The organism is Streptacidiphilus alkalitolerans (genome assembly GCF_042511045.1).
GTDB classification, from domain to species: domain Bacteria; phylum Actinomycetota; class Actinomycetes; order Streptomycetales; family Streptomycetaceae; genus Streptacidiphilus; species Streptacidiphilus alkalitolerans.
Genome location: NZ_JBHEZX010000022.1, coordinates 1 through 57671, shown reverse-complemented (window position 1 = coordinate 57671; position 57671 = coordinate 1). Strand labels below are relative to the sequence as shown.

The window sequence follows — 57671 nt, the reverse complement described above, 5'->3', positions numbered from 1 at the left end:
CCTCGCCCGGCCCGCACCAGTCGCACCGCCCAGTCCGGCGGGGCCATCGGGACGCCCTGCTCGGCGGGATCGTCGCCGACGACGGGCAGCCCCGAGAAGTCGGACGGCTCGTGCACGCTGGCGATCACCGTGGTCAGCGGAAGGTCCAGGGCTGCGGCGAGCTGGGTCAGGGCCGCGGTCTTGCCGATCCCCGGCTCCCCCCAGAGCAGCACGGGAAGGTCGGCGGCCACCGCCAGCGTCAGGGCCTCCAGTTGGACGTCGGGCCGCGGTTCGGTGCCGACGTCCCGCAACAGTGCCAACAGCTCGCCGGCGACGTCGAGTTGAGCAGGAGATTCATTGGATGGGGTGCATACGGGCATGAGTGATCACCTTTGGATTCGTGATGGGTCAAGCAGGAGACGGGAGACCGGCGGGCGGGCATGGGACGAAGGCCCCGACCCGGTGGCTCAGGGTGAGATCGTGTGATGCGGGTGAGTGCGGTGGTGATGGAGATGACGCGGACCCGGCGGAACGCGGCGGGGTCCCTGACCGGCCAGTCCGGCCCGGAACAGTCCGTAGCTGATCCGCCGCAGCGCGGCCGTCTCCAGTTCGTCCAGCAGCTCGCCGCTGCGCAGCAGCGCCTCGGGACCGAGCAGGCCCTCGACGACGGCCAGCGCACCGGCCGTGTCGCCGTGGTCCAGCCGTTCACGAACGCCGGTGAGGCAGTCCGGACGGCGGTGCGCCAGATCGATGGCCTGCAGGCAGGGCAGCGGAGTACCGGTCAGCGCGGCCAGTAGTTCCTCGCGGCGGATCTCGTCCGGGTCGTGGTCCAACGGCGCCAACTGCCCGTCCACCAGCCCGATCCGGTGCAGATCCCCCCGGCACTCGACAAGGCGCGGCTGTCCGGCCCGGCCGAGGATCCGGGACGGATCGCCGGGCGGCAGGTCCGGTACCAGCGCCGCGGCGACCAGCGGGTGCAGCTGTTCGACCCCGATCGCGCCGGTGCGGAGCAGTTCCAGGTCGGGCAGCACCCAGGTCGCCGCGTCGGGCAGCACCGGCAGCCCGCAGGGACCGCCAGCCGTATCAACGGACGCCGCCGCGATCCGCAGAACGGGCGGCCCGATACCGATACCGTTCCCGCTCTCGTCAGCCTCAGCCGCCAGGTCCAGGATCAGCCGATGCCGGGCCCTGATCCGCACGGCGACGCTGCCGACAGGCCGCCCCTCGGCGTGAAGCAGAATCCCCGCCTCGGCCGCCCACCGGTCAACGGCGCAGCCGCACTCCGGCAGCACCGTTCCCAGCCATGGATCCGAACGGCCTTCGCCGAGCCCCCGATCGGCCCCGGATCGAACACGCAGCTCGCCCGACCTGGAGGCATCCCACAGGTGACGGTGCAGGTCAAGGCGGAACCGCCGGTGCGGATGGGGGTGCGGATGCCAACGGGTGGCCGCCTCCCCGTGGGATCCGTCCCACAGCGCAAGGCTGATCCGCTGACCGGCATCCGCCCAGGCGGGCGGCGTCCGCGCCACCAGGTGCACCGGGCCGGCGCCGTCACGCCCCGCAGGGTCGTACCGCGCCAGCGTGATGGTCAGTCCCGGTCGCAACAGCCCGTCAGGAGCGATCCTCGGCATAAACCAACGCAGCAGGTCAGGGGCCAGCAGACGAAGATCCGCCCGGACCCTGGCCGCAAGCTCCCGCCCATGGATACGCGCCACGGAACGCAGGTTGAGATCGACATCAACCCCTGCGGCAGCACACGCCCCGCCCCAGTCCCCAGCACAACGCCGGGCAGTCGCGGTCTCAATCATGGAGGCCGGCACGGCGAACTCACGCACGCGCAGCCACAAGGAAATACGGGAATCCCGATTCGCGATCTGAGTGAGCATCAGCACTCACCTTGCGCGGATGGGACCCCCATTCTGCTGGCAGATTGAATCATCATCGCGGCGAGCATAGCCCCTCCCCACGATGATCCACCAGAGCGATACGGTGCTGAGCCCCAGGCGGGTCAGAGCTTCGGCGCTGTCACCCACACGGGGGTTCGCCGGACGCAGCGGCGGCCTTCGCATGTTCCTGCCTCACCGCCCGGGGCGACGCGCTGTTGTGCACGGACGGACCGGTCAGGCCCCTGGTGGACCTGTCGCTGACGGAGATCTGGGAGCAGGAGGGCGACAGACCCTAAACGGCAAACTGATCGACTGCCTCGTGGCTTGCCCGGATCCTGATGGCGATCAGGGTGCCCCGGGTCACGACCAGTACGACGTCGGGATCGTCAGCCGGTCCTGCCGCGTGCAACGCCGAGATGCGGCGGCTCACTGTCGTACGACGGACGATATGGCCGGCCGAGTCCAGACGCAGCAGGGTGCCCTGGTCGCCGCCCAGGAGGAATCCCGTCCCGATGGGAACGACGCCTGGGGCGAATCGCTGTCCGATGTCGACCCGCCGGCGCAGCGACCCATCAGCGGGGTCGTACGCCGCACAGCCCTGCTTGTCGCCAAGCCACAGCAGTCCACCGACGTACCGGGCCTGGAACCAGGTCTGGTCACTGTCGTGCCGGAGCAGCGTGCGGAGTTCGCCGGTTGCGGGCCGTAGTTCGACGACGGTTCGCCGACCGCAGTGAATGAGGAGCCGGTCGGAGCCACCGGGGGCGAAGATCCGCTGGCAGTCCGTCGACCGAAGCGCCTCGGGCAAGACCCAGCGGCCGAGTTCGTGGCCGTCGTGGACGTCGAGCAGTCGCACCTCCTCGCCGTCCGGCGCGCCGATCAGCACCGTATTGCCGCTAGCGACGGGGGGAACAGTGGCGGCGCGGCCGGAGGCGCTCCAGCGGATGTGTCCGGTGGCCGAATCGAGGGCCGTCAGGTCGGTGTATCCACGCCAACCACCGATGAGCACGGTGTCAGCAGTGGCGGTGATGTAGCCGGTGAAGCGCGGCAGGGGGACGGTCCACAGAACGGTCCCGGTGCGCAGGTCCCAGCAGGTGAGCGCGTCGATGTTCTGGGCGATACCGAAGCAGCGGTCACCGGCCACCGCGACGGCCCGGGGCCACAGGCCGAAGGGGACGTCCCAGCGAACCGTGCCGTCCCAGCGGTCCAGGCAGACGAGTCGGGTCCAGCGCTCGTGTACGACAACACAGTCGTCGCCGACCGCGAGTTCCGATCCGGAACCACGCTGGTGCAGGTCACGCTCCCACAGGACTTCCTCCGACATGCCGCCACCCTTCGAGAACCGAACCACACCCGGCGAACGCGCCAAGCCGACGCCGCCTTCGCGGCCGTTCCTCCCCGACGCACACCACATGCTCACTGCGGCGGGGAGCCAACCGCAGCACGCCGTCCAGGCCGACGGTGAAGGTGAACGGCTCGGCCAGATTCTCGGCTGCGGCCTGCGCCGCCCACTGCTCAAGGTCCTGGGCCGACCGTAGCCGAAAGCCCTCACCGCTGGGGCGGATGAGGGCTCGCAGCTCGGGTGGGCCGATGTACGGGTAGGGCCGCATCGATCCTCCGTCGAGGATGCCCGGCCGCCCGCTCCCCCGGGGCGGGCGGCCGGGGCCGGGTGACGGGGCCTCAGCCCTTGACGCAGACGACCTGCTTGAGCTGGGCCACGACCTCGACCAGGTCGGTCTGCTGGGCCATGACCTTTTCGATCGGCTTGTAGGCGCCCGGGATCTCGTCCACGACGCCGGAGTCCTTGCGGCACTCCACGCCCCGGGTCTGCTCCTCCAGGTCCTGCACGCCGAACTTCTTCTTGGCGGCCGTACGGCTCATCTTCCGGCCGGCGCCGTGCGAGGCCGAGTTGAACGCCCGCTCGTTGCCGAGGCCCTTGACGATGTACGAGCCGGTGCCCATCGAACCGGGGATGATCCCGAACTCCCCCGAGCCGGCCCGGATCGCGCCCTTACGGGTCACCAGCAGTTCCTGGCCCTCGTACGTCTCCTCGCTGACGTAGTTGTGGTGGCAGCTGATCACCGGGTCGAAGGCGACCTTCGCCTTGGGGAACTCCTTGCGGACCACGTCCTGGAACAGCGCCATCATGATGGCCCGGTTGTTCTTGGCGTACTCCTGCGCCCAGAACAGGTCCTGGCGGTAGGCGCCCATCTGCGGGGTGTCCGAGATGAAGACCGCGAGGTCGCGGTCGACCAGGCCCTGGTTGTGCGGCAGTGTCTGGGCGATGCCCATGTGGTGCTCGGCCAGTTCCTTGCCGATGTTGCGCGAACCGGAGTGCAGCATCAGCCAGACCGCCCCGGAGGTGTCGGTGCAGACCTCGACGAAGTGGTTTCCGCCGCCGAGCGTGCCCATCTGGGACAGCGCCCGCTCCCGCCGCCACTTCACCGCGTCCGCGATGCCGTCGAAGCGGGACCAGAAGTCGTCCCAGCCCGCCGTCGGGAAGCCGTGCAGCTTGCCGGGGTCGACGGCCTCGGGGTGGGCGCCGCGGCCGACCGGGATGGCCGCTTCGATCCTGGAGCGCAGCCGGCTGAGGTTGTCGGGCAGGTCACGGGCGGTGAGTGAGGTCTTGACCGCGCTCATTCCGCAGCCGATGTCGACGCCGACCGCGGCCGGGCAGACCGCGCCCTTCATGGCGATGACGGAGCCGACCGTGGCTCCCTTGCCCAGGTGGACGTCCGGCATGACGGCGAGGCCGCTGATCCACGGCAGCGAGGAGATGTTCCGCAGCTGCTGCATGGCCTGGCCCTCGACCGTGGCCGGGTCCGTCCACATCCGGATCGGGACCCGGACGCCGGGGACTTCGGTGTACGACATGCTTGATCGACCTCCACGGTCGGTGAGTGATGAGATGAAGTCTGGGACGCCGTGCCAGGGGGGCCGCTGCTGCGGCCGTCACGGCGTGATGGTGGTGCGGCGTGGTGGTGTTGCTCGACTGTCCTGCCGCTGCTTCAGCGTTGGGGACAGGAGTAGGCAGTGGAGGGGCGTCGCCTGGGGGAGGCACAGGCGCTGAAACGCCTGTTTTGCAACTCGACCCGCACGGTGACCGCCTCCTCTCCACTGCCTCGGACCGGACTGTCGACCGGTCACATGGACTATCTAGCCATGCAGCCCGGGAACCCCGCAATGGAATTAGAACGGCGGCCCCGCCTCAGTGTTCGAGACGGGGCCGCCGCTTGTTACGGGTACTGCCTGACGTGGTGTCAGTGGAGCAGATGGAGCAGGTAAGGCAGGTGGAACAGCCGGGTCACTGCCTCAGTGGGCGATGACCGGGATCGACGCCTCGCCGATCTCCTCGCCGGCACCGCCGGTGGGCGGAGCGACGGCGTCGCGGCCGGCGTTGACCAGGGCGAAGGTGAGGCCGGCGGCGATGACGAGAATGCCGACCGCCACCCAGATCGCCGCGACGTAGCCGTGCACCTGGGCCTGGGCGAGCAGCGCCGGGTTGCCGGCACCGTGGGACTTGATGTAGCTGCTGGTGGCGTTGACCGCGATGGTGCTGAGCAGGGCGGTGCCGATGGAGCCACCGATCTGCTGCGAGGTGTTGATCATCGCCGAGGCGACACCCGAGTCACGCGGCTGGACCTTGTAGGTGGCCAGGCTCATGGCGGGCATGAAGGCCGTACCCATGCCGAGACCGAGCAGCAGGAAGCCGGGCAGCAGCACTGCGGCGTAGGAGCTGCCGACGCTGAGCTGGGTCAGGAACAGCATGCCGACGGCGGCGACCAGGAAGCCGGGGCCCATCAGCAGCCGGGCCGGGACCCGGTTCATCAGCCGGGCGCCGATCTGGGTGGAACCGGCGATCATGCCGCCGATCATCGGCAGGAAGGCCACGCCGGTCATGACCGGGGTGTAGCCCTTGACCTGCTGCAGGTAGTAGGTCAGGAAGAGGAACAGGCCGAACATCCCGATGATGGCCAGGCCGAGCGACAGGTAGACGCCACCGCGGTTGCGGTTCAGGATCACTCGGAGCGGCAGCAGCGGCGCCTTGACCTTGCTCTCGACCAGGACGAAGGCGGCGAGCAGCACGGCGGAGGCGATGAACATGCCGATGGTGATCGGAGCGCCCCAGCCGTCGCCGGGGGTGGAGGCCTTGGTGAAGCCGTAGACCAGGGCGACCAGGCCGGTGGTGGCGAGCAGCACACCGGGGATGTCGAGCCGGTCGCGGTTGCGGCCTTCCTCGCGCTCGTGGATGAAGAGCACGGCGCCGATGGCGGCGATGATCGCGAAGAAGATGTTCACGAACAGGGCCCAGCGCCAGTTGGCGTACTGGGTGAGGACACCGCCGAGGATCAGGCCGACGGCGCCGCCGGCGCCGGCGATGGCGCCGAAGATGCCGAACGCGGCCGCGCGCTCCTTGGCCTCGGTGAAGGTGACCGCGAGCAGCGACAGCGCGGCGGGGGCGAGCAGTGCGCCGAAGACGCCCTGGAGGGCCCGGGCGCCGAGCAGCATGCCCTCGTTGACGGCCGCGCCGCCGAGGGCGGAGGCTGCGGCGAAGCCGACCAGACCGAGTATGAAGGTGCGCTTACGGCCCCAGAGGTCGGAGATGCGTCCACCGAAGAGGAGCAGTCCGCCGAAGGCGAGGCTGTAGGCGGTGATGACCCACTGCCGGTTGGCGTCCGAGATGTGCAGGTCCACCTGGGCGTGCGGGAGGGCGATGTTCACCACAGTGGCGTCGAGGACGACCATCAGCTGGGCGATCGCAATGAAGATGAGCGCCTTCCAGCGCTGCGGGTCGGGTTCGAGTTGAACGGGCTGGTCTGACTTACTGAGGTTGGACATGACTGTTCCCATGACTGTCTAGGCAAGGTCGAACTCGGTACGGCACGCGCTCGGTTGCGCGCCGGTGCTCTGTCGCTGTTGTTCCGGTCGAGCCGGTGTGGTCAGTGGTGCTGCATGCGCGTGGCCACACAGCTGTCACGGAGGTCATCGAGAGTGGCCGGCCGTCCGGCGAGGATGGAGCGCTGTGGCGTCCGCAGCCCGTCGAGGACGAGCTGGAGGTGCCGGTGGACGAAGTAGCCGTGGTCCGCGGGTGCGGCGCCCGGCAGCGGACGGGCGATCTGCGAAGCGATGATCATGATGTCGCCGGGGCCCACGTCCGTACGCATGGTTCCCTCGGCCTGGGCATGGTTGACGACGCCAGTGACGACGATGTCGAGGCGGTCGCGTGCGGCCTGGAGGTCCGGCTGGGCCAGGTCCATCCAGTCGGAGAGCATGGGGCACAGGGCCCCGATCTTCCATTCGACGGCCCCGTGCACTATGGCTTCCAGCGCCGTGAAGGCGTCGGGGGCGTCGTTCATGATCGCCTCGGCCTCGTCGGCCATGGTGGCGAGAACGGAGAGAACGACGCTGCGGATGAGCTCGCGCCGGTCCGGGAAGTGCCGGTAGAGCGTTGCGTTGCCGATGCCGGCGCGGCGGGCGATCTCGTCCAGCGGGACGTCGGGGCCGAACTCGATGAATGCCTCCTGCGCCGCGGCGACGATGCGCTCACGGTTGCGGGTGGCGTCGGCACGCAGCCGGGGGGCGGCACCGCGGGTGACGGCTTGCGTGACCATGGAGCACTCCTCTGCTGACGTGTCGGCGGCCGACATAGTGGCCCTGGTGCTACGGGTGTGTTGCTACGAGGTTACCGATCCGGGGATTCGGTCCCCGTTTCCGTAAGTCAATCAGCTAAACGGGGAGAGGGTCCCCAGAAATTGCACAGCTGGACGTGAGCTACGCCACATTTTTAGTCGTCGCAGCTCAGCAGCGGTAAGGTCCGCGAGCGACCAGGGGAGGTCTAGACCATGACAGCAGAAGCGACCATCGGTGCCGCGCTCACCCGGATCGGCGGGACCCTGCAGCGCCGGGACTTCCGCTGGTGGTTCGGCAGCCAGGTGGTGTCCGCATCCGGCAATGCCACCCAGGTGGTGGCCCTGTCCTGGGTGGTGTTGCAGCACACCGGGAACGCCTTCTGGCTCAGCGTGCTGATGGTGTGCAGCTGGGGACCGATGCTGCTGCTCGGCCCCTGGGCCGGAGCACGGGTCGACCGGCACGACCGCCGCCGGATCCTGCTGCTCACCCAGTTCCTGCTGATGCTGTCCGGCCTGCTGCTGAGCCTGCTGACCGCGGTCGGCTCGCTCACCCTGTGGATCATCCTCGGCATGTCCCTCTTCGGCGGCGCGGTCACCTCCCTGGACTCACCGGCCCGCCAGGTCTTCATCGTCGACCTGGTCGGCAAGGACGGCCTCGCGGGCGCGGTCGGCCTCTGGGAGGTGGTGGTGAACTCCTCCCGGGTGCTCGGCCCGGCGATCGGCGGCGCGCTGCTGGCCACGGTCGGCCCCGGCGCCTGCTTCCTGGTCAACGCCGTCGCGCTGCTGGCCCCGCTGTACGTGCTGTGGCGGCTGGTCCCCCCGGCCGACGCGGAGCACGTCCGTCCGCCCAGGGAGCGCGGCGCGATCCGTTCCGGGCTGCGCTACGCCTGGGGCAACCCCACCGTACGGGCCTGCCTGCCGATGGCCGCGGCCGGCGGGATGCTGTTCACCATGGGCATCGCCCTGCCGGTGCTGGCCACCCGCACCTTCCACCTCGGCGGCGGCGGGTACGGCGCGCTGCTGGCCGCCTTCGGCCTCGGCGCGCTGCCCGGCGCCCTGTTCGCCGCCGCCACCCAGGCCCCCACCGGGCCGAGGGTGCGCACCCTGGCGCTGGCCACCGGCGGCTCGGTGCTGCTGGTCGCCTACTCGCCGTTCCTGGTGCTGGCCTTCGCGGCGATGGCACTGGCCGGCTTCACCTCGATCTGGTTCATCGCCACCGCGAACACCCTGGTGCAACTGCGGTCCGCGCCGGAGATGCGGGGCCGGGTGATGGGCCTGTGGGGCATGGCCCTGCCCGGCACCGTGCCGATCACCGGCTTCGCGGTCTCCGCCGTGATCGAGACCCTGGGCGCCCGGTCGGGCTTCGCCTGCTCCGGTGCGGCGATGCTGGTCACCGCGCTGCTCGGGTGGAAAGCCCTGGCGGACCGCGACTGACACCCCGTAGGCTCTGTCCCATGTACCGCTCCGGACCGCACTAGACGGACTCGTAGCCCGCCCCGCCCGCTGAGGGCGCCGGGTGGCGACGCTCTCTGTCCTGTCTGCGTCCACGTGTCCGGAGAATCCCATGTCACGCCCTCTCGGGGGCAGTGCGTCCTATCGCGCTGTCCTGCTGCTCCCCCATGCCCTCGGCCTGTTCGCCGCCGCCATGCTGGCCCGGCTGTCCTACGGACTGCTGGGCCTGCCGCTGCTGCTGACGCTGCGCCAGGCCACTGGCTCCTACGCCGTCGCCGGAACCGCCGCCGGTCTCTTCGGCCTGGTCAGCGCGGTGCTCGGGCCGGCCAGGGCGCGCCTGGTCGAGCGGCGTCCGCGCACCCTGATGCTGTTCGCCGTCCTCTATGCCGGGCTGCTCGCGGTGACCGCCGCGACCGGCCGGACCGGGGCCGCCCCCTGGTTCGCGATCACCCTGGCCGGAGTCACCGGCCTGTTCCCACCCCCGGTCGGCCCGCTGATGCGAGCCCTGTGGGGCCGGCTCGCGGCCGACCCGCGGCAGCGGCAGCGGGCGCTCAGCCTGGACACCGTCTCCGAGTCCACCGTCTTCGCCGCGGGTCCGGCCCTCGGCGGGGCGCTGATCGGCGCGGGGTCCGCGCCGCTGGCGCTGACGGTCTGCGCGGGGCTGGTCCTGGTCGGCTTCCCGGCGCTCGCGAGAGCGCTCCGGCGCGCACCGGCCCGGCTGCGCCCGACCGACCGCGCAGCCGGCACAGCGGGCCGCGCGGCGGACCCGCGCCCGGCGCGCGGCCCGCTGCGCCGACCGGAGTTCGCCGTCATGCTGCTGGTCGTGCTCGGCTCGGCCTGCGGCCTGGCCGTGCTGGAGATCGCGTCCGTGGCCAGTTGGGGCGCGGGTACCGCAGGCACGCTGCTGACGCTCAGCTCGGTGGGCGGGGCGGTCGGCGGGCTGGTCTACGGGAAGCGGAGCTGGCGGTCCTGGCCCGGACGCCGGCTGGCGCCACTGGCCGTCGCTGGCGCCGTCTGCTTCGCGCTGCCGGCCCTGCTGCCGGCGGTCCCGGTCGCCGCCGTCGCCTTCCTGGGCCTGGGGGTCTGCGCCGACCTGCTGCTGATCACGGCCTATCTGCTGGTGGACGCGCTGTTCCCGGAGGGCTCCCAACTGGAGGCCGGGGCCTGGGTGAACACCTGCTACAACCTCGGCATGTCCGTGGGCACGGGCTTCGCGGGGGCGCTCCTCGACCGTTCCGGCGCGACGGCGGTGTTCACCGCGGCAGCGGCCGTGGCCGGGCTCGCCGCCGCGGCGGCGGTGGCGGGCGGAAGGGGGTGCTTCCGCTCACCACCGCCGCCGGGCACCGACGCTGCGTCAGGCGTGCACGACGGTGACCTCGCCGAGGCCGATGTCCTTGAGCGGAGCGGCAATTGATGCCGCGTCACCCACCAGGACGGTGACCAGCCGGTCCGGCGGGAAGGCGGCCACCACGGCGGCCGTCGCCTCGGCCGTGCTGGTGCCCGTCAGCCGGCGGTAGACCTGCGCCTGGTAGTCGTCGGGGAGGCCCTGCTCCACCTGGTCGGCCAGGGTGGAGCAGACCGCCGACGCGGTCTCGTAGCGCAGCGGCGCCACTCCGACCAGGTTCTGCACGGCGATGTCGCGCTCCTCGTCGGTGAGGCCCTCGGCGGCGAGGGTGCGCAGGATGGCCAGGGTGTCGGTGAGCGCCGGGACGGTGGACTCGGTGTCCACCGATCCGGAGATCGCCAGCATCGCCCGGCCGCTGCCGTCCGCCGCCGAGCGCAGCGGCTGGGCGAAGGCGCGGACCCCGTAGGTGTAGCCCTTCTCCTCGCGCAGGACCTTGTCGAGGCGCGAGGTGAGGGTGCCGCCGAGGCAGTAGGTGCCGAGGATCTGCGCGGCCCAGGACGGGTCGTGCCGGTCCGGGCCGATCCGGCCGATCAGCAGCTGGGTCTGCACCGAGCCCGGCCGGTCGACGATGATCACGCGGCCGGTGTCGTCGGCGGTGACCGGCTCGGGGAGGGAGGCCTCGGCCGGGGTGCCGGTCCAGTCGCCCAGGGTGGCCGCGAGCACGGCGTCGAAGTCGACGGCGGAGAAGTCCCCGACGATCACGGCCGTCGCGGTGGACGGGCGCACGTGCGCGGCGTAGAAGTCGGCCACGGCCGCGCGGTCGATGTCCTTGACCGTGTCGGCGGTGCCGGCCCGGGGGCGGGAGATCCGGTCGGCGGCGTCGAAGAGGTCGCCGTAGAGCGCGAACGCGGCCCGGCGGCCGGGGTTGGCGAGCTCGTGCACGATCTCGTCCAGCCGGTTGGCGACCACCCGCTCGATCTCGGCCTCGGGCAGCGCGGGGGCCCGCACCGCGTCGGCGAGCAGGGTCAAGCCGCGCTCCAGCCGGGAGGCCGGGACCTCCAGCGAGAGCCGCAGCGAGCTGTGGTCGGCGTGGGCGTCCAGGTTGGCCCCGGCCCGCTCCAGCTCGGCGGCGAACTCCTCGGCGCTGAGGTCCCGCGTCCCCTCGGAGAAGGCGCGGGCGAGGATGGTGGCGACACCGTCCAGGCCGGCCGGCTCGGCCGAGAGCGGGGCGTCCAGGATGAGTTCGACGGCCACCAGCTTCTGGCCGGGGCGGTCGCAGCGCAGCACGGTGAGCCCGTTGGGCAGGGTGCTCCGGGTCGGTGTGGGGAACGCCCAGGGGGTGGCCTCGCCCGGCTCGGGGCGGGGGTGGAAGGTCATCGTGGAGGCGATGGTCATCGGTTCACGTCCTCGGAGTCTGCGGCGTCGGAGTCTGCGGCGTCTGAGTCGGCGTCATCGGCGTCTGCGTCTGCGTCGGTCGGCTGCGCGGGCTCGTACGTCAGCACGGCGCGGTTGTCCGGGGTCAGATAGCGCGCGGCCACCGCCCTGACCTCCTCCGCCGTCACGTCGAGCACCTTCGCCAGCGCGCCGTCCACCAGCTTGGGGTCGCCGAACAGCACCGCGTAGCGGCACAGTTCGTCGGCCCGCCCGTTCACGGTGTCCAGCCGGTCCAGCCACTCCCGCTCGATCTGCGCCTGGGCGCGCTCCAGTTCCTCCGGCGTGGGGCCCTCGGCGGCGAAGCGGGCGAGCTCCTCGTCCACGGCGGCCTCGACGGTGGTGATCTCGGCCTCGCCGGAGGTCTTGGCGTCCAGCCAGCCCAGCGAGGGCGCACCGGCCAGGCGCAGCAGCCCGAACCCGGCGGTGACCGCGGTGCGGTCGCGGCGGACCAGCCGGTTGTAGAGCCGGCTGGACTCGCCCGAGCCGAGGATGGTGAGCGCCAGGTCGGCGGCGTCGGCCTCGCGGGTGCCGTCAAGCGGCAGCAGGTACGCGGCCATCAGCGCCTGCGAGGGGACCTCCTCCACCAGGTGCTGGCGCAGCGGCGCCACGCCGTCGCGGACCACGGTGCTGCCGTCGCGGGGCGGGCGCTTGCCGTCGTGCGAGGGGATGCTGCCGAAGTACTTCTCGATCCACAGCAGGGTCTGCTCCGGGTCGATGTCGCCGACCACCGAGAGCACCGCGTTGTTGGGCGCGTAGTAGGTGCGGAAGAAGTCCTGGGCGTCGGCGAGGGTGGCCGCGTCCAGGTCCGCCATCGAGCCGATCGGGGTGTGGTGGTACGGATGGCCGTCCGGGAAGGCCATCGCGACCAGGCGTTCGAACGCGGTGCCGTAGGGCACGTTGTCGTAGCGCTGGCGGCGCTCGTTCTTGACCACCGCGCGCTGGTTGTCCAGTCCCGACAGGTCGAGGGCGGACAGCAGCGAGCCCATCCGGTCGGCCTCCAGCCACAGCGCCAGCTCGACCTGGTGGGTCGGCATGGTCTCGAAGTAGTTGGTGCGCTCGAAGCTGGTGGTGCCGTTGAGCGAGCCGCCCGCGCCCTGGACCAGCTCGAAGTGGCCGTTGCCGGGAACGGACGCGGAGCCCTGGAACATCAGGTGCTCGAACAGGTGGGCCAGGCCGGTGCGGCCCTTGACCTCGTGGCGGGAGCCGACGTCGTACCAGAGGCACACGGCCGCGACCGGGGTGAGGTGGTCCTCGGAGAGCACCACCCGCAGGCCGTTGGCCAGGGTGTGCTCGATGATGCCGGTTCCGTCGATGGCTGCGGTTCCGTCGGTGGTGCTGTGGGCCGGGTGGGCCATCCGCTCGTCGTCCTTCCGCTCGGTAGCTGCTGCGTGCCTCGTACTGCTGCGTGCCTCGTGCTGTGTGCCGCATGGTGCTGCGTGCCTCATTGTGGTCCAACACAGGTCCAACGAAAGACCGTCCCGGACCGTGCGGCTGTTCGCTGCGAGCGTTCCCCGCAGGTCCGTGCAACAGCCCTGTCACGGGACTGTCGGCGCGAGGGGCCACAATGGGGCCCGTACCCGATACGTCCGTCATAGATCCGTGAGTGCAAGGGAGCCCCGCCGCGATGGCCCGCCGCAGTTCGCAGACCCCGCCGCCCGAGGATTTCGAGGAGCGGATCCTCGACATCGACGTCGTGGACGAGATGCAGGGCTCCTTCCTGGAGTACGCCTACTCGGTGATCTACTCCCGTGCGCTCCCCGACGCGCGGGACGGCCTCAAACCGGTCCACCGCCGGGTGCTGTACCAGGCCAACGAGATGGGCCTGCGCCCCGACCGCGGCTATGTGAAGAGCGCCCGCGTGGTCGGCGAGGTGATGGGCCGGCTGCACCCGCACGGTGACGCCTCCATCTACGACACCCTGGTCCGGATGGCGCAGCCGTTCTCGATGCGGCTGCCGCTGATCGACGGTCACGGCAACTTCGGCTCGCTGGGCAACGACGACCCGCCGGCCGCGATGCGCTACACCGAGGCCAGGCTCGCCGCCGCGTCGATGGCGATGGTGGAGTCGATCGACGAGGACACCGTCGACTTCGCCCCCAACTACGACGGCAGCGAGCAGGAGCCCGGGGTCCTGCCCTCCGCCTTCCCGAACCTGCTGGTCAACGGCTCGTCAGGGATCGCGGTCGGGATGGCGACGAACATGCCGCCGCACAACCTCGGCGAGGTGGTGGCCGCCGCCCGGCATCTGATCAAGCATCCGAGCGCCGACCTCGACACCCTGATGCGCTTCGTGCCCGGCCCCGACCTGCCCACCGGCGGCCGGATCGTCGGCCTGAGCGGGATCAGGGACGCCTACGAGAACGGCCGCGGCACCTTCAAGATCCGCGCCAAGGTCTCGGTGGAGGACGTCACCCCGCGCCGCAAGGGCCTGGTGGTGACCGAGCTCCCCTACACGGTGGGCCCGGAGAAGGTCATCGCCAAGATCAAGGACCTGGTCAACGCCAAGAAGCTGCAGGGCATCTCGGACATCAAGGACCTGACCGACCGCTCGCACGGGCTGCGGCTGGTCATCGAGGTGAAGAACGGCTTCGTCCCCGAGGCGCTGCTGGAGCAGCTCTACAAGCTGACCCCGCTGGAGGAGTCCTTCGGCATCAACAACGTGGCCCTGGTCGACGGCCAGCCGCTGACGCTGGGTCTGAAGGAGCTGCTGGAGGTCTACGTCGACCACCGCTTCGAGGTGGTCCGCCGGCGCTCCGAGTTCCGCAGGACCAAGCGCCAGGACCGGCTGCACCTGGTCGAGGGCCTGCTGGTGGCCCTGATCGACATCGACGAGGTCATCCGGATCATCCGCGGCAGCGACAACACCGCGATGGCCAAGGACCGGCTGATGGAGCACTTCGGCCTGTCCGAGACGCAGACCCTCTACATCCTGGAGACCCCGCTCCGCCGGCTCACCCGCTTCGACCAGGTCGAGCTGGAGGCCGAGCAGGAGAAGCTGCGGACCGAGATCCTCGGGCTGACCGAGATCCTGGAGTCGGACACCCTGCTCCGCAAGGTGGTCTCCGACGAGCTGGCCGCGGTGGCGAAGAAGTTCGGCACCGAGCGGCGCACGGTGCTGCTGGAGAGCGGCGCGGTGGCCGCCGCCGCGGTGCCGCTGGAGGTCGCGGACGACCCCTGCCGGGTGCTGCTCTCCTCGACCGGGCTGCTGGCCAGGACCTCAGACGAGATCAGTCCGGCGGACGGCGACAGCGGCCGGGCCAGGCACGACCTGGTGGTCTCCACGGTCACGGCGACGGCCAGGGCCGACATCGGCGCGGTCACCTCGGCCGGACGGGTGCTGCGGCTGCCGGTGATCGACCTGCCGTCGCTGCCGCCCAGCTCCAACGCCCCGGTGCTCTCCGGCGGCGCGCCGGTCGCCGAGTTCCTCAAGCTGGACGCGGGCGAACGGGTGCTGGCGCTGACCACGCTGGACGAGTCCTCCCCCGGCCTGGCCCTGGGCACCGAGCAGGGCGTGGTCAAGCGAGTGGTCCCGGACTGGCCGGAGAACAAGGACGAGTTCGAGGTGATCGGCCTGCGGGACGGCGACCGGGTGGTCGGCGCGACCGAGCTGCGCACCGGCGAGGAGGAACTGGTCTTCATCACCTCCGACGCCCAGCTGCTGCGGTTCCAGGCCGCCCAGGTCCGCCCGCAGGGGCGCCCGGCCGGGGGCATGGCCGGAATCAAGCTGGCGGACGGCGCCCGGGTGCTGTCGTTCACGGCCGTGGACCCGGCCGCGGACGCCGTGGTGGTCACCGTCGCCGGATCCACCGACGCGCTGGACGGCCTCGGCGGCCTGGGCACCGCGAAGGCCACCCCGTTCGACCAGTACCCGCGCAAGGGGCGGGCCACCGGCGGGGTGCGCTGCCAGCGCTTCCTGCGCGGCGAGGACAAGCTGGTCCTGGCCTGGGCCGGGGCCTCCCCCGCCCGCGCCGCGACCGCCAACGGCTCCCCCGCCGAACTCCCCGGCCGTGACCCCCGCCGCGACGGCTCGGGCGTCCCCCTGGCCAAGCAGATCGCCGCGGTGGCCGGCCCGGCGTAGCGGAGTGACGATGCGTCAGGCCGGTGCGAGGCGAATCCCGTACGCACCTGCCTGACGCACCATCATCTGGCGTCCCCCGCTTGGCTCCTGGCCCGCGAACCAGCACTCCGGCGTCGTTTCCAGGCTGCCGTGCAGGGCATCACAGGAGGGAGGCGTCGGGGCGAAACCGTCTCACCTCTGGCGCTCGTGGCCGGCCGACCAGTGTTGCTCGGCAGCCATGCGCAGCACATCCACCCAGGCGCGCTGTGAGTTCCCGCCCAGCGGAAGTTCGCTGAGTCGCGCCCCGGCAGGATTCGGGGGTCGCCGATGGACAGCACCGAGGGCACGGCAGGAACGGTCTGGCAGTACACATGGAAGGTCCTGGTCGCTCTGATCCTGCTCGCCGTCATCGCCGTGGCGTGCGTGGCTCTGAGCGGCTGGATGAACGACTCCGTCGTCTCCCTCTCCGGAAGCATGGGCCGGGCGAAAGACCTCGGCACGGTGGGGCAGTACTTCGACGCCGGCAGCGCTGTCTTCTCGGGCATCGCCCTGCTCCTGGTCATCGTCACCACAGTGATGCAGCGTCGGGAACTGGCGATGCAGCGCGACTCCCTGGGGAAGTCGCAATGGGAACTCCACCGCTCGGCCGAGACCGAGATGCGCAAACTGCACATGGACCTGATCAAGATGGCGATCGACGACGACTCGCTCGCAAAGCTCTGGTCCTACGACGACAGCATCCCCGCCGAGCAGGTCCGGCAGTACCTCTACGCGAACCTGATCTTCTCCCACCTCCTCCTCAACCACGAACTGCACGTCATCGACGAAACGAACATCCTCGGACACATCCACGGGGTCGCCAGGAGTCCGATCTTCCGGGAGTACTGGGTCGCCAGCGCATCGGCCAGAGCCCTGCTGAACCAGGAATCGACGGAGTACAAATTCGGACAACTGATCGATAGCATTCTGCAACAGCCTCCCGATCCTCCGGACGGGTTGCGAGTGGCCTGACGGGTGACTGGGGACTACTCCGGATGGAGCAGTGAAAGTTGCCAACTTCCGCTGCACAAGGGTTTGATGAGGTGCCATCATGGCGACCTGGGGCCGCCGTTGATGCGTCGGGCCAGGACGCATGCCCGTCGCTGGAAAGTTCTCGGAAGTCACCCTGTGGACATTGTGCGCAGAATTGGGGCGAGCCCCAGAGAGCGCGGAAGCGCAACTGGCCAGACCTGCCCGGATATCTTTGAGCTCTCCGACGGCCGGTTCGCCGTCATCGGCACGGAGATGACGGCAGCGCTCGACGGCCTCCTGCCCGCCGACGCGGGGCGTGCCGACTACGAGAAGATCGTGGTCATCAGCAGGGAGACCCTGCTCCGGGCCAAGGCGGACATCCCCGACGTCTGACGCTGCGTCAGCGGGCCAGCGGGTTGGGCAGCGGGGTGTAGGCCGAATCGCCGCCGTCCGCGCCGGTCCAGCGGAGCAGGAGGTTGGTCTTCGCCGGGACGGTCGGCGCGGCCAGCAGGTCGGCGACCTCCTGGTGGTCGGCGTAGGCGGCGAAGACCGGGCGGGCCAGCGGCCAGAGCGCGGCGGCGGTGCCGGGGCGGCGTTCGGCGACCGCCCCGGCGATCTCCAGCAGATGGTTCGTCACCAGGCAGTAGACCAGCCGCTTCCAGCCGTCGGCGGCGGAGAGCCCGGGGGTGGGAACGTCCGGGCCGAGGCTGCCCAGCAGTTCGCCGTGCCACTGCCGCAGCAGTTTGACCCCCTCGTGGTCGCGGAACACCGCGCGGTCGGGGAAGCCCTCGGCGTCCATCCCCACCAGGACGTTCTGCAGATGGCACTCCAGGACGACGCCGTGCCGCAGATAGGCGTGCAGCACCGGGGGCACCACCTGCTCGACGTAGCGGCGCCACCAGCGGAGCGCGGACGCGTCGTCGGCCAGCCGGTCCAGCGGGCTGCCCGGGAAGCCCTCGCTGAGCCCGGCCGCGAGCAGCGGCGGATCCTCCGCTCCGCCGAACCCGGCCCGGACCAGCACCGCGAACGCCTCGTAGCCGTCCACGCCGCCGACCGCCGCCGTCCGGTAGCCGTGGTCGGCGAGCATGGCGGCGGCGCCGGGGGCGTCGCCGAAGCTCTTCGCCAGCACCTCGTCGACCGGGACCAGCCAGCGCAGGTCGCGCAGCCACAGCCGCCTGATGTCATTGGTGATCCGCACATCCAGGCTGAACTTCAGGAAGAGGTCGGCCCCGGGCAGGTACACCGTGCGGATCGAGGAGGTCGCCCAGGCGAGTTCCGGGGTCGGTCCGAGCACCCGCAGCCGTCCGTCGCCCAGGGCGGCGTCCAGGGCCGGATGGCGGTCCAGCAGCCGGAGCTGCCAGGGGTGGGCGGGCAGGATCCGGTAGCCCGCCGGGGCCCGGTCGCCCCAGAGCTGGTCCAGCACCGCGCTGTCGCCCTCCCCCGCGAGCAGGTCCTCGCGCACGGCCAGCAGGGTCAGTGGGAAGGCGGCGTACGCCTCCGGCGCGTACGGCAGCCAGGCGCCGGCCGGGCCGCCGCCCCGGGTCTTGGCGGCGGGGTGCTGGCGGTGGCCGGCGACCAGGGCCTGCTCCGAGCGCAGGAACAGGTCGTCGGGCGGGCTGAGCCGGGCACGGGCGGCGAGCAGCTCCGCGATCACGTCCCGGCTGTCCGCGATCTCACCCGCGAGCGTGGTGTTGTCCGTCCCGGTGCGGGCCCGCAGTTCGCTCGCGGCGACGGCGACCAGCCCGTCCAGCGAGAGCGCGGTGGACCGCCCCCGCGCGTCGACCAGTTCCGGACGGCTCGGCCGACGCCCCGGACGGACCGTCAGCCGCTGCCCGGTGGCGGGCAGCAGCAGGCCCTCGCCGTCGGGCACGGCCAGCTCCCGGACCACGCAGCTGAGCAGCGCCGTTTTCGCCAGGTCATCCGCCCGCCCCTCGCTCACGCTCATCCCGCCGACCTCTCCCAGCTGCAGTGTTCCGACCCTCTGGACCAGTCTCCTGCGGTGATCCACGGCAAACCCTGGTATGACCTGACTCATGCTTCCCGATCCGGGTTCGCCGGAGACCCCAGTGGAAACCGCCTTCGCCGAGGAGTTGGCCGCCGTCCGTCCGGACCTGGTGCCCGCCTTCCGTGCGGCCCTGCCGGGGGCCAGGGCCGCCGTGCTGGCCCGGCTGTGGCGCTCGCTGCGGTTCGAGCGGCTGCCCGGCGCCGCACAGCACCGGCTGAGCGGACCCGAGGTGCGAGGCTACGACGTGGGCGCCCCCAAGGACGAGTTCGAGGTGTGGGCGGACGGCCGCGGCTTCCGGCATCCGGCCCGGCTGGTCGGCGCGCTGGGCCTGATCGGCGGGGAGGGCTTCGCCGCTGAGTTGGAGCACAGCACGGCCTCGCTCGCGCTCTCCCGCGCCGGTGCGCCCCCGCGCGGCGGCGGGGCCGACCGGGCCGACGCCGGCCTGGTCGGGTACGAGCAGAGCGTGGTGGACGGCCATCCCTACCACCCCTGCTGCCGCAGCCGCCCCGGCTTCACCGTCGCCGACCAGCTGGCCTACGCCCCCGAGCACCGGCCGGTGGTGCAGCTCGGCCTGGTCCCGCTGCCGCCCTCGGCCTGCACGGTGGTCGGCGACTGGCCGGATTCGCTGCGCGACGGCCGGGGGCGACTGCTGCTGCCGGCCCATCCCTGGCAGCTCCGCGAGGTGCTGCCGGAGCTGGGCTTCCCCGCCGCGGAGGGCCCGCTGGCCGCGGACCCGCTGATGGCGGTGCGGACGCTGGCCCCGGTCGGCGGCGGCCCGCACATCAAGACCGCGCTGTCGCTGCGGATGACCTCCTCGGTGCGGGACATCTCCGGCGGCTCGGTGCTGACCAGTTCGGCGCTGTCGGCGCTGCTGGCGGCGGTGACCGACCGGCTCGGCGGGGACCTGCTGATCACCCGCAACCTGGCCGCGGCGAGCGGCCACACCGGCGCGGGGAGCGGCGGGAGCGCCGGGGGCGCGGCGGACGGGCTCAGCCCGGACCTGGCGGTGCTGCTGCGGGAGTCCCCCGAGATCCACGCCGGCCCCGGCGAGCGGGTGCTGCCGCTGGCGGCGGTCACCGCGGTCCCGGGCGGGGGCGACCCGGTGGCCTGGCTGGGCGCGCTGGCCCGGCTGGCCTGGCCGCCGCTGCTGCGGCTGCTGTCCTGGGGGGTGGCGCTGGAGGCGCACGGCCAGAACCTGCTGGTGGTACTGGACCGGCAGGACCGGCCGCAGCGGCTGGTCTACCGGGATCTCGCCGATGTCCGGGTCAGCCCGGCCCGGCTGGCCGCGATCGGGGTGCGCCCGGTCGGCCTCGGCGGCCGTGTCCTCGACGACGATCCGGCCGTGCTGCGCCGCAAGCTGCTGGGTTCGCTGCTCGGCGGCACCCTCAGCAGCCTGGTCGCCCAACTCGGCGGCGGCGTCCGCACGGTGGAGCACGAACTGTGGGCCGTGGTGGCCCAGGCAGCGCGGGAGGCGGCCGGGGTGCTGGTCGCGGAGGACCGGCGGGCGCTGCTGGAACAGCCGCTGCCGGTCAAGGCGCTGAGCCTGATGCGGCTGGCCGAGCAGCCCCCGGGTGACCAGTGGACCCTGCTGCCCAACCCCCTTGCAGCAACCCGGGGCGGAAAATCAAGCCGGTAAGGCTAACCTTGCTTGAGTGAGCACCTGCACCACCCTGTCAAGGGAACTGATTGAGCCAATGAGCGGCACTGCCGCCACGGGCGCCACCTGGCTGCTGCTGGAGCAGCCGGGCCCCTGGGGTGCCAAGGCCCTCACCCAGAGCCACCTGGACCCTGAGTTCGGCCGCGCGCTCGAGGCCCGGGCCAAGGGCACCGGGCTGCGGATCGCACTGATCCGCCGTCCCGGACGCCATGCCGACGCGCCGCCCGCGCCGAGCCGGCAGGTCTACCTCGCGCACACCGCCCCCGGCCGCTCCTGGATCCGCGAACTGGTCCTGGACGACCCCGCGGAGCTGCTCGGGTACGACTTCGCCGCGCTGGCCGCGGGCGACCACGGCGGTATCGGCCAGGAGTACCGGGGCGAGCCGCTGGCGCTGGTGTGCACCAACGGCCGCCGTGACCGCTGCTGCGCGCTGCTCGGCCGCCCGCTGGCCGCCGAACTGGCCGCCAGCGGCCACGCCCAGGTCTGGGAGGTCACCCACCTGGGCGGCCACCGCTTCTCCCCCACCATGCTGGTGCTGCCCTACGGCTACGCCTACGGACGGATGTCCGCGCACACCGCCAAGGAGATCCTGGGGGCCACCAGGGAGGGGCGGATGGTCCCGGAGTGGTGCCGGGGCCGTTCCTCCTGGGACCGCCCGGGCCAGGCCGCCGAACTGGCCGTCCGCGAGCAGATCGGCGAGGACCTGGCAGAGGCGCTGACGGTCCGCCAGACCCCGGTCGACGCGGACACCTGGTCCGTCACGGTCGCCCACGGCGACGGCCGCAGCTGGACCGTGCGGGTCCACCGCAGCGCCGCCGAAACGGCCCGCTCCGAGAGCTGCCTGAAGCTCCCCACCAACCCGGACCGCTATGACGTCGACACCGGCGGTCTTTTTGTTCAGACGGCAAAGTAACTGACCCCGAGAGAGCCGAAGTGCCGACGCGGAACCGGTTGCAGGCGTTACGCTGGAACTGCCTCCGGGCGCGCCTCCCCCGTCGCGCCCGGAGGCCTCGTCACGTCCGGGGCCCTGTGGCCGGAACCGTCCGCCCGGCCGGTCCGCCGGCCCCTCCGTCCACGCGGTTCACACCGCGCCGGCGCCGGTGAGCGAGCGCACTTCCAGTTCCGCGTAGGCGTCCGGATCGGCCCGCTCGCGGGAGGTGACCGTGCCCAGCCAGCCGAACAGGAAGCCGCACGGGATCGAGACGATCCCCGGGTTCTGCAGCGGGAACCAGTGGAAGTCCACCCCGGGGAAGATCGCGGCCGGGCTGCCCGAGACCACCGGCGAGAAGACCACCAGCACCAGTGCCGGGACCAGCCCGCCGTAGATGGCCCAGGTGGCGCCACGGGTGGTGAAGCGGCGCCAGAACAGGTTGAACAGCAGCGCCGGGAGGTTCGCCGAGGCCGCCACGGCGAAGGAGATCCCCACCAGGAAGGCCACATTGAGCTTCTGTGCGTACAGGCTGAGCACGATGGCCAGCGCGCCGATCACCACCGCGGCGATCCTGGCCACCACCACCTCCTGGTGCTCGGTCGGCGGTTCCTCCTCCGGGTGGCGGAACGCCCTGGCCCACAGGTCGTGGGCGAAGGAGGCGGACGAGGCCAGGGTGAGCCCGGCGACCACGGCCAGGATGGTGGCGAAGGCCACCGCCGAGGTCAGTGCGAAGAGGATCGTTCCTCCATTGCTGCCGGCACCGCCGCCGAGCACCTCCGACAGCAGCGGCACCGCGGTGTTCCCCGCCTCGTTGGAGGCCTTCACCGCGGTGGCGCCGACCAGCGCCGCCGCCCCCAGCCCGAGCACGATGGTCATCAGGTAGAACGAGCCGACCAGCCCGATCGCCCACATCGCCGACCGCCGCGCCGCCCGCGCCGTGGGCACGGTGTAGAAGCGGGCCAGGATGTGCGGCAGGCCGCCGGTGCCGAGCACCAGGGCGATGCCCAGGCTGACGAAGTCCAGCCGGTTGGTCGCGCTGCCGCCGTACTTGCGGCCCGGTTCGAGGTAGCTGTGCCCGTAGCCGCTGCCGTGCGCGGCGGAGCGGGCCAGCGTGCCCAGGTCGCCGTGGAAGCGGATCAGCACCAGCACGCAGAGCCCGGCCGCACCGGCCATCAGCAGCACGCACTTGACGATCTGGATCCAGGTGGTCGCCTTCATCCCGCCGACCGTCACATAGACCACCATCAGCGCCCCCACGCCGATGATCGCCCAGGCCCTGGCCTGGCTGGAGTGCAGCCCGAGCAGCAGCGACACCAGACTGCCCGCGCCCACCATCTGCGCCAGCAGGTAGAACAGCGACACCACGATCGAGGAGATCCCGGCCGCCGCCCGCACCGGGCGCTGCCGCATCCGCATCGCCAGCACATCGCCCATGGTGTAGCGGCCGCAGTTCCGGACCAGCTCGGCGACCAGCATCAGCACCACCAGCCAGGCCACCAGGAAGCCGATGGTGTAGAGCAGGCCGTCGTAGCCGTAGAGCGCGATCAGACCGGTGACGCCGAGGAACGAGGCGGCCGACATGTAGTCGCCGGAAATGGCGAAACCGTTCTGCAGGGGACTGAAGTCGCGGCCCCCCGCGTAGAAGTCCTCGGCCGCGCGGTTGCGGCGGCCGGCCCAGGCGGTGATGCCCAGGGTGACCACGACCACCACCACGAAGAGCACGGTGGCGAGGCTGCCCGCACCGCCGCTCACCGGAGCCGGTCCTGGGTCTCCCAGCGCAGGCCGAGTGCCATGCGGTCCCTTCGGTCGCGGGCGTGCCGCGCGTAGAGCCAGGTGATCAGGAAGGTGCTGGCGAACTGCAGCAGGCCGAGCACCCAGGCCACGTTGAACGGGCCCGCGACCTGGCGGTCCATCAGCGCGGGGAGGGTGACAGCGGCGATGATGTAGAGCAGGTACCAGGCCAGGAAGGCGGCGCAGGCCGGGAAGACGAAGCTGCGGTACTCCCGGCGGATCTCCTGGAACTCCTCCCCCGCCTGGACATGCCGGTACACCGCGGCGGCGGACTCCGCCGCCGGCGGTTCCGGGCCCGGGTCCGGCTCGGGACCGGCACCGAACCAGGAGCTGGGACCGGGGTCGGGCTCCGGCTCCACGGCCCGGACCGGCGCGGCCTGCACCAGCTCGGCCATGACCTCGGTCGGGGCCTCGGCCTCAGCCGCGGTCTCGGCGGCAGCCCCTGCCTCGGCCTCGGCCCTGACCCCGACCCGTGCCTCGGGCACCGGGACCTCCGCGAACGGCGCGGCCTCGGAGACCGCCTCCGGCGGGCGGGCGGCCCGCTGCTGGGGCGCCGCCCACCAGTCGAACCCGCCCCCGCCCTGCTCCGGACCACCCCCTGCGGGCATCCCTTCGTGCGGCGCCGACGGCTCCTGCTCCGTGGGCGTCGATGTGGATTCCCGATGTCTCAACAACTGTGCTCCCGCGTCGATGGAGTGACGGGAGCCCCCTGTCGTGCCTGGGAGTGCGTGGCTGACCCGCCGCCTCCAGGATGGTCAGCGGGCCGTGCTCATGTGGTCCGGTGTGCGGACGTTCACTCCATCAGGTGAAGTAGCGTCACCCCTCCCGTGACAGGCCGTGACGGTAGGCGTAGCCGACCGCCTGGGCCCGGTCCCTGACCCCGGTCTTGGCGAAGAGGTTGTTGATGTGGGTCTTGACCGTGGCCATGCTGACGAACAGTCGGGTGGCGATCTCGGTGTTGGACAGGCCCTCCGCGATCAGGCCCAGCACCTCCGCCTCACGCACCGTCAGACCGTCCGGCAGCCCCCGTGCTGCCGCCGAGGCCGGCGGGAGCACGGGCCCCGGCGGGACGGCGGTCGTGCTCGGCGCAGCCGGTGCCGGTGCCGCCGTGGCCAGCCGTTCCAGCAGCCGCGCCTGGATCCGCGGCGACAGCCCCGCCGCACCGGACCGGACGTCGGTGATGGCCCTGGCGATCTCCTCCGCCCCGGCGTCCTTGGTCAGATACCCCCGGGCGCCCGCCTCCAGCGCGGGGAACAGCGAGTCGTCGTCGGCGTAGGTGGTCAGCACCACCACCTCGGTCTCCGGCCGCGCGGTCCGGATCCGCCTGGTCGCCTCCACCCCGTCGCAGCGCGGCATCCGAAGGTCCATCAGGACCACGTCGGGGGCCTGTTCGGCGGCCAGTGCCACCGCCTCCTCGCCGTCCGCCGCCGCGCCGACCACCTCGATCCCCGGCAGCAGTCCGAGCAGCATCACAATGCCCTCCCGCACCACCTTCTGGTCGTCCGCGACCAGCACCCTTACCGCCTTCTCGCTCATGCCCTCACCTTAGGGGGACCGTTCGAGGACGGGTGTACCTCAGCCCGCGGGCAGCGTCAGCAGGACCCGGAAGCCCTCCGCCTCGGGTGCCGCGACCAGCGATCCGCCCAGCAGTTCGGCGCGTTCGCGCATCCCCAGCAGCCCCAGGCCACTGCCGGCCGTCGCGAGTTCACCCGCGGGTCCGCCCTCGGCCGCGCCGTTCACGACCTCCAGTTCGACCGTGGCGTCGAGGTACGACAGCCGGAGCGCGCAGGACGCGCCGGGGGCGTGCTTGCGCACATTGGTCAGCGCCTCCTGCGCCGTGCGCCGCACCGCGACCCCGGTCTCGGCCTCCAGCGGCCGGGGCAGCCCGTGCACCTCCAGCGTCGCGCCCGGAAGTTGCTCGACCAGTTCCTTCAGGTAGTCGCCGACCGGGGCGAAGTCCCCGCGCAGCGCGGACAGCGCCTGCCGGGTCTCGGCCAGGCCGTCCTGCGCCATCCGCCGGGCGGCGACGATGCGTTCGCGCAGCTGCGCCCGGTCCGCCCCGGCGTCCAGCATCAGCCGGGCGGCCTCCAGGTGCACCAGCTGCGCGGAGAGGCTGTGGGCCAGGACGTCGTGGATCTCCCTGGCGATCCTGGACCGCTCAGCGAGGGCCGCGGCCTCCGCCTCGGCGGTCCTGGCCGCCCGCTCCTGCTGCAGCAGCCGCTGGGTGGACCCCCGGGCCTCCCAGTCCAGCCGGATGACGTAGCCGAGCACCCCGAGGCCGAAGATGATCGCCGCGTTCCCCAGCCAGGAGTCGGGGTCCGGCACCAGCAGCAGGAACAGCAGCGCGGCCAGGCTGGTGGCCGGTACCGCGACCACCAGCGGCAGCCGCTGGGTGCTGCCGATGGCGAGGCAGCAGATCAGGACGATTCCCAGGGCCGGGGCGTGGTTCACGGTGGCGAACAGGGCCTGCGCCAGCACCAGCGCCAGCCAGCCGAGCGAGCGGCCGATCCGCTTCTGCGGCACGGTGTGCAGAAAGGCCCAGAAGCCGCCCATGCCGACCGCCGCGACCAGGCCGACCTGCCACTTCTCCGGACCGCTGAGGTCGCTCTGGGCGTAGGTGGTCCACAGCGCCGCACCCAGGCCGAGATAGCGCCCGGCCAGCCCGACCCAGTGCCGGGGGGCGGCGAGGCCCTCGCGTTTGAGGGCTTCCGCCGAGGGCCACTCGGTCCAGTTGTCCACAGCGTTCCTGTCTGTCCGTCAGCCTGCGGCAGTGACACCGTACGACGGGCCGACCTCACGTGCCCGCCAGGTCACCACCGCCTTGCGCACCAGCAGGACGGCGGCCAGCGAGAGCATCAGCGCGCCCTGTCCGCTGGCGACCCCCAGCGCGGAGGCCAGCAGGTAGAGCAGCACCCGGACCACGATCATGCCGGTCCAGGCGAAGGCCGTGGCCCTGGTTCCCTTGTACCAGACGGCGCCGGACGCATCACGCCAGATCCGGGTGGTGAAGCCCCAGGCGAAGCCCATGCCGACCTCCACGACGATGCCGATCACCAGCAGCGCGGCAGCGGCGGCCTTGTGCGTCGGGTCCACCAGGTTGCCGTCCCGGAAGGCCAGCACGGCCAGCAGCGCCGGGACGACCAGCATCCTGCGGCCGTCCGCGCTCACCCGCCGGGGTTGGAACTGGCGGGCGACGACATAAACGACGACCACCACGACCAGTGCGACGTTGGCTGTGCTGTTCATGACCTGCTCCAAGGTGGGTGCCTGGTTCCTACACCTCGGAATCTACGGATCCGGCCGCTCAGCGGCCTCGGCGCAGGGGTGGAAGCGCGGATGGAGAAGGCCCTCCACCCTGGGGTGGATGGCCTTCTCCAGCGGATCCGAAGCGGCTCAGGCGTCGATGCGGGAGCGGTCCATCAGCGCCGCCGAGTCCACGATGAACTCCTTGCGGGGCGCGACGTCATTGCCCATCAGCATGTCGAACACCCGCTCGGCCGCCTCCAGGTCGCCGACGTTGATCCGGCGCAGGGTACGGTGCCGCGGGTCCAGCGTGGTCTCCGCCAGCTGGTCCGCGTCCATCTCGCCGAGGCCCTTGTAGCGCTGCACCGGCTCCTTCCAGCGCTGGCCCTTGCGCTGCAGCTCCAGCATGGTGTGGCGCAGCTCGCTGTCGGAGTAGGTGTAGAGGTACTTGTCCTGGCCCTTGCGCGGGTTGGTCAGCTCGATCCGGTGCAGCGGCGGCACCGCCGAGAACACCCGGCCGGCCTCGATCATCGGCCGCATGTAGCGCTGGAACAGGGTCAGCAGCAGGGTGCGGATGTGCGCGCCGTCGACATCGGCGTCGGCGAGCAGCACGATCTTGCCGTAGCGGGCCTGGTCGATGTCGAAGGTCCGTCCCGACCCGGCTCCTATCACCTGGATGATCGCCGCGCACTCGGCGTTCTTCAGCATGTCCGAGACCGAGGCCTTCTGGACGTTGAGGATCTTGCCGCGGATCGGCAGCAGCGCCTGGAACTCGGAGTTGCGGGCGACCTTGGCGGTGCCCAGCGCGGAGTCTCCCTCGACGATGAACAGCTCGCTGCGGTCCACGTCGTCGCTGCGGCAGTCGGCCAGCTTGGCCGGCAGCGAGCTGGTCTCCAGCGCGGTCTTCCGGCGCTGGGCCTCCTTGTGCTGCCGGGCCGCGACCCGGGTCCTGGCCGCGGCGACGACCTTCTCCATCACCGCGCGGGCCTGCGCCTTGTCGTCCCGCTTGGGCGAGGTCAGATAGGCCTTGAGCTCCTTGGCCACCACGGCCGAGACGATCCGGGTGGCGGCCGAGGTGCCCAGGATCTCCTTGGTCTGCCCCTCGAACTGCGGCTCGGCCAGCCGGACGGTGACCACGGCGGTCAGCCCCTCGGTGGCGTCGTCCTTGGTGATGTCGTCCTCGGCCACCCGCAGCAGCTTGGCGGCACGCAGTGCCTCGCCCAGGGTCTTGGTGAGCGAGCGCTCGAATCCGGCCACATGGGTGCCGCCCTTGGGAGTGGCGATGATGTTGACGAAGGAGCGCAGCGTGGTGTCGTAGCCGGTGCCCCAGCGGAGCGCGATGTCCACGCCCAGTTCCCGGGTGACCTCGGTGGCGTTCATGTGGCCGCGGTCGTCGAGGACCGGGACGGTCTCCTTGAAGCTGCCGGTGCCCTGGAGCCGCAGGGTGTCGCAGACGGCCTTGTCGGGGGCCAGGAAGTCGCAGAACTCGGCGATGCCGCCGTCGTAGTGGAAGGTCTGCTCGTCGCTGGGCGCGCCGTCGATGGCCCGGTCGTCGCGGACCACGATGGTCAGGCCGGGGACCAGGAAGGCGGTCTGCCGGGCCCGCGCGTGCAGGCCGTCCAGGGACAGCTGGGCGTCCTTGAGGAAGATCTGCCGGTCGGCCCAGTAGCGGGTCCTGGTCCCGGTCCGGCCGCGGGGGGCCTTGCGGGCCTTGGTGAGGCCGTTGGCGGGGGTGAACCCGCTGTCCGGGCCCTCCCCGGCGAAGGCGCCGGGGGTGCCGCGGCGGAAGCTGATGGCGTGGGTGTGGCCGGTGCGGTCGACCTCGATGTCCAGCCGGGCGGAGAGGGCGTTGACCACCGAGGCGCCGACGCCGTGCAGGCCGCCGGAGGCCGAGTAGGAACCGCCGCCGAACTTGCCGCCGGCGTGCAGCTTGGTCATCACGACCTCGACCCCGGAGAGGCCGGTCTTGGGCTCGACGTCCACCGGGATGCCGCGGCCGTTGTCCCTGACCTCGACCGAGTTGTCGGCGTGCAGCATGACCTCGATCCGGTCGCAGTGGCCGCCCAGGGCCTCGTCGACGGAGTTGTCGATGATCTCCCAGAGGCAGTGCATCAGGCCGCGGCTGTCGGTCGACCCGATGTACATGCCCGGCCGTTTGCGGACGGCCTCCAGTCCTTCCAGGACGAGAAGGTGCCGCGCGGTGTAGTTGGAACCGTCGCTGGGGGAACTCACGCCGCCCCGGAGGGCGGCGGTCTGCACGGTCGTTTCGGCGGTCACGCGCGTACTACTCCTCGTTCTCGGGTCCTGCTCGGTCCAGCTCTGCGTTGCTCTGTCCTGCTCTGCCTTGCTTCGACGTCGTCTCGGATGCTGGTCGATCATCGTTTCGGCGCTACGCGGAGCGCGAACACGGGTCAATCCCCTGGCTCCGAGTAGGGCTGCCAGTGCACCATGGCGTCAATGCTGCCGGGATGCAGGCTACCGGTGTGCGGGGCGGGGCTTCTGCTCCGACCTGATCGCCGCTTATGGTACGCGTACCTCGTACGGGTGTTCGAAACCACGAACGAGTGACGCACATGCCATAGTCGGCAGCAGGCATGAACCATTGAACCTCGGGGCACGTCCTCTCCAACAAGAGAAAAAATCCACGTGCGGACGACGCACCCGAGACTCCCCTTCGCCTCCCGGCAAGGGATCCCCTTCCCGGCTCAACGGCCGGGCCGACCGGCACCCGAGCGACACAAAAGAAAAGCCGCGAGCGGGAACGTTTTCGGCCTGGTTGGATGTTGACCCTGGTACGACAGCTCGTCGAGCTAGAGAAGAGGCGACGTGACTACAGTTCTGACCCCCGCGAGCCCGCTGACCGCAGCTGACCGCTGCGACCGGTGCGGCGCCCAGGCCTACCTGCGCGTTGTGCTGGCATCCGGCGGCGAGCTGCTCTTCTGCGCTCACCACGGCCGCAAGTTCGAGCCGGAGTTGAAGAAGATCGCAGCTGAGATACAGGACGAGACCGGCCGGCTGACGGCCGCCCCCGCCTCCCCGGGCGAAGAGGATCACTGAGGCGCTCCACCGGGCTGCGCTAGAGGCAGCCCCGACGACGAGCTGAACAACGGCAGCAGGCCGGGCGGTGACCATGAGGTCCCCGCCCGGCCTGTGTCGTATCTCACACAACTCCGGCGCGCCCACCGGCCGCTCACACCCTGTCAGCACCCGGCTGCGCCCCGCCCTCAGAGCTGGCGCCGCACCGCGTCCGCCATCGCGGCGACCCTGGTGTAGACGCCCGGGTGCCCCGCCTCGGCGCAGCCGGTGCCCCAGGACACCAGGCCCACCAGAAGCCCGTCCACCACCAGCGGCCCGCCGCTGTCCCCCTGGCAGGCGTCCTTGCCGCCGGTGCTCTGCTCACCCGCGCAGACCATGGTCCGCGCCTGGAACGTGCCGTCCGGACCACCGGGGTAGTCGCGTGCGCACACGCTGTCGCTGATCATCGGCAGCTGCACCGCGTGCAGGCCGAGCGGGTACTGCCCGTTGCCCGAGGTGTCGCCCCAGCCGTAGACCGTCGCCGTGGTCCCGGCCGCGTACGGGGCCGTCGCCCCCTGCGCCACCAGCGGCAGCACGGCCCGGCCGGTCTCCGGCTCGGCCAGGGTGAGCACCGCCACGTCCCAGGTGTTGTTGCGCATCGAGTAGTCCGGGTCGATCCACACCCCGGACACCGGGACCTCGTCGCCGTCCGAGCCGGACAGGTCGGTCCGGCCCACGATCACCTTCAGGTCCGGGCGGTTCGCCGGACGCATGGTCGACTCGTCGTAGAGGCAGTGCGCCGCGGTGACCACCTTGGTCGGGGTCACCAGCGTCCCGCCGCAGAACTGCCCGGAACGGGAGTCGCCGTAGACCGAGCGGCTGGCCAGGGCCACCATCCAGGGCTCCTGCCCGGTGTCGGCGGGGCTCCCGCCGATGATCCGCAGCTGCGGCCCGGAGGCCGAGGCGGGCAGCGGCAGCACCACCGCCGCGGGCAGCGCGGCGAGCAGCACCAGCAGCGCCCTGCGTCCGCCCCTCCGGGTCCCTCGTGCCGAACCGGCACCCTCCGCCGCACGCTTGTTGACCGCCACCCGTCGCCTTCCGCCGCTGCCGCACATGAATGCCACTCAGCGTATGGGAGCGATCACGCCAGGTGTCCGGTCGGCGCGCCACGGCAGGGTCGGCACATCCCTTCGAGGAGTGAGGGGTGACAAAACAGCAGCAGGGCCCGGGGCCCTGCTGCTGTGTGTTCGCTGCTCTGCTGTCGCTGCCGCGCGTCTAGTCCAGGTAGTCGCGCAGGACCTGGGAGCGGGACGGGTGGCGCAGCTTGGACATGGTCTTGGACTCGATCTGGCGGATCCGCTCGCGGGTCACGCCGTAGACCTTGCCGATCTCGTCCAGGGTCTTGGGCTGGCCGTCGGTCAGCCCGAAGCGCATCGAGACCACGCCGGCCTCGCGCTCGCTGAGCGTGTCCAGCACCGAGTGCAGCTGCTCCTGGAGCAGGGTGAAGCTGACCGCGTCGGCCGGGACGACCGCCTCGGAATCCTCGATCAGGTCGCCGAACTCGCTGTCGCCGTCCTCACCGAGGGGGGTGTGCAGGGAGATGGGCTCGCGGCCGTACTTCTGGACCTCGACCACCTTCTCCGGGGTCATGTCGAGTTCCTTGGCCAGCTCCTCCGGGGTGGGCTCGCGGCCCAGGTCCTGGAGCATCTGCCGCTGCACCCGGGCCAGCTTGTTGATGACCTCGACCATGTGCACCGGGATGCGGATGGTGCGGGCCTGGTCGGCCATGGCGCGGGTGATCGCCTGCCGGATCCACCAGGTGGCATAGGTCGAGAACTTGTAGCCCTTGGTGTAGTCGAACTTCTCGACCGCGCGGATCAGACCGAGGTTGCCCTCCTGGATCAGGTCCAGGAACAGCATGCCGCGACCGGTGTAGCGCTTGGCCAGCGAGACCACCAGGCGGAGGTTGGCCTCCAGCAGGTGGTTCTTGGCGCGGCGGCCGTCCTCGGCGATGATCTCCAGCTCGCGCTTGAGCTTGGGGGCCAGCTTGTCGGCGGCGGCGAGCTTGTCCTCGGCGAAGAGGCCGGCCTCGATCCGCTTGGCGAGCTCGACCTCCTGCTCGGCGTTGAGGAGCGGGACCTTGCCGATCTGCTTGAGGTAGTCCTTGACCGGGTCGGCGGTGGCACCGGCCACGGCGACCTGCTGGGCCGGGGCGTCGTCCTCGTCGTCGTCGGAGAGGGTGAAGCCCTTGGTCTCCTCCTCGCCCTCACCGGCCTCGCCGTCGGCCTTGGCGGGACGGTCGTCCTCGAGCGCCTCGTCCTCGGTACCGGGGTCCTCGTCGGACTTGGCCTTGCCCGCGGCGGTCTTCTTGGCCGCGGTCTTCTTCGCCGGGGCCGCCTTCTTGGCGACGGCCTTCTTCACGGCGGCCTTCTTCGCCGGGGCGGCGACCCCGTCGACGATCGCCGCGGACCCGTCGAAGTCCTGCGACGCGTCGGCCTGGGCGGTGACCTCGGCGGTCGTCGTCACCGCGGCGGCGCGCGGGGCCGCGGCCCGGGCCGGGGCGCCGGTCGCCGCGGCGCTGACCGTCGTCGTGGTGGTCGTGGTCGTCGTGGTGGTCGGGGCGGAGCTGCGCGAGGGCACAGCCTTGGTCGCGGTCGCCTTGGTCGCTGTGCTCTTCGCGGCGACGCTCTTCCGGGTGCGCTTGGGGGCGGACGACTCCGCCGCGCTCACCATCAGCGTCACACCCTCCTCGTCGAGGACCTGGTTGAGGCTGCGCATGACGTTCTTCCACTTGGTGACCGGGATCTGGTCCACCTCGAAGGCGTGGCGCACGTCATCGCCGGCGATCTGCCCCTGTGCCTTACCCCGCTCGATGAGTGCCATCAGCGCGGTGGACTCGGCGATTTCGGGGGGGAGCGAACGGGATGTGCTGGCCGACACGAACAACCTCTCGGATGTGAGTGAACAGAATCCGGTCCCTCGAGGGGAGCGGATTCTGGAAACTGCGGGACGTGATGACGGGTAACCGAAGTGCGGCCACCCCCGTAGACATCGCTGCCGACGGAGAAGTGTTACGCCTTCCTTTCGTGGTGCAGGTCACAGTCCCGCACCCATCCCCGGGCAGGCGTCGAAAAGCGCCACCCCCATCACAAGACCCCCAACGCGCAACGGCGGGCGGTCATTCCGGCCGGGGGGCGCACGCGGAGGGCGTTCGTGCCGGAGGCCGCCGCCCCGGTGGGGACGGCGGCCTCCTCGGAGGGTCCGCCGGGCAGGTCCGGCGGGTCCGGTGGTTGCCCCGGCGGGGCGGTCGGTGCCCGCGGAGCGGATCAGCGCTCGCGCGGATTCAGTGCTCGCGCGGAGCGGGGACCACGTGGTCGACCTCGGGGTGGACGGTGAGCAGGGCCCGCATCGCGGCCTCGGCCGCCGTGCCGTCACCCGTGCCCAGCGCCTCGACCAGGCGGGCGTGCAGGCCCACCGAGGGCTCGGAGGGGCGCTCGCAGGCGGTGACCGGGCTCCCGGAGACGGTGAGGGCCGAGCCGACGATCCCGGCGAGGTGCTCCAGCATCCGGTTGCCGGCCAGCTCCAGCAGCAGGGCGTGGAACTCGCTGTCGGCCCGGCTGAAGGTGACCTGGTCGGCCTGGCCGACGGCGTGGCCCATGATCTCGGTCATGTCGACCATGCGCTGGTGGATCTCGTCCCGGCCATGGCCGGCCGCCAGTCGGGCGGCGAGGGGTTCGATGGCCCAGCGCAGTTCGAACAGCTCACGGCGCTGGTTGTCGCGCTGCGGGCCGTAGGCACGCCATTCGATGATGTCCGGGTCGAGCAGGTTCCAGTCGGAGACCGGACGGACCCTGGTCCCCACATTGGGACGAGCACTGACCAGGCCCTTGGCCTCCAGGACCCGCAGCGACTCGCGGACCACGGTGCGGGACACCTCGAAGCGCTGGCCGATCTCCTCCGGCACCAGCGGGCGGTCGGCCCCGAGGTCGCCGGAGACGATCATCTGCCCGAGCTGCTGGACGAGCTGGCCGTGCAGGCCCCGTCCGCGGCTGCCCGCCGCCCGGCGGCCGACCCGGCCGAGCTCGGGCTCAGGGCTGTCCCAGTGGAGCGAGGGGCCGGGCGCTCCGCGCTCGGGGTAGGCCCGATCGGCGGTGCGTTCGCCGACGGGGAAGCGGTCGAGATCGCCCGCGCCGGAGCGGGAGGTCTCGGACAGGCGGGCGGTGGTCATGGGGGGGTGCGCAACGGTACTCACGTCTCCTTTGTCGGCGATGCCGGGCCGCGCCTTGAGTACTTTCGTGAAAAGCACACGAAAGGGTGATCGCCCGTCATTGCACAATTGACGCCAAAGCGATATTTCCTGCACAAAACAGGCAACCAACCGAGCGTTCTGGACCGCTGATGCTCACTCAGGGTGACCGGGCCGCCGTCAGACTCGCGCTGTCAGACCCCGGCCGTCAGACCCCGCGCCGGCGCGGCAGCAGCACCAGGTAGCCGAGGAGCAGCAGCAGGACCGGGCCGGCCACCAGCAGCACCAGGCCGCGCGGGGAGAGCGAGGCGGTGTCGCGAAGGCCGCTCAGCGGCCCGTAGAGCCACGCCCGGCTCCCGCCCACCGGCCACAGGGCCCGGGCCAGCGCCCGGGTCGTCCGCTGCCCGGCCAGGCCGCCGCGCAGTGCGGTGACCGCCGGCTCGACCAGGACCGGGAGGGTGAGCAGCACCAGCAGCCCCGCGGACGCGCTGCGCAGCAGTCCGGCGGCGAGCAGGCCGATCCAGCCGGCGGTCACCACCAGCGCGGCGAAGCCGGCCAGCGCGGGGGACGGCGCGGGGACCCGGTGCAGCACCACCGCGTACACGCCGGCGTCAAGGCCCAGCGTGGCGGTGGCCAGCAGGGCGGAGAAGACGCCGATGACCACGAGCTTGGCGAGCAGCAGCGCGAGTCGGCGCCGGGCCGGGAGCAGCAGCAGCCGCAGCGACGGGTAGCGGACCTCGTGGCCGTAGGAGAGCGCGCCGACGGCGCCCGCGCCCAGGGCGGCCACCGGGAGCGGCAGCAGCGGGACGCCCGCGGTGAGCACCCGGACCGGTTGCGCCAGGGCGGGCTGGCGCACCGTCAGCGCGGCGATGACCGCGTCCACCAGCAGCACCGTGAGGAGGATCAGCCAGGTGGAGCGGATGCCGGTGAGCCGGCGGCGCTCGTAGGTCAGGGCGTACACGTGATCACTCGCTTCGCTGGTCGGCGGGCCGGGCTGACTGCTCGTCACGGTAGAGCGGACCGCTGACCGGGGTGAGTCCTGCGGAGGCCCTGGCGCGGCCGGCCACCGAGGCGGAGATGGCGCCGCCGGGGCTGAGCACGACCACGGTCTCGCCGAGCAGGTCCTCGGGCTCGGGATCCGAGCGGGTGGCGGACGGGGTGGACGGGGCGGACGGCGTGGACGGGGCGGACGGGGTGCGGGCCGAGACCAGCGGGACCTCGCGCCGGGGCGGCTCCTCGACCAGCAGGTCGGCGAGTTCGTGCAGCAGGATGCCGTGCCGGTAGGCCAGTTCACCGATCTCGGTACGGGTCGCCCCGGTCACCGAGATCCTGGTCCCGCCGTCGGTGCGGACGTTCGCACCGGCCGCCTCCAGCAGGTCGGCCAGCCGGGCGATCTGCGGGCCGCGCACCGACACCTCCTCGTGCAGCCTGGTCCTGGCGAACTCGGCCACGGTCTGGTCCTGGAGCAGTCGGCCGGCGTCCAGGGTGACCACCCGGTCGGCCAGCGCCGCCGCCTCGCGCGGGTCGCGGAGGGCGACCAGCACCGCGCCGCCGCCCGCGGCGAAGGCCCGGAGGAAGGCGTGGAACCACTCCACGTTCCTGGGCGAGAGGCCGAAGGTGGGTTCGTCCAGCAGCAGCGTCGCGGGCTCGCCGAGCAGTGCCTCGGCGAGGGCGAGCCGCCGGCTCATGCCCGGCGAGAAGGTGCGCAGCCGGTGCCCGGCCGCGGGCGCCAGCCGGGTCTGCTCCAGCAGTTGGTCGGCGCGGCGGGCCGGCACTCCGGCCGCTGCGGCGACCATGCGCAGATGCGCCCTGGCCCGCCGCCCGGGGTGGCCGACCGGGCCGCCGCCGGGCTCGCCGTCGGCGTCGCCGAGCACGGTGCCGACCACGCGCTCGGGCCGGCGCAGCCGCCGGTAGGGGCGTCCGTCGAACAGCGCGACCCCCTGGCCGCGTTCGAGGTCGAGGGCGAGCCGCAGGGCGGTGGACCGCCCGGAGCCCTCGGGCCCGAGCAGTGCGGTGACCTGTCCGTCGCGCGCGTCGAAGGAGAGGTCGGACACGGCGGCAGGGACACCCCTGCGGTAGCTCTTGGTCAGTCCGATGGCCTGGAACATGGGGCCTCACCTCGTGATGCCGGTGCGCAGCCTTCCTCCGCCCGTGCCAGCACGATAGACCGACATAGTTACTTTGCGTGGTATTGCCGACTACGGCGTGTGCGCGCCCTCAGGACTCGGGCCGGAGCATCGGGGGGTTGAGCACGCTGGCGTCGCCGGCCCTGAACAGCTGTGCGGGGCGCCCGCCCTGACGGGTCGTCGTCCCCCCGGCCGGGACCAGAAAGCCGGGCGTGCCGGTGACCTTGCGGTGGAAGTTGCGGGGGTCGAGCGAGACGCCCCAGACCGACTCGTAGACCTGGCGGAGTTCCCCGACGGTGAACTCGGCCGGGCAGAACGCGGTGGCCAGCGCGGAGTACTCGATCTTCGATCGGGCCCGCTCCACCCCGTCGGCGAGGATCCGGGTGTGGTCGAAGGCCAGCAGCAGCCCGTCGTCCTTGCCCCGTCCGAGCAGTTCCTCGACCGGGGCCCAGCGGGCGCTGCGGACGTCCCCGCCGGGCCGGGGGGTGGGCAGGTCGGGGGCGAGCGCGAGGTGGGCGACGCTCACCACCCGCATCCGCGGGTCGCGCTGCGGGTCTCCGTAGGTGGCCAGCTGCTCCAGGTGTGCCCCGACCCCGGGCTCCTGTCCCGCCGCCCCGTGGGTGCGCAGCCCGGTCTCCTCGGCCAGTTCGCGGGCCGCCGCCTCGCTCAGCCCCTCGTCCGGACGGACGAAGCCGCCCGGGAGCGCCCAGAACCCCTGGAACGGAGGCTCGCCGCGGCGCACCATCAGCGCGCACAGGGCATGATCGCGCACGGTCAGAACCACCAGGTCAACGGTGACCGCGAACGGGGGGAAGGCCGACGGATCGTAGCGCGACATGCCGGTGATCATAGTCGTCTCACTGACGATAAACACCCCCGTCGCAGCGGCCCCGCCTGCCTCGCCGGGTGCGCCCGCGCGCACCCGGGCCGCGGCTCGAACCCCGGCGCTGCCGGGACCTGCGCTCGTCGCGCAGGGTGGCGCAGAGCTCCTGGGGCTCGGCGCCGGTGTTCACCGCCTGGTAGAGCAGCTGGGCGAAGGTGTAGTCGGGGTCGGCGACCAGCGCCCGGCCAAGCGCGACCCGGGCGGTGACCTGGTCCCCGGTCACCCAGGCGGTCCAACCCAGCAGCGACAGCGGCGCCGCGGCCTGGGTGTCGAAGGGGAAGGCGCAGCGCCGGGCCAGGAACAGCCACAGCCGCTGGGCGTGCTCCACGTCGGGGGGATCCAGCCACTCCGCCGCCCGGTCCCGGGCCATCCGGTCCTGCAGGCCCAGGACCAGCCGGGCCGCCTCCGCCGGGGAGACCTCCTGCGCCCCGGCCCTGAACCGGGCCACCGCCGCGTCCACCAGCTCCCCGGTCCGCTCCCTGACCGCCTCCCGGCCGCCGCGCCGGGCCAACTCCTCGACCAGGACCGGGATCGCCTCCTCGAACGCCCGCAGCTGCGCCTCGGCCGTGGGCGTCCCCACCGGTTCGAGCTCCCGGTGCAGCTCCTTGAGGCTGCCGCGGACCCGGATGCCCGCGTAGGCGGCAGCGGCGGCCACCGCGGGCGTGGAACCCGGCCGTTCCACCGGCGTCCCCTCCTCGGTGCAGCAGGTGCCGTTCTCGCAGGAGTACGACCACCAGCGCCCGTCCGAGACGCACAGCGAGTCGTGCACCGGGATGCCGACCTCGCGGAAGGCCGCCGCGAGCAGGGCGGCCAGCGGCCGCAGCTCCTCGCTGACCTCGCGCCCGCTCTGCCCCGGGGCGGGATCGCGGCAGAGGTAGAGGATCACCGCGTCCGGGGTGCGGTCGCGGTGTTCGGAGAGCGCCACCAGGAACCGGGCGACCTCCTCGGCGGCCTCGGGCCAGATCGAGCGGTCCGGGATGTCGATCCTGACCGTGCCGCCCTGGCGTCGGCGCGGGCCCTGGAGCCCCAGCGCCACGATGCTGTCGCTGGGGAAGAAGCCGAGCAGGAACGGCAGCGCGTCGACCATGTCGCCGGGATTGCGCATGGTCACCACGGGGTGCTCGAAGGGGCCGGACGGGGACTGCTGGTCTTCGTTCATGGGACGAGGATGTCCGCGTTCGCAAGCCCGCCGGGACGATCGGCCCCCGCCTGTGGACAAGTCGGGGGCTGTGGAAAAACCGGCCACCCGGACGGGTGAACCGAGCCCTCGGTGCTGACGCCGGGGAACGCCCGGGAACCCCCAGGACCGCCGGGGTTCGCCGATTGTCCGACCCAGCGGCTATCAATGAAGCATGCACGCGACCCCCGGCTCTTCCGGCCTGTCCCCCGACCTCTCCCCCGCCGACCGTGCTGCCGTACGGGAACGCGCCGACGCCGTGCTGCGCGAGCTGGCCGGCGGCGACGCCCGGCTGCGCGAGGACCAGTGGCGTGCCATCGAGGCGCTGGTGGTCGACCACCGCCGGGCGCTGGTGGTGCAGCGCACCGGCTGGGGCAAGTCGGCGGTGTACTTCGTCGCGACCGCGCTGCTCAGGGCGGCCGGGGCCGGCCCGACCGTGATCGTCTCCCCGCTGCTCGCACTGATGCGCAACCAGATCGACTCCGCCGCCCGGGCCGGGATCACCGCACGCACCATCAACTCCGCCAACGCCGACGAGTGGGAGACGGTCCAGGCCGAGGTCGCCGCGGGCGAGGTGGACGTGCTGCTGGTCAGCCCCGAACGGCTGAACAACCCGGACTTCCGGGACCAGGTGCTGCCCAGGCTCGCCGCGTCCACCGGGCTGCTGGTGGTGGACGAGGCGCACTGCATCTCGGACTGGGGCCATGACTTCCGCCCCGACTACCGCCGGCTGCGCACCATGCTGGCCGAGCTGCCGCCCGGTGTGCCGGTGCTCGCCACCACCGCCACCGCCAACACCCGGGTCACCGCCGACGTCGCCGAGCAGCTGGGCACCGGCGGCGGCGGGGGTGCAGGGGCGGGCGCCGGCGATGCGGCCGGATCCTCGGCGGCCCTGGTGCTGCGCGGCCCGCTGGACCGGGAGAGCCTGTCCCTCGGCGTACTGCCGCTGGGCGATCCGGCGCACCGGCTGGCCTGGCTCGCCGACCACCTGCCCGACCTGCCCGGTTCCGGGATCATCTACACCCTGACCGTCGCCGCCGCCGAGGAGGTCACCGCCTTCCTGCGGCAGCGCGGCTTCCCGGTCGCCTCCTACTCGGGACGCACCGAGGACGTCGACCGGCGCAGCGCCGAGGCCGACCTGCTGGCCAACCGGGTCAAGGCCCTGGTCGCCACTTCGGCCCTGGGCATGGGCTTCGACAAGCCCGACCTCGGCTTCGTGGTCCACCTCGGCTCGCCGCAGTCCCCGATCGCGTACTACCAGCAGGTCGGCCGCGCCGGCCGCGGGATCAAGCGGGCCGAGGCGCTGCTGCTGCCCGGCCCCGAGGACCAGGCCATCTGGCGCTACTTCGCCGGTCTCGCCTTCCCGCCGGAGGAGCAGGTCAGGGCCACCCTGGCCGCGCTGGCCGCGCACACCGACCCGGACGGCGTACCGCTGCCGCTGTCCACCCCGGCCCTGGAGGCACGGGTGGACCTGCGGCGCACCCGGCTGGAGACCATGCTCAAGGTGCTGGACGTGGACGGCGCGGTGCGGCGGGTGCGCGGCGGCTGGACCTCCACCGGGCGCCCCTGGTCCTACGACACCGAGCGCTACGCCCGGGTGGCCGAGACCCGCAGCGCCGAGCAGAAGGCGATGCTCGACTACGCAGCAACCGGCGGCTGCCGGATGGACTTCCTGCGGCGCCAGCTCGACGACGAGGAGTCCGCCCCCTGCGGGCGCTGCGACAACTGCGCCGGCTCCCGGCACTCGACCGAGGTCTCCGCCGAGGCCATGGCCGCCGCCAGGGCCGCGCTCGGACGGCCCGGCATCGAGCTGGAGCCCCGGCGGCAGTGGCCGACCGGCCTCGCCGCGGCCGGGATCGAGCTCAAGGGCCGGATCCCGGCGGGCGAGCAGGCCGCGGCCGGGCGCGCCCTGGGCCGGCTCTCCGACATCGGCTGGGGCACCCGGCTGCGCGGTCTGCTGGCCCCCGGCACACCGGACGCCCCGGTCCCGCCGGAGGTGCTGGACGCGGTGGTGACCGTGCTCGCCGACTGGGCCCGCGGCCCCGGCGGCTGGGCCGGGCCCGACAACGCCCAGAACGCCCAGGGCCGCCCCGCCGGAGTGGTCACCATGGCCTCAGGCAGCCGCCCGCAGCTGGTGCGGAGCCTCGGCGCGGGCATCGCCAGGATCGGCCGGCTCCCGCTGCTCGGCGGGATCGAGTACGCCCACGGGGAACCGCCCCGGGGCTCGCGCAGCAACAGCGCCCAGCGGCTGCGGACCCTGCACGGCAGTTTTGTGCTCCCTGACGGTCTGGCCGAGGCGCTGGCCGGGGTCGAGGGGCCGGTGCTGCTGGTCGACGACTTCACCGACAGCGGCTGGACCATCGCCGTCGCCGCGCGGCTGCTGCGCCGGGCCGGGGCGGCCGGGGTGCTCCCGCTGGTCCTGGCGCAGCAGAGCTGACGGGTGAGTCGGCAGCTGAGGGCGTCGTGTCTCTCGGCAGATGGTCAGGAAGAGTGTTGAAATGAATCGAATTGAAAGAAGATAGAGACCGAATCGTCACATTCGGGGCACTTCCGACAGGAAGCCCGTTGCCGCATCACACCTCTTGACGTGAGAATTGGCAGAGGTACCCGCACAGGCACGGGGAAGGAGGGCCCTTGAGCACAGAGTCCACCGGCCACTGGCCCTCCGTCCGGACCCGTCCGGTGACCCCGCTGCGGGCCGCCAGGCTGCGTCCCACCAGCCGCACGATCGACCAGGCCGGATGGGCCGAGGCGGGGGTCCCGCTGCTCCGCTCCCCCCGGGAACTGATCACTGAGCTGCACCGGGTGCACCGCCCGCAGCCGGGCACGGTGGTGCTGGCCGTACTGGAGCAGGACGACCGGGTGGTCGGCGGTGCGTCCTTCCCGTCCCGGGTGGGCCACGGGGACGGCTGGCAGTACCGCAACGCGATCCTGGCGCACCTGCGCCGGGTGGTGCCGCACGACCTGCGGCTGGCCCGTCCGGTGCGCACCGCGGTGCTGCTGCTCTGCCGCCGGGGCACCGCCGAGTGGACCGAGGAGGACGGCCCCTGGATGTGGGGGCTGAAGGACGCCAGCAGCCTGCACGGGCTGCGCTGCGGCGCCTATGTCACCCTCGCCGACACCGGCTGGCAGGTCATCGGCGAACACCGGGCCGGACGCCATCCGCACGCCGGATCGTGGTCCGAGGAGACCGTACGGACCCTCAGCCCGCTGCCCGTGCGCGGCAGCGAACAGCCGCTGCGCATGCTGGAGGCACCGTCGGCCGAACCGGCCCCGGCGCCGGCCGTCCTGGAGCGGTCCAGGGTGGCCGCCCGCTGACGGCTCAGCGGGGCAGGCCGGGGACCGCGGACGGGTCGCCGCAGACCACGACCAGGCGGGTGGCCCGGTCCAGCGCCGCGGTGAGGGCCTGCGCGGCGACCGCGGGAGCGCCGCCGTTCACCGCGAGCACAACAACCTCGCGGTGGGCCGGACGGCACTGGGCCGCGTCGGCGTAGAAGACGTCCTCGCCCGACGCCAGCTGGGCCCAGTAGCCCTCGGCGCCGAAGGACTCCTCGTGCTGCTGCCACGGGTGGTGCCCACCGGTGGTCAGCACCAGGATCTGGCCCGGCGACCGGCCGGAGTCGAGCAGCAGGTCGACCGAGTCGTCGGCCCGGTCCAGCGCGTTGCCCGGCTCGGCCGGAACCAGCTGGACCTGCACCGAAGGAGCGGCCTGGGCCGGCACCGCCGGCGGATGCAGCGGGGCAGCCGGGCGGCGCGGAGCCGGGCCCGGCTTGGGAACGCGCGGCGGCCCGGGGCGTGGAATCGGGCGCGAGGCAGCGGAAGCGGTGTGTGCGGCGGGGGTCACAGGCGGTGTCACTGAAGGCATGGTGCGGGCTGTCGCGTCCGTCTCGTCGTTGGATGGAACACGAGGGCCCGGGGCGGTCTTGTGGATCTCCAGCTCCTCGGCAGAATCTGGCGGCACACCGGATGGCGTCGCACAGCGGCACAGAGCTTACTCGTTGCCGGTGAACGCGGGATAGGGGGTCCTTGGTTCACTTCGAGCCGGAAACCGGCACCGGGCGACGGACCGTCAGAAACCGAGCGACAGCTGCTCGGAGCCGTCGTCCAGGCGCGAGGTGCGCAGGTGCCGCCAGGCCGGCAGGTCGTCCAGGTAGGACCAGGAGAGCCGGTGGTGCGGGGTCGGCCCGTGCTCGGCCAGCGCCGCCCGGTGGACCGGGGAGGGGTAGCCCGCGTTGTCGGCGAAGGCGAAGCCGGGGAAGCCGGCCCCCAGCTCGGCCATGTAACCGTCCCGCTGGACCTTGGCCAGCACCGAGGCCGCGGCCACCGAGACGCAGGACTGGTCGCCCTTGATCACCGTGCGCACCCGCCAGGGGCCGCCCAGGTAGTCGTGCTTGCCGTCCAGGATGACCATGTCGGGACGCACCGGCAGGGCCTCCAGGGCCCTGGTCGCGGCGAGCCGCAGCGCGGCCGTCATCCCCAGCTGGTCGCACTCCAGCGGCGAGGCGTGGCCGAGGGCATGGGCGTCGACCCAGTCGGCCAGGACCGGGGCCAGCGCGGTCCTGCGCCGGAGCGTCAGCAGCTTGGAGTCGGTCAGCCCCTCGGGCGCCCGGCGCAGCCCGGTCACCGCGGCGCAGACCGTGACCGGACCGGCCCAGGCCCCGCGCCCCACCTCGTCCACCCCGGCGACGACCTCGGCCCCGGCCTTGCGGAGCGCGCGTTCGACCCGGTGGGTCGGTGGTTCGACAGGCATGTCCGGTCCATTTCCTTTCATGCAGGGCGGTCGTTCAACAAGTGCAGCGACTCCACATGGGGCAGTGGTGCCGATGCCAGTGTCCCAGCTACGCCCGCACCGTCGGCAGCAGCACCTGGTCGACCAGTTCTGCGGCCTCCGCCTCGCTCGGCGGCCCCTGGGTCTTGGCCCGGTACATCATCACCGCCGGGATCAGGTCGACCACCATCGGGTTCACCGCGTCCGCCCTGACCTCGCCGCGGACCACCCCCCGGATCAGCACCTCCCGGGTCAGCGAACTGCTCGGCGCGATCACCCGTTGGTGCATCAACCCGACGAAGGGCGCCGCCCGTTCGTGGTCCAGCTCGCCCATGATCACCCGTCCGGCGCAGCCGGGCAGCGAGAGCATCGCCGCCCTGGTCCGGTTCACCAGTTCCAGCAGGTCGCCGCGCAGGCTGCCGGTGTCCGGTGCCGGGCCCGGCTCCGGCAGGGTGGCCCGCAGGGTGTCCAGGACCAGCTCCTGCTTGGAGGGCCAGCGGCGGTAGATCGCGGCCTTGCCGGTACGCGCCCCCGCGGCGACCGCCTCCATGCTCAACCGGGCGTACCCGGTGCTGACCAGCTCGTCCAGGGTCGCTTGGAAGATGGCTTGTTCCAGTACCTTGCCGCGGCGGCGGGGCGGACCCTGTGTCTGCAACGGGGATGCCTCCGGAAGCCATATAGTGAACGGTTGCGTCCACTATACCAATGGTACTACCGTTGTCTGCTAGTGAACGCCTTCGTTCACTCCTAGTCCACAGGGGGAACGTGTGGCTCTGCCTGCAGCTCTGATAAAAACCGCTCCACCCCAGGCGCGCCGGGGCCAGCATCCCGGAGTGGCCCTCACGGTCATTGCCGCCACCCAGCTGATGGTGGTGCTGGACGCCACCATCGTGAACATCGCCCTGCCGCACATCGCGACCTCGCTGAAGCTGTCCACCACCAACCTGTCCTGGGTGATCAACGCCTACACGCTCACCTTCGGCGGCCTGCTGCTGCTCGGCGGACGCATCGGCGACATCCTCGGCCGCCGCCGCACCCTGATGGCCGGCGTGCTGCTGTTCAGCCTGGCCTCCCTGCTCGGCGGCCTGGCCACCGCACCCTGGATGCTGCTGACCGCACGTGCGCTGCAGGGCATGGGCGGGGCCATCGCCTCACCCACCGCGCTGTCGCTGATCACCACCAACTTCCAGGAGGGCCCGGCCCGCAACCGGGCCTTCGGCGTCTTCTCCGCCGTGGCCGGAGCGGGGGGAGCCATCGGCATGCTGGCCGGCGGCATGCTCACCTCCTGGCTCTCCTGGCGCTGGGTGCTGTTTGTGAATGTGCCCATCGGCATCGCCATCGCTCTGCTCGCGCCGCTCTACATCAACGACTCCGAGCGCCGCCCCGGCCGCTTCGACTTCCCCGGCGCGTTCACCGCCACCCTCGGCATGGTCTCCCTGGTGTACGGGTTCATCCGGGCCTCCCAGGACGGCTGGAGCGATCCGTGGACCCTGGGCGCGTTCGGCGCGGCGGTGGTGCTGCTGAGCTCCTTCCTGCTGATCGAGTCGCGCACGGCCGAGCCGATCACCCCGCTGAAGATGTTCCGCAACCGCAACCGCTCCGGCAGTTACGGCATCATGCTCTGCCTGGCCGCGGCCATGTTCAGCATCTTCTTCTTCGTCACCCTGTTCGTGCAGGACGTCCTGGACTACAGCCCGCTCCGGGCCGGCATCGCCTACCTGCCGCTCAGCGCCGCGATCATCATCGCCGCGCAGGTGTCGGCCAGGCTGCAGGCCAAGTTCGGCGCCAAACCGTTCCTGGTGCTCGGATCGCTGCTGGTCACCGCCGGTATCGCCTGGTTCACCCAGATCAGCACCGACAGCGGCTACCTGACCGGGGTGCTCGGTCCCACGCTGCTCTTCGGCTTCGGCATGGGCAGCATCTTCGTCCCGATCATGCTGACCGCCACCTCCGGCGTGGCACCGCAGGAGAGCGGGGCCGCGTCCGGGCTGCTGAACACGACCCAGCAGGTCGGCGGCTCGCTGGGGCTGTCCATCCTGGTCACCGTGTTCGGCACGGCCACCAGGCACGAGGGCAAGCAGCAGGTCGCGAAGTTCCTGTCGTCCCATCCGACCCCGCAGCAGCTGGCCACGTTCAAGTCCAGCGGCCAGCTGCCCAACGCCTACGCCGACCAGGTGCTCGCCCACAGCATTGCCACGGCGTTCGAGATGGGCCTGGTCTTCGCCCTGATCGCGGTGATCATCGCGGTGTTCGTGATGAAGCCCAAGCCCCCGCAGGACGCGCCGACCGGCCCCGGCCTGCGCGAGGCGCCGCCCATCGCGGCCTGAGCCCGACGCCCGGTCGGGTGCGGCGGCAGGACGGCCGCCGAGCCTGACCGGGCGTCAGCCCGGTGCCGGGTCAGCTGCGTTCGATCAGCCGGGGGCTGCCGCCCTCGGTCCAGGCGTGGATGTCCAGATGGTCCCCGGCCGGCCTGATCAGGGACAGACCGGTGACGTCGACCCGGAACACGTCGCAGCCCTCCGGCTCGAACCCGGTGGCCGCGCTCAGCGCCTCCAGGTACTCCTGCCGGACCCCTTCGGCGGTGACTTCCACAGCCGTCCCGGCGATCTTCGCATCACCCTCCTTGACGTCCTTGTCCTCGGTCGCGCTGTGCAGCGCGAGCCGGGGATCCCGGCGCAGGTCCGCGCCCTTGAGCGAGCCGGGCATCATGCCCAGCCACAGCTCGCCCAGCGCGAACAGCGGCTCGATTCCGCTGATCCGCGGCGCCCCGTCACGCCGCAGTGTGGCCAGCAGGCCCATCCCGTGCGCCTCGAACCGCCCCCGCACAGCGGCGGCGAGCTCGGGCGCGGCTCCCTCGGTCTCGCTCCAGCTACTCATACGCTCCATCGTCGCGCGGGGGTCTGACAATCGCCCCCCGCTGTCCGCATCGCTCCGGGCGGCGGACCGGGCTCGCGGTGGCCGGCCTCAGCCGATGTCACCGTCCTCGCCCGGGAAGTACCCCGCCGCCGAGCAGGCGCTGTCGCTGCCCGCGGCCGTCCAGTGGGTCCTGACCAGCAGCGCCCTGGCTCGGGAGCGGCCGAGGTTGTCGGCGTACCAGGGCAGCGAGTCGTCGGACTCCAAGTCGTCCGCGATGACGCCCAGGGCGCAGGACCGCTGCGGCTCCGGGAGCTTGTCGAGGGCGGGCACCGCGTCGGCCGACAGGCTGCGCAGATAGTCGAGGTCGATCTTGCCGGTCCGCTGGAACCGGTCCGCGTTCTGAGCGGCGATCAGGCCGTCCGGGTTGATCCCGGCGAACACCAGCACGCCCAGCACCGCGCTGGCCACCACCGCGCGCGGCAGCCAGCGGCCACCCCGGCGGACCAGGCCGGCCGCCATCAGCAGGACCAGCACCACCCCGAGCCACAGCTCCGTCCCGGCCACCGAGACCCGCAGCCGGGTCAGCCCGTACGCGCCCACGTAGAGGTCCATCCGGCGCAGCGCGGAGGCCACCACCACCAGTGCCAGCAGGCACAGCACCCCGAGCGTGACCCGGACCAGCAGCGGGTCACGCGGTGCGGAGCGGGGAGCCCAGCGCAGGGCCAGGGCGAGCACGACGAGAGTCAGCACGGTCACCGTCAGCAGCTGCCAGAAGCCCTGCCTGGCGTACTCCGCGTAGGTCAGCCCGGTCGAGCGCAGCACCGCTGAGTAGCCGCCGAACAGCACCGCGAGCTGCACCGCGATGAACGCGGCGAACAGCGCGTTCAGCACGACCAGGGGCAGCAGCCACTCCAGCCGTCCGCGCTCCCGGCCGGGGGCCGGCTTGATCCGGTCCCAGCGGGTCGGGGCGGCGCCGGCCCGGGCGGCGGCCAGGGCCAGGACCAGGCCTCCGATCAGGTACAGCACACCGACCGGGGCGCCCGAGGCCGACACCGAGGGCAGTACGCCGCCCAGCAAGTGGGCGAACTCGGCGTCGGCCCCGGCGAACAGTGCGCCGAAGACGACCAGCAGCCCGGACGCCACTCCGATCGCGCGCAGCAGCGGCACCCAGCGCCTGCGGTCGTCCCGGGGCAGCGCCCGCAACCCCAGGCCGTACCACTCGAACGCGGAACCGAGGGCGTTCAGCAGGCCGACCCAGGCGAACAGCACCGCGTGCCAGCCGCGACCGCCGTTCACCGCCAGCGCGCCGACCAGAACGGCGGCGCAGACCGCGAGCGCGGACGGCCAGCCGGCGTCCCGCAGCGCGGGCACGGCCAGCAGCAGGAGTCCGCCGCAGGCCAGCAGCAGGCTCCACGGCCCGGGCCGCCGCCCCGCGCGCCGGGCCGCCAACCACGCACCGAGCGAGGTGAGCAGCGCCACGATCAGCACATTCAGCCCGAACGACCAGGCCGAGACCGACGCGGCCACCACTCCGGTCAGCAGGACCGAGACCAGCACCCCGGGGGACGGGGGCGCGGGTTTCGGCGACCGGGTCCGCTGCACCCAGTCGGGTGCCGGGTCCTGCCGCACCGGCGGCGCCGGCGGTACCGCCCAGGAGTCCGGTCCGTGCACGGTCCGCCCCGGCGGCACGGGTGGTGACGGTATGTCGGACATGGTCCCCCTCGGATCGGCAGCGCCCGGGAGGATCAAGATCGCCCGGTGGCCGCGACCCTAGTGGCCCTGGTCGGGGCCACCGCGGTGGCGGATGGCGACTGTCGACGTTCTGTTACACAAGGCTTCAACCATTCACGATGACTGAACTGTCCGATACAGGAGAAATCAGTAGTCCTACCAGGACAGCTGGGGCAGGCTGATCAGGAACGCCACCTCACCCCAGGGACGGACACCGCCCATGCACCTCCCCTTCGGCCGCATCGCCGCCGCCATGGTCACCCCGTTCCACCCGGACGGAAGCCTCGACCCCGAGGGGGCGCAGGCCCTCGCCGTGCACCTGGTCGACCGGGGCTGCGACGGAATCGTCGTCAGCGGCACCACCGGCGAGGCGCCCACCACCTCCGACGCCGAGAAGGACACCCTGCTGCGCGCCGTGCTGGAAGCCGTCGGCGACCGCGCGGCCGTCACCGCGGGGGTCGGCAGCAACGACACCCGGCACACCCTGGAACTCGCCCGGGCCGCCGAACGTGCGGGCGCGCACGGCCTGCTGGCGGTCACCCCGTACTACAGCAAGCCCTCCCAGGAGGGCATCAGGCAGCACTTCACCGCGCTCGCCGACGCCACCCCACTGCCCGTCATGGTCTACGACATCCCCGGCCGGACCGGCACCGCGCTCAGCCGCGACACCCTGCTCCGGCTCGCCGAACACCCGAGGATCGCCGCGGTCAAGGACGCCGCCTACCACCTGCTCGGCAGCGCCCGCCTGATCGCCGACACCGGGCTGCCCTACTACTCCGGCGCGGACGAGCTCAACCTCCCGCTGTTCGCCGTCGGCGCCGTCGGCGTGGTCAGCACCGTCGCCAATGTCGCCCCCGCCGCGACCCGCGCCGTGCTGGACGCCCACACGAGCGGCGACACCGCCGCGGCGACCGCGCTCAACGCCCGGCTGCTGCCGCTGGTCGAGGCGATGATGACGCTCGCGCAGGGCGCCGTCACCGCCAAGGCCCTGCTCCGGCAGCGACAGCTCCCGGCGGGCCCGGTCCGGCTCCCGCTGCTGGACGCCGACCGGGAGCTGACGGAGGCTCTGCTGTCCGGCTACCTCGCCGCCGAGGGGGCCTCGGCCGTCGCGTCGTAGCGGGCCCTGGCCAGCGTCACGTCCTCCCGGTGCCGCTCGGCCCAGGAGGTCAGCGCCAGCAGCGACCCGTACAGCTCCCGCGCCATCGGCGTGGCCTCGTACTCCACCTTGGGCGGGACGGTCGGGTAGACGGTGCGGACCACCAGGCCGTCCCGCTCCAGGTTGCGCAGGTTCAGCGTCAGCATCCGGCGGCTGATGCCGACCAGGGCGCGCTCCAGCTCGGTGAACCGGACCGGGCCCTCGCTCACCGCCACCAGGATCGAGATGTTCCACTTCGCCGAGACCCGGCCGAGCACCTCGACCATCGGGCAGGTCTCCTCGACCCGGGCCCTGGCCGACGCCTCCACCGTGTCCTGGAGCGCGCCGACACCCTGGGGCGCGCCGACCGTTACTTCCGTGTTCCTTCGGGACATCAAAGTGCCTCCTTACGTCTTCCGCCACCGTCACACAGGATGGCCCCAGTTACAAGAAGTACCCCAAGGAGGCCCCGCGATGACCGCACCCGCCCGCCCGTCCACCCGCACCCCCGAACGCTCGCGCTGGGCCGCCCTGGTGGTGCTGTGCAGCGGGCTGCTCATGATCATCCTGGATGGCACCGTCGTCACCGTCGCCCTGCCCGCCATCCAGAACGACCTCGGCTTCTCCCCCGCCGGACTGGCCTGGGTGATGAATGCCTACCTGATCTCCTTCGGCGGCCTGCTGCTGCTCGCCGGACGGCTCGGCGACCTGCTCGGCCGCAGGCGGGTCTTCCTGGCCGGACTCGCCCTGTTCACCCTCGCCTCGCTGCTCTGCGGACTCGCGGACGACCAGGTCCTGCTGATCACCGCCCGCTTCGTCCAGGGTGCGGGCGGGGCGCTGGTCTCCGCCGTCAGCCTCGGCATGATCGTCGACCTGTTCACCGAACCGGCCGAACTCCGCCGCGCCTTCGCCGGCTACAGCTTCGTCGGCTCCGCCGGGGCCTCGCTCGGCCTGGTCCTCGGCGGGGTGCTGACCCAGGCCCTGAACTGGCACTGGATCTTCTTCGTCAACCTCCCGATCGGCCTCGCCGCCGCGCTGCCCGCGCTGCGGCTGCTCCCGCCCGACGGTCCGGCAGCCGGCGTCTCCCGCCGGAGCCTCGACGCCGTGGGCGCGCTGCTGGTCACCGCCGGGCTGATGCTCACCGTCTACACCCTGGTCGGCACCGCCCAGCACGGCTGGACCTCCGCCCGCACCCTCGGCACCGGCGCGCTGTCCCTGGCCCTGCTGACCGGATTCGTGGCCCGGCAGGCCACCGCCGCGACCCCGCTGCTGCCGCTGCGGATGTTCCGCTCCCGCAGTGTCAGCGGAGCCAACCTGGTCCAGGCGCTGATGGTGGCCGCCCTGTTCAGCTTCCAGGTGCTGCTCGCCCAGTACCTGCAGCACGTCCTCGGCTACGGCGCGGCGGCGACCGGCCTGGCCATGCTGCCCTCGGCCCTGTCCATCGCCGTCACCTCGCTCGGCTTCGCCGCCCGGCTGATCGCCCGGCACGGCGAACGCCGGGTCCTGGTCGGCGGACTGCTGATGCTGGTGGCCGGACTCGCCTGGCTGACCCGCACCCCGCTGCACGGCCACTACCCGGCGGACGTCCTCCCGGTCACCCTGCTCGCCGCCGGATTCGGCCTCGCCATCACCGCGCTCACCGCCCTCGGCATGTCCGACGCCACCCCGGCCGACTCCGGGCTGGTCTCCGGCCTCTTCAACACCACCCAGCAGATCGGCGCCGCGCTCGGCGTGGCCGTCACCTCCACCCTCGCCGCCGCGCGCACCAGCCGGCTCAGCGCCGCCGGCCACAGCGCCACGAACGCCCTCAACGGCGGCTACCACCTGGCCTTCGCGATCGCCACCGGCCTGCTCCTGGCCGCGACCGCGGTCGCCCTGACCGTCCTGCGCGGAGGCGGGACGGCGGGGGCAGCGGCGGCCCCTGCTGCTCCTGAGGTCGCTAGGCCCGTAGAAAGTCCAGCTCAGGCGCCGTCTTGATCGGGTCGAACTCCACGATGTGATAGGTCGCCACATCGGCCTGGCGGAACGGGTCGCCGTCCAGCACCGCGTCCAGCGCGGCGCGGTCGGCGGCCCGCGCCAGCATGATCCCGCCCACCCGCGGCAACTGCGGCCCCGAGGCCAGCAGCACCCCGGCGGCGTACTGCCGGTCCAGCCAGGCGCGGTGCTCGGTCAGCAGCGCGTCGATCCGTTCGATCGGCGCGGTGTAGGTGAGCGTGACGACGAACATGCGGTTCCCCTCGGGTCATCAGATGCAGCCGGGTCAGGTGCAGCCGGGTCAGATCCAGCGGTCGAACGGTCGGTCCAGCGAGTAGCGGTCGTCGGGGCCGAGGATCAGGCTGCGCCACTCGCCGTTGTCGGGGTTGGAGAGCGCCTCGAACTCCTCGACCGACCAGTGGAACCAGCGCATGCAGAACAGCCGCATCATCAGCCCGTGCGTCACCAGCAGCACATTCGGCGGGTAGTCGGGCCGCTCGAAGTTCCGGTGCAGGGTCTCGAAGAAGGCGCCCACCCGGTCGTAGACGTCGGCGCCCGACTCCCCCTGGGTGAACCGGTAGAAGAAGTGCCCGTAGGCGTCCCTGGCCTTCCGCTGCCGGCGGATGTCCTCCACGTCCTGGAGGTTCCCCCAGTCCTGCTCGCGCAGCCGCGGCTCCTCCATCACCCGGGTCCGCGCCGGGTTCATCCCCAGCAGCTCGTACGTCTGCCGGTTCCGCAGATACGGCGACACATACGCCTGCACCGGTGCGTCCCCGAACAGCCCCCGCAGCTCCTGACCCGCCGCCCGCGACTGCGCCCGGCCCCGCTCGGTCAGCTCCAGCGCATGGTCGGGCACCCGCTCGTAGATCGTCTCGTCGACGTTCCCCTGCGACTCCCCATGCCTGACCAGCACAATGCGCCGTGGACGTGCCATACCGCCCACCCTAACCGGCGGACCCGCCCGGTGCCGCAGGGGTGCGCGCCAGGCGGCTCCAGCGGGGGAGTTCGGTGACGACGGTGGCGGCGGCCAGCAGGGAGACCAGGACGGCCGCCGCGGTCGGCCAGACGATCCAGGACGACACGACGGCGGCGACCAGTTGCAGCACCACCAGGGCGATGGTGACCGGGCCCGGCACCGGGACCATCGGGGCGCCGGGCTTGTCGCCGGGGGTGCCGAACAGGGTGGGCAGGCCGATCAGCAGCAGTACGGAGAGGACGGCCAGCACGATCGACCGGTCGGCGATGGCCCAGGGCGTGGCCACCCAGGCGATGAGCTCGGTGCTGAACCGCAGCACCGAGGCGAGATCCGGCCTCTTCTGGGCGCCGTCGTCAGCGTCGCGGGTCTCCATGCGGGGACCCTATCGAACAGGCGGACGGCCGGAGCCAGGAGCCAGCAAAGACGGCGAAGGGGGACCCGGAACGTTCCCGGATCCCCCTTAGCCGTCAGTCAGGTGTGAGCAGGATCGCGACGCGCAGAGCGGCGGGTGTGCGCTTCCTGTGCCGGACTCGGATCTCGTCCATCCGTCGCAGCGAAAGGGCTGAACCTCGTCGTAGTTAGCGGGCACCGACTGGGATCGCCCTCATACCCGCTACTGTGGGGAACGCTGCGCTACCGACAGCTGCAGTTTAGTCGTCCCGTCCTCATCCAGGAAAATGGTTCTTTGCTGCCGGGCCCATCCGTCCAACATTGCGTTGAGGAGAGCCAGCTCCGGCTCGAAGTACACGACCTCGTCAGCCGGAACCAGGTGCGCGGCACTAGGCAGATCAACCGCTCGACTTACGAAGCCTCTGACGCAATATCGTTGAGTTGGTTACGGCGGTACGTGTGACCAGCGGAAACGGGTCGGCCGCCCCGAGCGTATGCCCGGGGCGGCCGCGTTTCACTTCTTCTTACCAGACTTCGTCTGCGACAAGTCACTGGCCGCCACAGACTTCTGCGCCGGAGTCGACTTCGAACTGCTCAGCTGTTTGCTGGCCTTCGAGGCGACCTTCTTACTCGTCTCCTTGGGGTTCTTTGCCAATCGAATCACCTCCTTCCGGGCTGTTTTGCCTTGCAGCCCGGAACGTGATCTGATGCAGGTTCTGACCCGAGCAGGACATCACGTTCCTGGCTTCAGCGAGCGCCCGGCCTCCTACAAGGCCGGGCGTTTGCCATTCCGGCGGCTCTCGCTGCCGGAAACCCATGAGCTGGCACCACAAGTGTGAGGCGGGGCACCGGCCTGGAGCTGGCGCCCCGCCTCAGAGATCGCGCGTCGGATCAGGAACTGCCGAGCGTTGCACTCAATGCAATTCCGCTCGCTGTCAGCTGCAGCCGCTGGTGGAGCCGCAGCCCTCGCAGAGGTAGCAACTGCCGGCGCGGCGCATCTTGGTGCCGCAGGAGAAGCAGAGCGGGGCGTCGGAGTTGATGCCCTGCTGGAGTTCGAGCAGCTCGGTGGAGTTGTGGACCGCCGGGGTGGGCAGCGGCTGGACCGCGGCCGGGGCCGGGGCGCTGGGCACGGCCTGGGGCTTGGCCGTCGCCAGCGGGGCGGACTGGGAGAGGCCCTCCACGTCCACGTCCACGTCGTCGGACGGCTCGTAGGAGCCGGTCTCCAGGTGGCGCTGGCGCTCGTCGACCGAGTGGATGCCCAGCGCCGAGCGGGTCTCGAACGGCAGGAAGTCCAGCGCCAGGCGGCGGAAGATGTAGTCGACGATCGACTGCGCCATCCGCACGTCCGGGTCGTCGGTCAGACCGGCCGGCTCGAAGCGCATGTTGGTGAACTTGGAGACGTAGGTCTCCAGCGGCACGCCGTACTGCATGCCCACCGAGACCGCGATGGAGAAGGCGTCCATCATGCCCGCGAGGGTCGAGCCCTGCTTGGACATCTTCAGGAAGACCTCGCCGAGGCCGTCGTCCGGGTAGGAGTTCGCGGTCATGTAGCCCTCGGCGCCGCCCACCGTGAAGGAGGTGGTGATGCCGGGACGGCCCTTGGGGAGGCGCTTGCGGACCGGGCGGTACTCGACCACCTTCTGGACCACCGCGGGGGCGGAGGGCTTCGCCTCGGCCTTGCCGTCGTTCTTGGTCTTGGCCGAGAGCGGCTGACCGACCTTGCAGTTGTCACGATAAATGGCGAGAGCCTTGACCCCAAGCTTCCACGCCTCGAAGTAGATCTCCTCGATCTCCTCGACGGTGGCCTTCTCGGGCATGTTCACCGTCTTGGAGATGGCGCCGGAGATCCAGGGCTGGATCGCCGCCATCATCCGGACGTGGCCCATCGCCGAGATGACCCGCTCGCCCATGGCGCAGTCGAAGATCGAGTAGTGCTCCGTCTTCAGCCCGGGGGCGTCGACCACGTTGCCGTGGTCGGCGATGTGGGCGACGACCGCCTCGATCTGCTCCGACTGGTAGCCGAGCCGGCGCAGCGCCCGCGGCACGGTGCCGTTGACGATCTGCATCGAGCCGCCGCCGACCAGCTTCTTGAACTTGACCAGGGCCAGGTCGGGCTCGACGCCGGTGGTGTCGCAGTCCATCATCAGGCCGATGGTCCCGGTCGGCGCCAGGACGCTGGCCTGGGCGTTGCGGAAACCGTTCTTCGCGCCGAGCCGGAGCACGTCCTGCCAGGTCTCGGTCGCGGCGGCCCAGATCGGGTTGTCCAGGTCGTCGCCGCGCGGCGCCGCCGCGTTGGCGTCGGCGTGCTGGCGCATGACCCGCTGGTGCGGCTCGGCGTTGCGGGCGTAGCCGTCGTACGGGCCGACGATGCCGGCCAGTTCGGCGCCGCGCTTGTAGGCGGTGCCGGTCATCAGCGAGCTGATCGCGCCGGCCAGCGCCCGGCCGCCGTCGGAGTCGTAGGCGTGGCCGGTCGCCATCAGCAGCGCGCCGAGGTTGGCGTAGCCGATGCCGAGCTGGCGGTAGGCGCGGGTGGTGTCGCCGATCTTCTCGGTCGGGAAGTCGGCGAAGCAGATGGAGATGTCCATCGCGGTGATGACCAGCTCGACCACCTTGGCGAAGGTCACGGCGTCGAACGTGTCGTCCTCGCGGAGGAACTTCATCAGGTTCAGCGAGGCCAGGTTGCAGCTGGAGTTGTCCAGGTGCATGTACTCGGAGCAGGGGTTGGACGCGTTGATGCGGCCGGACTCCGGGCAGGTGTGCCACTGGTTGATGATCGTGTCGTACTGGATGCCGGGGTCGGCGCAGGCCCAGGCGGCCTCGGCCATCTTCCGGAACAGGCTCTTGGCGTCGACGGTCTCGATGACCTCGCCGCTCATCCGGGAGCGCAGCCCGAAGTCGGTGCCGTTCTCGACCGCCTGCATGAACTCGTCGTTGACCCGGACCGAGTTGTTGGCGTTCTGGTACTGGACCGAGGTGATGTCGTCACCGCCGAGGTCCATGTCGAAGCCCGCGTCGCGGAGGGCGCGGATCTTCTCCTCCTCCTTGACCTTGGTCTCGATGAAGGCCTCGACGTCGGGGTGGTCCACGTCCAGGACGACCATCTTGGCCGCGCGGCGGGTGGCGCCGCCCGACTTGATCGTTCCGGCGGAGGCGTCCGCGCCGCGCATGAAGGAGACCGGGCCCGAGGCGTTGCCGCCGGAGGAGAGCAGTTCCTTGGAGGAGCGGATCCGGGAGAGGTTCAGGCCGGCGCCGGAGCCGCCCTTGAAGATCATCCCCTCTTCCTTGTACCAGTCCAGGATCGAGTCCATGGAGTCGTCCACGGAGAGGATGAAACAGGCGCTGACCTGCTGCGGCTGGGTGGTTCCCACGTTGAACCAGACCGGGGAGTTGAAGCTGAACACCTGGTGGAGGAGGGCGTGGGTCAGCTCGTGCTCGAAGATCTCGGCGTCGGCCGGGGAGGCGAAGTAACCGTTCTTCTCACCGGCGGCGCGGTAGGTGAGGACGACCCGGTCGATGATCTGCTTGAGGCTCCACTCGCGCTGCTCGGTGCCCAGCGCGCCGCGGAAGTACTTGCTGGTGACGATGTTGGTGGAGTTGATCGACCAGAAGTCGGGGAACTCCACCCCGCGCTGCTCGAAGTTGACCGAGCCGTCGCGCCAGTTGGTCATGACGACGTCGCGCCGCTCCCAGCTGACCTCGTCGTACGGATGCACGCCGGGAGTGGTGTAGATGCGCTCGACACGAAGGCCCGCGCCCGCCTTTGAACCACTGGGCTTGCCGCCCTTGGCCGCACCGCCCTTGGCTGCGCGAGTACCGCTGGTGGTGTCCGTCATTGCCGCCTCCTCCTGGGCATAACGCCCTGGGCGCCCCGCTGCTTCCGGGGTCGTCCTTCGTGTCCGCGATTCGATTCGGCGCAGGGCGGAGCGCCCTGGGAACGTCCTGCCTGCGTCGTCGGTGAAGCTGATGAGAGCTGATGAAAAAGTGCTGGCGTCCCGGCTAGGGCGACGCGGGGGCGGGAGCAGGCACGTCGATGCCGTCCGCCGCTGGAGGGCGGTCCACGCGGAGTTCCGCGATGGCGTCCTCGAAGTCCTCGAGCGATTCGTAGGCGCGGTAGACCGAGGCGAACCTCAGGTAGGCCACCACGTCCAGTTCCTTCAGCGGGCCGAGTATGGCCAGGCCCACGTCATGGGTGGAGAGCTCGGCGGCACCGGTGGCCCGGACGCACTCCTCCACCCGCTGGCCGAGCACGGCGAGGGCGTCCTCGCCGACCGGTCGGCCCTGGCATGCCTTGCGGACACCGCTGATCACCTTGTCGCGACTGAACGGCTCGGTGACCCCGCTGCGCTTGACCACCATCAGTGCGGCGGTCTCCACCGTGGTGAAGCGCCGGTTGCAGTCCGGACACTGCCGGCGGCGGCGGATCGAGGTGCCGTCGTCGGTGGTGCGGGAGTCCACGACCCGACTGTCGGGGTGCCTGCAGAAGGGGCAGTGCATATGTCCGTTTCCCTTCCGTAGGGCGAGCCGTGACAGCGGTCGCAGAACTGGTTCCAGAGCTGCAGTCTAGTGCGACACCCATGATCGTTTCCATGCGTTCCCATGCGCGGAACACAACCTGTGGGCGTCGAGGACCTATTCAACCACTAGATCTGGGACGCGCAGCAAGCTTCGACTGCGGCGTGTTGTAGTCCGGAACTCACGCCCAGCGATCACCGCAGGTCAGCACGGAGGCGGTCGCGGAGGACTCACCCGGATGGCCCGGCGGGGCCTCGTACGCCGAAAAAACGACCATCGGCCGGTGTCGGGAGAGGTTTCATGAGATCCTGCTGATCGAACAAACGATCGCATCGCCAGGGGTCGCTTACACCGAAAACCTTGATCACGGCAGGCGATCGTCGAATAATTCACTCGAACGTGTGTTTGGCGCAACCTTTCGATCGGTCATACCGTTGGCCTATTCAAGGGAGATCGTCCGTTGAGAGGGGCCCCCGTGACCACCGCAGAAAGTAGCACTGTCAGCACGTCGCACAGCAGTCAGCAACGACGCCAGGAAGACCTCGGAAACGCCGCCTCGGGACTCGTCCCGGGCCAGGCGACGGGGTCCTCCGCACCGCACTCCTCGGGACACTCCTTGGACGCTCTTCAGAACAGCGCCGCCGACGGTGACAGCACCGTCGGCGAAAGCCCGCATCGCTCGGCTCCCGGCCGACCGCCGGGTATCCGCACCGACGAGGCCGGTCTGACCGAGCGCCAGCGCCGGGTGATCGAGGTGATCCGGGATTCCGTGCAGCGGCGTGGATATCCGCCGAGCATGCGCGAGATCGGCCAGTCGGTGGGCCTTTCCAGCACCTCCTCGGTCGCCCATCAGCTGATGGCGCTGGAGCGCAAGGGATTCCTGCGCCGCGACCCGCACCGTCCGCGCGCCTACGAGGTGCGCGGCATGGACGTGGTCCGCCCGGTCCCGGAGAGCACCGCGGGCCGCCCGGCGACCTCGTACGTCCCGCTGATCGGGCGTATCGCGGCCGGTGGGCCGATCCTGGCCGAACAGTCGGTGGAGGACGTCTTCCCGCTGCCGCGCCAGCTGGTCGGCGACGGCGAGCTGTTCGTGCTCAAAGTCAGCGGCGACTCGATGATCGAGGCCGCCATCATGGACGGCGACTGGGTCACCGTGCGCCGCCAGCCGGTGGCCGAGAACGGCGACATCGTCGCGGCCATGATCGACGGCGAGGCCACGGTGAAGCGGCTCAAGCGCGACGACGGCCACATCTGGCTGATGCCGCACAACGCCGCGTACGAGCCGATCCCCGGCGACAGCGCGACGATCCTGGGCAAGGTCGTGGCGGTGCTGCGGCGGCTCTAGGGTCTGTTTCATAAGTGGATCAAGGTCTGCAATGATCCACTCGTGGGGCGTGGGGATCTGACGAGTGAGCAATGGGCCAGACTGGAGCCGTTGTTGCCGGTGGGCAAGAAGCCGGGGCG

At 71.6% G+C, this 57671-nt stretch carries 47 protein-coding genes and 1 pseudogene (1 of these 48 running past the window's edge); 15 read left to right on the top strand and 33 right to left on the bottom strand.

Translation table 11 applies throughout. The features are described from left to right. The 6 genes from ACEZDG_RS33600 to ACEZDG_RS33575 all read right to left on the bottom strand — a co-directional run. Positions 1-359 carry the 5' portion of an AAA family ATPase gene (locus ACEZDG_RS33600; protein ID WP_380517388.1) on the bottom strand. Its footprint begins 892 nt before the window's first position, so 359 of the gene's 1251 nt are visible here — the first part of the coding sequence; its start codon is at positions 357-359; its stop codon lies beyond the left edge, outside the window. A gap of 87 nt (positions 360-446) precedes the next feature. Next, positions 447-1865 carry a hypothetical protein gene (locus ACEZDG_RS33595; RefSeq protein WP_380517385.1) on the bottom strand — a complete coding sequence of 473 codons (1419 nt, stop codon included), beginning with the start codon at positions 1863-1865 and terminating at the stop codon, positions 447-449. 292 nt (positions 1866-2157) lie between these two features. Beyond that, complete coding sequence (locus ACEZDG_RS33590) at positions 2158-3231, bottom strand: outer membrane protein assembly factor BamB family protein (protein WP_380517382.1); 1074 nt, start codon at positions 3229-3231, stop codon at positions 2158-2160. A 311-nt stretch (positions 3232-3542) separates the two neighbouring features. Continuing rightward, positions 3543-4736 (bottom strand): RtcB family protein, encoded by a 1194-nt coding sequence (locus ACEZDG_RS33585; protein WP_380517379.1) that lies wholly within the window; start codon positions 4734-4736, stop codon positions 3543-3545. 438 nt (positions 4737-5174) lie between these two features. Then, positions 5175-6713, bottom strand: coding sequence for an MFS transporter (locus ACEZDG_RS33580; protein ID WP_380517376.1), 1539 nt, complete (start codon positions 6711-6713; stop codon positions 5175-5177). Between the two features lie 89 nt (positions 6714-6802). Then, on the bottom strand, positions 6803-7474 hold the full coding sequence (locus ACEZDG_RS33575) for a TetR/AcrR family transcriptional regulator (protein WP_380517373.1): 672 nt from the start codon (positions 7472-7474) through the stop codon (positions 6803-6805). Positions 7475-7705: 231 nt separating this feature from the next. Here ACEZDG_RS33575 and ACEZDG_RS33570 point away from each other — a divergent pair, with 231 nt between their 5' ends. Together ACEZDG_RS33570 and ACEZDG_RS33565 are read left to right on the top strand one after the other, a co-directional pair. Continuing rightward, positions 7706-8926: an MFS transporter gene (locus ACEZDG_RS33570; protein ID WP_380517371.1), complete on the top strand. Its 1221-nt coding sequence runs from the start codon at positions 7706-7708 to the stop codon at positions 8924-8926. Positions 8927-9056: 130 nt separating this feature from the next. Continuing rightward, complete coding sequence (locus ACEZDG_RS33565) at positions 9057-10358, top strand: MFS transporter (RefSeq protein WP_380517368.1); 1302 nt, start codon at positions 9057-9059, stop codon at positions 10356-10358. Here ACEZDG_RS33565 and ACEZDG_RS33560 read toward each other — a convergent pair. Next, on the bottom strand, positions 10299-11684 hold the full coding sequence (locus ACEZDG_RS33560; RefSeq protein WP_380517365.1) for a M16 family metallopeptidase: 1386 nt from the start codon (positions 11682-11684) through the stop codon (positions 10299-10301). The two genes, ACEZDG_RS33565 and ACEZDG_RS33560, sit on opposite strands and share 60 nt — an antisense overlap. Then, the gene (locus ACEZDG_RS33555; protein WP_380517362.1) at positions 11681-13078 is read right to left on the bottom strand and encodes a M16 family metallopeptidase; all 1398 of its coding nucleotides are present in this window, start codon (positions 13076-13078) and stop codon (positions 11681-11683) included. The genes ACEZDG_RS33560 and ACEZDG_RS33555 overlap by 4 nt, the downstream gene beginning before the upstream one ends. A gap of 269 nt (positions 13079-13347) precedes the next feature. Between ACEZDG_RS33555 and ACEZDG_RS33550 the strand changes: the two genes are divergently transcribed. From ACEZDG_RS33550 to ACEZDG_RS33540, 3 genes are all read left to right on the top strand, one after another. After that, positions 13348-15801 (top strand): DNA gyrase/topoisomerase IV subunit A, encoded by a 2454-nt coding sequence (locus ACEZDG_RS33550; RefSeq protein WP_380517359.1) that lies wholly within the window; start codon positions 13348-13350, stop codon positions 15799-15801. Positions 15802-16107: 306 nt separating this feature from the next. Beyond that, a complete protein-coding gene (locus ACEZDG_RS33545; protein ID WP_380517357.1) occupies positions 16108-16791 on the top strand; it encodes a DUF6082 family protein in 684 nt (227 codons plus the stop codon). Between the two features lie 156 nt (positions 16792-16947). Then, positions 16948-17184: a hypothetical protein gene (locus tag ACEZDG_RS33540; protein WP_380517354.1), complete on the top strand. Its 237-nt coding sequence runs from the start codon at positions 16948-16950 to the stop codon at positions 17182-17184. A gap of 7 nt (positions 17185-17191) precedes the next feature. On the opposite strand, the gene ACEZDG_RS33535 is transcribed toward ACEZDG_RS33540, so the two are convergent. Further along, the gene (locus tag ACEZDG_RS33535) at positions 17192-18736 is read right to left on the bottom strand and encodes an IucA/IucC family protein (protein ID WP_380517351.1); all 1545 of its coding nucleotides are present in this window, start codon (positions 18734-18736) and stop codon (positions 17192-17194) included. A 121-nt stretch (positions 18737-18857) separates the two neighbouring features. Between ACEZDG_RS33535 and ACEZDG_RS33530 the strand changes: the two genes are divergently transcribed. Next, positions 18858-20432: an IucA/IucC family protein gene (locus ACEZDG_RS33530; protein WP_380517349.1), complete on the top strand. Its 1575-nt coding sequence runs from the start codon at positions 18858-18860 to the stop codon at positions 20430-20432. A 16-nt stretch (positions 20433-20448) separates the two neighbouring features. Beyond that, positions 20449-21366 (top strand): sucrase ferredoxin, encoded by a 918-nt coding sequence (locus ACEZDG_RS33525; RefSeq protein ID WP_380517346.1) that lies wholly within the window; start codon positions 20449-20451, stop codon positions 21364-21366. A 168-nt stretch (positions 21367-21534) separates the two neighbouring features. Here the strand turns inward: ACEZDG_RS33525 and ACEZDG_RS33520 are convergent, their stop codons facing one another. From ACEZDG_RS33520 to ACEZDG_RS33495, 6 genes are all read right to left on the bottom strand, one after another. Continuing rightward, on the bottom strand, positions 21535-23136 hold the full coding sequence (locus tag ACEZDG_RS33520) for a solute symporter family protein (protein WP_380517343.1): 1602 nt from the start codon (positions 23134-23136) through the stop codon (positions 21535-21537). After that, complete coding sequence (locus ACEZDG_RS33515) at positions 23133-23570, bottom strand: DUF485 domain-containing protein (RefSeq protein WP_415860287.1); 438 nt, start codon at positions 23568-23570, stop codon at positions 23133-23135. The genes ACEZDG_RS33520 and ACEZDG_RS33515 overlap by 4 nt, the downstream gene beginning before the upstream one ends. 421 nt (positions 23571-23991) lie before the next feature. Further along, positions 23992-24711, bottom strand: coding sequence for a response regulator (locus tag ACEZDG_RS33510; RefSeq protein WP_380517339.1), 720 nt, complete (start codon positions 24709-24711; stop codon positions 23992-23994). A gap of 39 nt (positions 24712-24750) precedes the next feature. Beyond that, positions 24751-25914, bottom strand: coding sequence for a sensor histidine kinase (locus tag ACEZDG_RS33505; protein ID WP_380517336.1), 1164 nt, complete (start codon positions 25912-25914; stop codon positions 24751-24753). Positions 25915-25932: 18 nt separating this feature from the next. After that, a complete protein-coding gene (locus ACEZDG_RS33500; protein WP_380517334.1) occupies positions 25933-26421 on the bottom strand; it encodes a DUF1453 domain-containing protein in 489 nt (162 codons plus the stop codon). Positions 26422-26568: 147 nt separating this feature from the next. Continuing rightward, on the bottom strand, positions 26569-28695 hold the full coding sequence (locus ACEZDG_RS33495; protein ID WP_380517331.1) for a DNA gyrase/topoisomerase IV subunit B: 2127 nt from the start codon (positions 28693-28695) through the stop codon (positions 26569-26571). A gap of 549 nt (positions 28696-29244) precedes the next feature. Here ACEZDG_RS33495 and ACEZDG_RS33490 point away from each other — a divergent pair. Then, positions 29245-29475, top strand: coding sequence for a DUF7455 domain-containing protein (locus ACEZDG_RS33490; protein WP_380517328.1), 231 nt, complete (start codon positions 29245-29247; stop codon positions 29473-29475). Between the two features lie 167 nt (positions 29476-29642). Here the strand turns inward: ACEZDG_RS33490 and ACEZDG_RS33485 are convergent, their stop codons facing one another. The 7 genes from ACEZDG_RS33485 to ACEZDG_RS33455 all read right to left on the bottom strand — a co-directional run bounded on the left by ACEZDG_RS33485 (position 29643) and on the right by ACEZDG_RS33455 (position 37847). After that, on the bottom strand, positions 29643-30548 hold the full coding sequence (locus ACEZDG_RS33485; RefSeq protein ID WP_380517577.1) for a S1 family peptidase: 906 nt from the start codon (positions 30546-30548) through the stop codon (positions 29643-29645). Positions 30549-30708: 160 nt separating this feature from the next. After that, positions 30709-32373 (bottom strand): RNA polymerase sigma factor, encoded by a 1665-nt coding sequence (locus ACEZDG_RS33480; RefSeq protein ID WP_380517326.1) that lies wholly within the window; start codon positions 32371-32373, stop codon positions 30709-30711. A 403-nt stretch (positions 32374-32776) separates the two neighbouring features. Then, positions 32777-33739 (bottom strand): FadR/GntR family transcriptional regulator, encoded by a 963-nt coding sequence (locus ACEZDG_RS33475; RefSeq protein ID WP_380517323.1) that lies wholly within the window; start codon positions 33737-33739, stop codon positions 32777-32779. Positions 33740-33887: 148 nt separating this feature from the next. Beyond that, positions 33888-34640, bottom strand: coding sequence for a hypothetical protein (locus ACEZDG_RS33470; RefSeq protein ID WP_380517321.1), 753 nt, complete (start codon positions 34638-34640; stop codon positions 33888-33890). Between the two features lie 4 nt (positions 34641-34644). Next, positions 34645-35787 (bottom strand): ATP-binding cassette domain-containing protein, encoded by a 1143-nt coding sequence (locus tag ACEZDG_RS33465; RefSeq protein WP_380517318.1) that lies wholly within the window; start codon positions 35785-35787, stop codon positions 34645-34647. Between the two features lie 109 nt (positions 35788-35896). Further along, positions 35897-36643 (bottom strand): NUDIX hydrolase, encoded by a 747-nt coding sequence (locus ACEZDG_RS33460; protein WP_380517315.1) that lies wholly within the window; start codon positions 36641-36643, stop codon positions 35897-35899. A 19-nt stretch (positions 36644-36662) separates the two neighbouring features. Beyond that, positions 36663-37847: a DUF4192 domain-containing protein gene (locus tag ACEZDG_RS33455; RefSeq protein WP_380517312.1), complete on the bottom strand. Its 1185-nt coding sequence runs from the start codon at positions 37845-37847 to the stop codon at positions 36663-36665. A gap of 193 nt (positions 37848-38040) precedes the next feature. On the opposite strand from ACEZDG_RS33455, the gene ACEZDG_RS33450 reads away from it, so the two are divergent. Together ACEZDG_RS33450 and ACEZDG_RS33445 are read left to right on the top strand one after the other, a co-directional pair. After that, entirely contained in the window at positions 38041-40302 is a 2262-nt protein-coding gene (locus tag ACEZDG_RS33450) for a RecQ family ATP-dependent DNA helicase (RefSeq protein ID WP_380517309.1), read from the top strand. A gap of 245 nt (positions 40303-40547) precedes the next feature. Continuing rightward, entirely contained in the window at positions 40548-41183 is a 636-nt protein-coding gene (locus tag ACEZDG_RS33445; protein ID WP_380517575.1) for a hypothetical protein, read from the top strand. Between the two features lie 4 nt (positions 41184-41187). Here ACEZDG_RS33445 and ACEZDG_RS33440 read toward each other — a convergent pair whose 3' ends face one another. The 3 genes from ACEZDG_RS33440 to ACEZDG_RS33430 all read right to left on the bottom strand — a co-directional run bounded on the left by ACEZDG_RS33440 (position 41188) and on the right by ACEZDG_RS33430 (position 43288). Then, positions 41188-41562 (bottom strand): hypothetical protein, encoded by a 375-nt coding sequence (locus ACEZDG_RS33440; RefSeq protein WP_380517306.1) that lies wholly within the window; start codon positions 41560-41562, stop codon positions 41188-41190. A gap of 372 nt (positions 41563-41934) precedes the next feature. After that, a complete protein-coding gene (locus ACEZDG_RS33435) occupies positions 41935-42615 on the bottom strand; it encodes a ribonuclease HII (protein ID WP_380517303.1) in 681 nt (226 codons plus the stop codon). An 88-nt stretch (positions 42616-42703) separates the two neighbouring features. Further along, on the bottom strand, positions 42704-43288 hold the full coding sequence (locus ACEZDG_RS33430) for a TetR/AcrR family transcriptional regulator (protein WP_380517300.1): 585 nt from the start codon (positions 43286-43288) through the stop codon (positions 42704-42706). A 118-nt stretch (positions 43289-43406) separates the two neighbouring features. Between ACEZDG_RS33430 and ACEZDG_RS33425 the strand changes: the two genes are divergently transcribed. Then, the gene (locus tag ACEZDG_RS33425) at positions 43407-44960 is read left to right on the top strand and encodes an MFS transporter (RefSeq protein WP_449341741.1); all 1554 of its coding nucleotides are present in this window, start codon (positions 43407-43409) and stop codon (positions 44958-44960) included. A 70-nt stretch (positions 44961-45030) separates the two neighbouring features. Here the strand turns inward: ACEZDG_RS33425 and ACEZDG_RS33420 are convergent, their stop codons facing one another. Continuing rightward, the gene (locus ACEZDG_RS33420) at positions 45031-45510 is read right to left on the bottom strand and encodes a pyridoxamine 5'-phosphate oxidase family protein (RefSeq protein WP_380517296.1); all 480 of its coding nucleotides are present in this window, start codon (positions 45508-45510) and stop codon (positions 45031-45033) included. 87 nt (positions 45511-45597) lie between these two features. Beyond that, positions 45598-47202: a DUF4153 domain-containing protein gene (locus ACEZDG_RS33415; RefSeq protein WP_380517293.1), complete on the bottom strand. Its 1605-nt coding sequence runs from the start codon at positions 47200-47202 to the stop codon at positions 45598-45600. Positions 47203-47440: 238 nt separating this feature from the next. Between ACEZDG_RS33415 and dapA the strand changes: the two genes are divergently transcribed. Next, on the top strand, positions 47441-48337 hold the full coding sequence (dapA, locus tag ACEZDG_RS33410; RefSeq protein ID WP_380517290.1) for a 4-hydroxy-tetrahydrodipicolinate synthase: 897 nt from the start codon (positions 47441-47443) through the stop codon (positions 48335-48337). On the opposite strand, the gene ACEZDG_RS33405 is transcribed toward dapA, so the two are convergent. Beyond that, the gene (locus tag ACEZDG_RS33405) at positions 48298-48750 is read right to left on the bottom strand and encodes a winged helix-turn-helix transcriptional regulator (RefSeq protein ID WP_380517288.1); all 453 of its coding nucleotides are present in this window, start codon (positions 48748-48750) and stop codon (positions 48298-48300) included. The two genes, dapA and ACEZDG_RS33405, sit on opposite strands and share 40 nt — an antisense overlap. 79 nt (positions 48751-48829) lie before the next feature. On the opposite strand from ACEZDG_RS33405, the gene ACEZDG_RS33400 reads away from it, so the two are divergent. Beyond that, positions 48830-50332, top strand: coding sequence for a DHA2 family efflux MFS transporter permease subunit (locus ACEZDG_RS33400; protein WP_380517286.1), 1503 nt, complete (start codon positions 48830-48832; stop codon positions 50330-50332). Here the strand turns inward: ACEZDG_RS33400 and ACEZDG_RS33395 are convergent. Genes ACEZDG_RS33395 through ACEZDG_RS33385 form a run of 3 tightly spaced genes read right to left on the bottom strand, consistent with a single transcriptional unit; the run spans position 50295 to position 51678 of the window. Next, positions 50295-50582 carry a YciI family protein gene (locus tag ACEZDG_RS33395; RefSeq protein WP_380517283.1) on the bottom strand — a complete coding sequence of 96 codons (288 nt, stop codon included), beginning with the start codon at positions 50580-50582 and terminating at the stop codon, positions 50295-50297. The genes ACEZDG_RS33400 and ACEZDG_RS33395 overlap by 38 nt on opposite strands. A gap of 48 nt (positions 50583-50630) precedes the next feature. After that, complete coding sequence (locus ACEZDG_RS33390; RefSeq protein WP_380517280.1) at positions 50631-51263, bottom strand: histidine phosphatase family protein; 633 nt, start codon at positions 51261-51263, stop codon at positions 50631-50633. 10 nt (positions 51264-51273) lie between these two features. After that, complete coding sequence (locus ACEZDG_RS33385) at positions 51274-51678, bottom strand: hypothetical protein (protein WP_380517277.1); 405 nt, start codon at positions 51676-51678, stop codon at positions 51274-51276. Between the two features lie 511 nt (positions 51679-52189). Between ACEZDG_RS33385 and ACEZDG_RS33380 the strand changes: the two genes are divergently transcribed. Next, a complete protein-coding gene (locus ACEZDG_RS33380) occupies positions 52190-52534 on the top strand; it encodes a hypothetical protein (protein ID WP_380517274.1) in 345 nt (114 codons plus the stop codon). A gap of 96 nt (positions 52535-52630) precedes the next feature. On the opposite strand, the gene ACEZDG_RS33375 is transcribed toward ACEZDG_RS33380, so the two are convergent. Both ACEZDG_RS33375 and nrdR read right to left on the bottom strand, forming a co-directional pair. After that, the gene (locus ACEZDG_RS33375; RefSeq protein ID WP_380517271.1) at positions 52631-55528 is read right to left on the bottom strand and encodes a vitamin B12-dependent ribonucleotide reductase; all 2898 of its coding nucleotides are present in this window, start codon (positions 55526-55528) and stop codon (positions 52631-52633) included. 163 nt (positions 55529-55691) lie between these two features. After that, positions 55692-56189 (bottom strand): transcriptional regulator NrdR, encoded by a 498-nt coding sequence (gene nrdR, locus ACEZDG_RS33370; protein ID WP_380517268.1) that lies wholly within the window; start codon positions 56187-56189, stop codon positions 55692-55694. Positions 56190-56877: 688 nt separating this feature from the next. Between nrdR and lexA the strand changes: the two are divergent. Further along, a pseudogene (gene lexA, locus ACEZDG_RS33365) lies at positions 56878-57552 on the top strand (transcriptional repressor LexA); the annotation flags it as partial. Positions 57553-57671 lie beyond the last annotated feature (119 nt).

Excerpts from the sequence above, each read along its gene's own strand:
- ACEZDG_RS33595 (WP_380517385.1), bottom strand. The coding sequence starts at position 1,865 with ATGCTCACTCAGATCGCGAATCGGGATTCCCGTATTTCCTTGTGGCTG.
- ACEZDG_RS33585 (WP_380517379.1), bottom strand. The coding sequence starts at position 4,736 with ATGTCGTACACCGAAGTCCCCGGCGTCCGGGTCCCGATCCGGATGTGG.
- ACEZDG_RS33580 (WP_380517376.1), bottom strand. The coding sequence starts at position 6,713 with ATGGGAACAGTCATGTCCAACCTCAGTAAGTCAGACCAGCCCGTTCAA.
- ACEZDG_RS33575 (WP_380517373.1), bottom strand. The coding sequence starts at position 7,474 with ATGGTCACGCAAGCCGTCACCCGCGGTGCCGCCCCCCGGCTGCGTGCC.
- ACEZDG_RS33570 (WP_380517371.1), top strand. The coding sequence starts at position 7,706 with ATGACAGCAGAAGCGACCATCGGTGCCGCGCTCACCCGGATCGGCGGG.
- ACEZDG_RS33565 (WP_380517368.1), top strand. The coding sequence starts at position 9,057 with ATGTCACGCCCTCTCGGGGGCAGTGCGTCCTATCGCGCTGTCCTGCTG.
- ACEZDG_RS33560 (WP_380517365.1), bottom strand. The coding sequence starts at position 11,684 with ATGACCATCGCCTCCACGATGACCTTCCACCCCCGCCCCGAGCCGGGC.
- ACEZDG_RS33555 (WP_380517362.1), bottom strand. The coding sequence starts at position 13,078 with ATGGCCCACCCGGCCCACAGCACCACCGACGGAACCGCAGCCATCGAC.
- ACEZDG_RS33550 (WP_380517359.1), top strand. The coding sequence starts at position 13,348 with ATGGCCCGCCGCAGTTCGCAGACCCCGCCGCCCGAGGATTTCGAGGAG.
- ACEZDG_RS33545 (WP_380517357.1), top strand. The coding sequence starts at position 16,108 with ATGGACAGCACCGAGGGCACGGCAGGAACGGTCTGGCAGTACACATGG.
- ACEZDG_RS33535 (WP_380517351.1), bottom strand. The coding sequence starts at position 18,736 with ATGAGCGTGAGCGAGGGGCGGGCGGATGACCTGGCGAAAACGGCGCTG.
- ACEZDG_RS33515 (WP_415860287.1), bottom strand. The coding sequence starts at position 23,570 with ATGGCCGAGCTGGTGCAGGCCGCGCCGGTCCGGGCCGTGGAGCCGGAG.
- ACEZDG_RS33510 (WP_380517339.1), bottom strand. The coding sequence starts at position 24,711 with ATGAGCGAGAAGGCGGTAAGGGTGCTGGTCGCGGACGACCAGAAGGTG.
- ACEZDG_RS33500 (WP_380517334.1), bottom strand. The coding sequence starts at position 26,421 with ATGAACAGCACAGCCAACGTCGCACTGGTCGTGGTGGTCGTCGTTTAT.
- ACEZDG_RS33485 (WP_380517577.1), bottom strand. The coding sequence starts at position 30,548 with ATGTGCGGCAGCGGCGGAAGGCGACGGGTGGCGGTCAACAAGCGTGCG.
- ACEZDG_RS33465 (WP_380517318.1), bottom strand. The coding sequence starts at position 35,787 with ATGTTCCAGGCCATCGGACTGACCAAGAGCTACCGCAGGGGTGTCCCT.
- ACEZDG_RS33460 (WP_380517315.1), bottom strand. The coding sequence starts at position 36,643 with ATGTCGCGCTACGATCCGTCGGCCTTCCCCCCGTTCGCGGTCACCGTT.
- ACEZDG_RS33455 (WP_380517312.1), bottom strand. The coding sequence starts at position 37,847 with ATGAACGAAGACCAGCAGTCCCCGTCCGGCCCCTTCGAGCACCCCGTG.
- ACEZDG_RS33450 (WP_380517309.1), top strand. The coding sequence starts at position 38,041 with ATGCACGCGACCCCCGGCTCTTCCGGCCTGTCCCCCGACCTCTCCCCC.
- ACEZDG_RS33435 (WP_380517303.1), bottom strand. The coding sequence starts at position 42,615 with ATGCCTGTCGAACCACCGACCCACCGGGTCGAACGCGCGCTCCGCAAG.
- ACEZDG_RS33420 (WP_380517296.1), bottom strand. The coding sequence starts at position 45,510 with ATGAGTAGCTGGAGCGAGACCGAGGGAGCCGCGCCCGAGCTCGCCGCC.
- ACEZDG_RS33415 (WP_380517293.1), bottom strand. The coding sequence starts at position 47,202 with ATGTCCGACATACCGTCACCACCCGTGCCGCCGGGGCGGACCGTGCAC.
- dapA (WP_380517290.1), top strand. The coding sequence starts at position 47,441 with ATGCACCTCCCCTTCGGCCGCATCGCCGCCGCCATGGTCACCCCGTTC.
- ACEZDG_RS33405 (WP_380517288.1), bottom strand. The coding sequence starts at position 48,750 with ATGTCCCGAAGGAACACGGAAGTAACGGTCGGCGCGCCCCAGGGTGTC.
- ACEZDG_RS33400 (WP_380517286.1), top strand. The coding sequence starts at position 48,830 with ATGACCGCACCCGCCCGCCCGTCCACCCGCACCCCCGAACGCTCGCGC.
- ACEZDG_RS33395 (WP_380517283.1), bottom strand. The coding sequence starts at position 50,582 with ATGTTCGTCGTCACGCTCACCTACACCGCGCCGATCGAACGGATCGAC.
- ACEZDG_RS33390 (WP_380517280.1), bottom strand. The coding sequence starts at position 51,263 with ATGGCACGTCCACGGCGCATTGTGCTGGTCAGGCATGGGGAGTCGCAG.
- ACEZDG_RS33385 (WP_380517277.1), bottom strand. The coding sequence starts at position 51,678 with ATGGAGACCCGCGACGCTGACGACGGCGCCCAGAAGAGGCCGGATCTC.
- ACEZDG_RS33380 (WP_380517274.1), top strand. The coding sequence starts at position 52,190 with ATGCCCGGGGCGGCCGCGTTTCACTTCTTCTTACCAGACTTCGTCTGC.
- ACEZDG_RS33375 (WP_380517271.1), bottom strand. The coding sequence starts at position 55,528 with ATGACGGACACCACCAGCGGTACTCGCGCAGCCAAGGGCGGTGCGGCC.
- nrdR (WP_380517268.1), bottom strand. The coding sequence starts at position 56,189 with ATGCACTGCCCCTTCTGCAGGCACCCCGACAGTCGGGTCGTGGACTCC.